This is a genomic window from Streptomyces sp. CA-210063 (assembly GCF_024612015.1).
Lineage (GTDB): Bacteria > Actinomycetota > Actinomycetes > Streptomycetales > Streptomycetaceae > Streptomyces.
This window is the reverse complement of record NZ_CP102512.1, coordinates 4,716,573-4,774,243: the sequence shown is the minus strand read 5'-3', so window position 1 is coordinate 4,774,243 and position 57,671 is coordinate 4,716,573. Positions and strand designations below refer to the sequence as shown.

47 protein-coding genes, 1 tRNA gene and 5 pseudogenes (2 of these 53 cut by a window edge) are annotated in these 57,671 nt (G+C 69.0%); 31 read left to right on the top strand and 22 right to left on the bottom strand.

The window, feature by feature from the left end:
• Positions 1–1,577 carry the 3' portion of an NAD-binding protein gene (locus JIX56_RS20600; protein ID WP_257542676.1) on the top strand. 391 nt of this gene lie to the left of the window's left edge, so 1,577 of the gene's 1,968 nt are visible here — the last part of the coding sequence; its start codon lies beyond the left edge, outside the window; it ends in the stop codon at positions 1,575–1,577.
• 183 nt (positions 1,578–1,760) lie between these two features.
• Here the strand turns inward: JIX56_RS20600 and JIX56_RS20595 are convergent, their stop codons facing one another.
• Positions 1,761–2,966, bottom strand: a complete 1,206-nt coding sequence (locus JIX56_RS20595) for a GTP-binding protein (protein ID WP_257542675.1) — start codon at positions 2,964–2,966, stop codon at positions 1,761–1,763.
• A 4-nt stretch (positions 2,967–2,970) separates the two neighbouring features.
• The gene (gene rpmF, locus JIX56_RS20590) at positions 2,971–3,141 is read right to left on the bottom strand and encodes a 50S ribosomal protein L32 (RefSeq protein ID WP_257542674.1); all 171 of its coding nucleotides are present in this window, start codon (positions 3,139–3,141) and stop codon (positions 2,971–2,973) included.
• A 167-nt stretch (positions 3,142–3,308) separates the two neighbouring features.
• On the opposite strand from rpmF, the gene JIX56_RS20585 reads away from it, so the two are divergent.
• Both JIX56_RS20585 and JIX56_RS20580 read left to right on the top strand, forming a co-directional pair.
• Entirely contained in the window at positions 3,309–4,292 is a 984-nt protein-coding gene (locus JIX56_RS20585) for a permease (RefSeq protein ID WP_257542673.1), read from the top strand.
• Positions 4,289–5,083: a TIGR03943 family putative permease subunit gene (locus JIX56_RS20580; RefSeq protein ID WP_257542672.1), complete on the top strand. Its 795-nt coding sequence runs from the start codon at positions 4,289–4,291 to the stop codon at positions 5,081–5,083. The genes JIX56_RS20585 and JIX56_RS20580 overlap by 4 nt, the downstream gene beginning before the upstream one ends.
• A gap of 216 nt (positions 5,084–5,299) precedes the next feature.
• Here the strand turns inward: JIX56_RS20580 and JIX56_RS20575 are convergent, their stop codons facing one another.
• The 4 genes from JIX56_RS20575 to JIX56_RS20560 all read right to left on the bottom strand — a co-directional run bounded on the left by JIX56_RS20575 (position 5,300) and on the right by JIX56_RS20560 (position 17,571).
• Positions 5,300–9,505 carry a WD40 repeat domain-containing protein gene (locus JIX56_RS20575; RefSeq protein WP_257542671.1) on the bottom strand — a complete coding sequence of 1,402 codons (4,206 nt, stop codon included), beginning with the start codon at positions 9,503–9,505 and terminating at the stop codon, positions 5,300–5,302.
• Positions 9,506–10,024: 519 nt separating this feature from the next.
• Entirely contained in the window at positions 10,025–10,351 is a 327-nt protein-coding gene (locus tag JIX56_RS20570) for a DUF7336 domain-containing protein (RefSeq protein WP_257542670.1), read from the bottom strand.
• Positions 10,352–10,473: 122 nt separating this feature from the next.
• Positions 10,474–16,620, bottom strand: coding sequence for a DNRLRE domain-containing protein (locus tag JIX56_RS20565; RefSeq protein ID WP_257542669.1), 6,147 nt, complete (start codon positions 16,618–16,620; stop codon positions 10,474–10,476).
• A gap of 768 nt (positions 16,621–17,388) precedes the next feature.
• The gene (locus JIX56_RS20560; RefSeq protein ID WP_257542668.1) at positions 17,389–17,571 is read right to left on the bottom strand and encodes a hypothetical protein; all 183 of its coding nucleotides are present in this window, start codon (positions 17,569–17,571) and stop codon (positions 17,389–17,391) included.
• 201 nt (positions 17,572–17,772) lie between these two features.
• Here JIX56_RS20560 and JIX56_RS20555 point away from each other — a divergent pair, with 201 nt between their 5' ends.
• Positions 17,773–20,400, top strand: coding sequence for a sel1 repeat family protein (locus JIX56_RS20555; protein WP_257542667.1), 2,628 nt, complete (start codon positions 17,773–17,775; stop codon positions 20,398–20,400).
• Positions 20,401–20,457: 57 nt separating this feature from the next.
• Here JIX56_RS20555 and JIX56_RS20550 read toward each other — a convergent pair whose 3' ends face one another.
• Entirely contained in the window at positions 20,458–20,808 is a 351-nt protein-coding gene (locus tag JIX56_RS20550) for a hypothetical protein (protein WP_257542666.1), read from the bottom strand.
• Here JIX56_RS20550 and JIX56_RS20545 point away from each other — a divergent pair, their 5' ends adjacent.
• Positions 20,809–21,279, top strand: coding sequence for a hypothetical protein (locus JIX56_RS20545; RefSeq protein ID WP_257542665.1), 471 nt, complete (start codon positions 20,809–20,811; stop codon positions 21,277–21,279). It begins immediately after the preceding gene.
• A gap of 155 nt (positions 21,280–21,434) precedes the next feature.
• Here JIX56_RS20545 and JIX56_RS20540 read toward each other — a convergent pair whose 3' ends face one another.
• The gene (locus JIX56_RS20540) at positions 21,435–22,658 is read right to left on the bottom strand and encodes an MFS transporter (RefSeq protein WP_257542664.1); all 1,224 of its coding nucleotides are present in this window, start codon (positions 22,656–22,658) and stop codon (positions 21,435–21,437) included.
• Positions 22,659–22,742: 84 nt separating this feature from the next.
• Positions 22,743–23,345 (bottom strand): TetR/AcrR family transcriptional regulator, encoded by a 603-nt coding sequence (locus tag JIX56_RS20535; protein ID WP_257542663.1) that lies wholly within the window; start codon positions 23,343–23,345, stop codon positions 22,743–22,745.
• A 451-nt stretch (positions 23,346–23,796) separates the two neighbouring features.
• On the opposite strand from JIX56_RS20535, the gene JIX56_RS20530 reads away from it, so the two are divergent.
• From JIX56_RS20530 to JIX56_RS20510, 6 genes and pseudogenes are all read left to right on the top strand, one after another.
• Entirely contained in the window at positions 23,797–24,087 is a 291-nt protein-coding gene (locus JIX56_RS20530; protein WP_257542662.1) for a hypothetical protein, read from the top strand.
• Positions 24,084–24,413 carry a hypothetical protein gene (locus tag JIX56_RS20525; RefSeq protein ID WP_257542661.1) on the top strand — a complete coding sequence of 110 codons (330 nt, stop codon included), beginning with the start codon at positions 24,084–24,086 and terminating at the stop codon, positions 24,411–24,413. Before JIX56_RS20530 ends, JIX56_RS20525 begins: the two co-directional genes overlap by 4 nt.
• Positions 24,410–24,916 (top strand): DUF2637 domain-containing protein, encoded by a 507-nt coding sequence (locus tag JIX56_RS48060; protein WP_443031846.1) that lies wholly within the window; start codon positions 24,410–24,412, stop codon positions 24,914–24,916. The genes JIX56_RS20525 and JIX56_RS48060 overlap by 4 nt, the downstream gene beginning before the upstream one ends.
• Positions 24,913–25,416, top strand: coding sequence for a hypothetical protein (locus JIX56_RS48055; RefSeq protein WP_443031845.1), 504 nt, complete (start codon positions 24,913–24,915; stop codon positions 25,414–25,416). Before JIX56_RS48060 ends, JIX56_RS48055 begins: the two co-directional genes overlap by 4 nt.
• A pseudogene (locus JIX56_RS20515) lies at positions 25,413–25,742 on the top strand (GGDEF domain-containing protein); the annotation flags it as partial. The gene JIX56_RS48055 and the pseudogene JIX56_RS20515, both read left to right, overlap by 4 nt.
• A gap of 114 nt (positions 25,743–25,856) precedes the next feature.
• Positions 25,857–26,486 (top strand): class I SAM-dependent methyltransferase, encoded by a 630-nt coding sequence (locus JIX56_RS20510; RefSeq protein WP_198653008.1) that lies wholly within the window; start codon positions 25,857–25,859, stop codon positions 26,484–26,486.
• 58 nt (positions 26,487–26,544) lie between these two features.
• On the opposite strand, the gene JIX56_RS20505 is transcribed toward JIX56_RS20510, so the two are convergent.
• Together JIX56_RS20505 and JIX56_RS20500 are read right to left on the bottom strand one after the other, a co-directional pair.
• Positions 26,545–28,788 (bottom strand): tyrosine-type recombinase/integrase, encoded by a 2,244-nt coding sequence (locus JIX56_RS20505; protein WP_257542660.1) that lies wholly within the window; start codon positions 28,786–28,788, stop codon positions 26,545–26,547.
• A 233-nt stretch (positions 28,789–29,021) separates the two neighbouring features.
• Positions 29,022–30,107, bottom strand: a complete 1,086-nt coding sequence (locus JIX56_RS20500; protein WP_257542659.1) for a tyrosine-type recombinase/integrase — start codon at positions 30,105–30,107, stop codon at positions 29,022–29,024.
• A gap of 257 nt (positions 30,108–30,364) precedes the next feature.
• Here JIX56_RS20500 and JIX56_RS20495 point away from each other — a divergent pair.
• The 11 genes and pseudogenes from JIX56_RS20495 to JIX56_RS20445 form a co-directional block, all read left to right on the top strand.
• Positions 30,365–30,688 (top strand): annotated as a pseudogene (locus JIX56_RS20495) (diguanylate cyclase domain-containing protein); the annotation flags it as partial.
• Positions 30,660–31,067 (top strand): RRQRL motif-containing zinc-binding protein, encoded by a 408-nt coding sequence (locus tag JIX56_RS20490; RefSeq protein WP_257542658.1) that lies wholly within the window; start codon positions 30,660–30,662, stop codon positions 31,065–31,067. The pseudogene JIX56_RS20495 and the gene JIX56_RS20490, both read left to right, overlap by 29 nt.
• A 255-nt stretch (positions 31,068–31,322) precedes the next feature.
• Positions 31,323–33,560: a cell division protein FtsK gene (locus tag JIX56_RS20485; protein WP_257542657.1), complete on the top strand. Its 2,238-nt coding sequence runs from the start codon at positions 31,323–31,325 to the stop codon at positions 33,558–33,560.
• Positions 33,561–33,700: 140 nt separating this feature from the next.
• Positions 33,701–33,976 carry a hypothetical protein gene (locus JIX56_RS20480; RefSeq protein ID WP_257542656.1) on the top strand — a complete coding sequence of 92 codons (276 nt, stop codon included), beginning with the start codon at positions 33,701–33,703 and terminating at the stop codon, positions 33,974–33,976.
• Positions 33,973–34,164 carry a hypothetical protein gene (locus tag JIX56_RS20475; RefSeq protein WP_257542655.1) on the top strand — a complete coding sequence of 64 codons (192 nt, stop codon included), beginning with the start codon at positions 33,973–33,975 and terminating at the stop codon, positions 34,162–34,164. Before JIX56_RS20480 ends, JIX56_RS20475 begins: the two co-directional genes overlap by 4 nt.
• 62 nt (positions 34,165–34,226) lie before the next feature.
• Positions 34,227–34,642 (top strand): annotated as a pseudogene (locus JIX56_RS20470) (hypothetical protein).
• A gap of 160 nt (positions 34,643–34,802) precedes the next feature.
• Positions 34,803–35,692 (top strand): annotated as a pseudogene (locus tag JIX56_RS20465) (bifunctional DNA primase/polymerase).
• Complete coding sequence (locus tag JIX56_RS20460; protein ID WP_257542654.1) at positions 35,689–36,045, top strand: hypothetical protein; 357 nt, start codon at positions 35,689–35,691, stop codon at positions 36,043–36,045. Before JIX56_RS20465 ends, JIX56_RS20460 begins: the two are co-directional and overlap by 4 nt.
• Positions 36,042–37,208, top strand: a complete 1,167-nt coding sequence (locus JIX56_RS20455; RefSeq protein WP_257542653.1) for a DUF3631 domain-containing protein — start codon at positions 36,042–36,044, stop codon at positions 37,206–37,208. The genes JIX56_RS20460 and JIX56_RS20455 overlap by 4 nt, the downstream gene beginning before the upstream one ends.
• A 225-nt stretch (positions 37,209–37,433) precedes the next feature.
• Positions 37,434–37,643 (top strand): helix-turn-helix domain-containing protein, encoded by a 210-nt coding sequence (locus tag JIX56_RS20450; RefSeq protein ID WP_257542652.1) that lies wholly within the window; start codon positions 37,434–37,436, stop codon positions 37,641–37,643.
• Between the two features lie 74 nt (positions 37,644–37,717).
• A pseudogene (locus JIX56_RS20445) lies at positions 37,718–38,936 on the top strand (site-specific integrase).
• Between the two features lie 3 nt (positions 38,937–38,939).
• On the opposite strand, the gene JIX56_RS48050 reads toward JIX56_RS20445, so the two are convergent.
• The 4 genes from JIX56_RS48050 to JIX56_RS20430 all read right to left on the bottom strand — a co-directional run bounded on the left by JIX56_RS48050 (position 38,940) and on the right by JIX56_RS20430 (position 42,298).
• On the bottom strand, positions 38,940–39,563 hold the full coding sequence (locus JIX56_RS48050; RefSeq protein ID WP_443031844.1) for a helix-turn-helix domain-containing protein: 624 nt from the start codon (positions 39,561–39,563) through the stop codon (positions 38,940–38,942).
• A gap of 567 nt (positions 39,564–40,130) precedes the next feature.
• Positions 40,131–40,204, bottom strand: a tRNA-Pro gene (locus tag JIX56_RS20440).
• A gap of 29 nt (positions 40,205–40,233) precedes the next feature.
• Positions 40,234–41,055: a Pr6Pr family membrane protein gene (locus tag JIX56_RS20435; RefSeq protein ID WP_257542651.1), complete on the bottom strand. Its 822-nt coding sequence runs from the start codon at positions 41,053–41,055 to the stop codon at positions 40,234–40,236.
• A 313-nt stretch (positions 41,056–41,368) separates the two neighbouring features.
• Positions 41,369–42,298: a metallophosphoesterase gene (locus JIX56_RS20430; protein ID WP_257542650.1), complete on the bottom strand. Its 930-nt coding sequence runs from the start codon at positions 42,296–42,298 to the stop codon at positions 41,369–41,371.
• 188 nt (positions 42,299–42,486) lie between these two features.
• Here JIX56_RS20430 and JIX56_RS20425 point away from each other — a divergent pair, with 188 nt between their 5' ends.
• The gene (locus JIX56_RS20425; RefSeq protein ID WP_257542649.1) at positions 42,487–42,954 is read left to right on the top strand and encodes a GatB/YqeY domain-containing protein; all 468 of its coding nucleotides are present in this window, start codon (positions 42,487–42,489) and stop codon (positions 42,952–42,954) included.
• A 172-nt stretch (positions 42,955–43,126) separates the two neighbouring features.
• On the opposite strand, the gene JIX56_RS20420 is transcribed toward JIX56_RS20425, so the two are convergent.
• Positions 43,127–45,421 (bottom strand): transglycosylase domain-containing protein, encoded by a 2,295-nt coding sequence (locus JIX56_RS20420; RefSeq protein ID WP_257542648.1) that lies wholly within the window; start codon positions 45,419–45,421, stop codon positions 43,127–43,129.
• A 525-nt stretch (positions 45,422–45,946) separates the two neighbouring features.
• Here JIX56_RS20420 and wblA point away from each other — a divergent pair.
• Positions 45,947–46,285 (top strand): transcriptional regulator WblA, encoded by a 339-nt coding sequence (gene wblA / locus JIX56_RS20415; protein WP_033524587.1) that lies wholly within the window; start codon positions 45,947–45,949, stop codon positions 46,283–46,285.
• A gap of 126 nt (positions 46,286–46,411) precedes the next feature.
• Here the strand turns inward: wblA and JIX56_RS20410 are convergent, their stop codons facing one another.
• Both JIX56_RS20410 and JIX56_RS20405 read right to left on the bottom strand, forming a co-directional pair.
• Positions 46,412–47,767 carry an ArsA family ATPase gene (locus JIX56_RS20410; RefSeq protein WP_257542647.1) on the bottom strand — a complete coding sequence of 452 codons (1,356 nt, stop codon included), beginning with the start codon at positions 47,765–47,767 and terminating at the stop codon, positions 46,412–46,414.
• Positions 47,764–48,741: an ArsA family ATPase gene (locus tag JIX56_RS20405; RefSeq protein WP_257542646.1), complete on the bottom strand. Its 978-nt coding sequence runs from the start codon at positions 48,739–48,741 to the stop codon at positions 47,764–47,766. The genes JIX56_RS20410 and JIX56_RS20405 overlap by 4 nt, the downstream gene beginning before the upstream one ends.
• A gap of 139 nt (positions 48,742–48,880) precedes the next feature.
• On the opposite strand from JIX56_RS20405, the gene JIX56_RS20400 reads away from it, so the two are divergent.
• From JIX56_RS20400 to JIX56_RS20385, 4 genes are read left to right on the top strand one after another with little or no spacing between them, the layout of a single operon-like run.
• Positions 48,881–49,039: a DUF4177 domain-containing protein gene (locus tag JIX56_RS20400; protein ID WP_086785308.1), complete on the top strand. Its 159-nt coding sequence runs from the start codon at positions 48,881–48,883 to the stop codon at positions 49,037–49,039.
• Positions 49,036–49,497, top strand: coding sequence for a RidA family protein (locus JIX56_RS20395; protein WP_257542645.1), 462 nt, complete (start codon positions 49,036–49,038; stop codon positions 49,495–49,497). Before JIX56_RS20400 ends, JIX56_RS20395 begins: the two co-directional genes overlap by 4 nt.
• A 54-nt stretch (positions 49,498–49,551) precedes the next feature.
• On the top strand, positions 49,552–50,421 hold the full coding sequence (locus tag JIX56_RS20390; protein ID WP_257542644.1) for an NUDIX hydrolase: 870 nt from the start codon (positions 49,552–49,554) through the stop codon (positions 50,419–50,421).
• Positions 50,418–51,248: an MBL fold metallo-hydrolase gene (locus JIX56_RS20385; protein WP_257542643.1), complete on the top strand. Its 831-nt coding sequence runs from the start codon at positions 50,418–50,420 to the stop codon at positions 51,246–51,248. The genes JIX56_RS20390 and JIX56_RS20385 overlap by 4 nt, the downstream gene beginning before the upstream one ends.
• Before the next feature lie 143 nt (positions 51,249–51,391).
• Here the strand turns inward: JIX56_RS20385 and JIX56_RS20380 are convergent, their stop codons facing one another.
• The gene (locus JIX56_RS20380; RefSeq protein WP_257542642.1) at positions 51,392–52,237 is read right to left on the bottom strand and encodes a nucleotidyltransferase domain-containing protein; all 846 of its coding nucleotides are present in this window, start codon (positions 52,235–52,237) and stop codon (positions 51,392–51,394) included.
• Positions 52,238–52,780: 543 nt separating this feature from the next.
• The gene (locus JIX56_RS20375) at positions 52,781–53,455 is read right to left on the bottom strand and encodes a Crp/Fnr family transcriptional regulator (RefSeq protein ID WP_200307423.1); all 675 of its coding nucleotides are present in this window, start codon (positions 53,453–53,455) and stop codon (positions 52,781–52,783) included.
• Between the two features lie 326 nt (positions 53,456–53,781).
• On the opposite strand from JIX56_RS20375, the gene nth reads away from it, so the two are divergent.
• From nth to JIX56_RS20360, 3 genes are all read left to right on the top strand, one after another.
• Positions 53,782–54,744, top strand: a complete 963-nt coding sequence (gene nth / locus JIX56_RS20370) for an endonuclease III (protein WP_257542641.1) — start codon at positions 53,782–53,784, stop codon at positions 54,742–54,744.
• Between the two features lie 133 nt (positions 54,745–54,877).
• A complete protein-coding gene (locus JIX56_RS20365) occupies positions 54,878–55,609 on the top strand; it encodes an NUDIX hydrolase (RefSeq protein ID WP_257542640.1) in 732 nt (243 codons plus the stop codon).
• 118 nt (positions 55,610–55,727) lie between these two features.
• A complete protein-coding gene (locus JIX56_RS20360; protein WP_257542639.1) occupies positions 55,728–56,927 on the top strand; it encodes a MarP family serine protease in 1,200 nt (399 codons plus the stop codon).
• A gap of 54 nt (positions 56,928–56,981) precedes the next feature.
• Here the strand turns inward: JIX56_RS20360 and JIX56_RS20355 are convergent, their stop codons facing one another.
• Positions 56,982–57,161 carry a hypothetical protein gene (locus JIX56_RS20355; protein ID WP_257542638.1) on the bottom strand — a complete coding sequence of 60 codons (180 nt, stop codon included), beginning with the start codon at positions 57,159–57,161 and terminating at the stop codon, positions 56,982–56,984.
• Positions 57,162–57,281: 120 nt separating this feature from the next.
• Positions 57,282–57,671: the final stretch of an alpha/beta fold hydrolase gene (locus tag JIX56_RS20350; protein ID WP_257542637.1), read on the bottom strand. Its footprint extends 573 nt past the window's final position; the window shows 390 of its 963 coding nt (coding positions 574–963); its start codon lies beyond the right edge, outside the window; the stop codon is at positions 57,282–57,284.

Here is a 57,671-nt window from a genome sequence, read left to right as displayed (position 1 = left end):
GCGCGGCCTTGACCGCCCGGCGCCTCAACCCGCGCCTGCGGCTCGTCCTCCGGCTCTACAACCGCCGGTTGGGGCAGCACATCGAGGAACTCCTCGACCAGGCCGCGGCGTTGGCCACCGGAGGCGCCGCCGACGACGGGGTCGACGGCCTGGGCGCCTCGACGACCGTCCTCTCCGACGCCGACACGGCCGCGCCCGCGCTGGCCGCGACCGCCGTCGTCGGGACCACCAAGGTCGTGCAGACGGACGGGCTGATGCTGCGGGCCGTGGAACGCCCGCCGGGCCGTGGTGGTCAGAGCCCGGGAGGTCTGTGCACGCTCGCACTCCTCTCGGCCACCACCAACGACCCCGCCGGAGCCGACGGTTCAGAGAGCAGCGGGGAGCGCGGCCCCCAACTCCTGCCCGACGAGCGGGCGGTGGCGGCGGCCACCGGACGCGGGACCGTCGTACTGGACACCGTGCGCTACGCCGGACCCGCGCTGCCGCCCGGCCGGGCGGGCGGCGGGTCGCTGGGGGCCTTCGGGGCGTTCGGGTCGCTGCTCTCGCGGCGGCTGCGGTGGTCCCTCGCGGGGCTGATCGCGTGTGTGTTCGCCCTCGCCGTCGCCCAGATGGTCATCACCGGGGAGCATCCGCTCCAGGCGACGTACGCGACCCTCCTCGACCTCTTCGGGATCGCCGACCCGGCGACCGACCAGAGCGACTCCCGCCAGATCCTCCAACTCCTCTCCGGCCTCATGGGCCTACTCCTCCTGCCCGTGCTCCTGGCCGCCGTGCTGGAGGCCCTCGGCACCTTCCGCAGCGGCACCGCCCTCCGCAAGCCGCCCCGCGGCCTCTCCGGGCACGTCGTCCTCCTCGGCCTCGGCAAGATCGGCACCCGGGTGCTCGCGCGCCTGCGTGACCTGCACATCCCGGTCGTCTGCGTCGAGGCCGACCCCGAGGCACGGGGCCTGGCGGAGGCCCGCCGACTGAGGGTGCCGGTCGTGCTCGGCGACGTGACCCAGGAAGGCGTCCTGGAGGCCGCCAAGATCCACCGCGCCCACGCGCTCCTCGCCGTCACCAGCTCCGACACGACGAACCTCGAAGCCGGCCTGTACGCCCGTTCCGTCCGCCCCGACCTGCGCGTCGTCCTCCGCCTCTACGACGACGACTTCGCCACCGCCGTCTACCGCACCCTGCGCGCCGCCCACCCCGGCGCCCTCACCCGCAGCCGCAGCGTCACCCACCTCGCCGCGCCCGCGTTCGCCGGCGCGATGATGGGCCGTCAGATCCTGGGGGCGATCCCCGTCGAACGCCGTGTCCTGCTCTTCGCGGCCGTCGAGGTCCGCGGCCACCCCCGCCTGGAGGGCCGGACCGTGGCCGAGGCATTCCGGGCGGGCGCGTGGCGTGTGCTGGCCCTCGACACGGCCGCGCCGGGAGAATCCGGCGCCGAGCGGGCACCGGGGGCGCCGTCGGGGGCGGGGCTGATCTGGGACCTGCCCCTCACGTACGTGCTCCGCGCCGAGGACCGCGTGGTGCTGGCGGCCACGCGGCGGGGGCTGGCGGAGCTGTTGGGAAGGCGGGCGAGGGCGGGGGCGTAGCTCTGGGGGCGGCGAGGTGGTGGGTCGGGTGCGGGTGGGTGGGGGCTGGTCGCGCCCACGCGGCGGTAGCCGCAGGTCCAACACAGCCCCGCGCCCCTTGACGGCGTGGGTCGAGCCCGGTGTTTTCAGGGGCGCGGGGAACTGCGCGAGCAACCACACACCACCCGCACCCGGCACTCTCGGTCAGCCCACCCCGGCGGGTTGCTCGTGTTCGCAAGCGTCGTCGATTCCGTACGTGTCCCACGCGGGGAACGGATCGCCGAGGGCGGACCGGGAAAGGAGCTCGCCCTCGCCCATCAGGCAACCCGCCAAGGCCGACCGCAGCCGCTCCGCCCGCAAACCCGTCCCGATGAAGACCAACTCCTGTGCGTACGGGGCCTCGTCGTCCCGCGCGGCGGACGGTTCGAAGCGGGCGACGGACCCGGCCTGGGACCACAGTCCGACGACGCCCGGCCGGCTGGCCAGGGTGAAGAAGCCCTTGGAGCGCAGGACCTCCCCGAAGGAACCGCTGTCGAGCGCCTCGGTCACGAAGGTCCACAACCGTCCTGGATGGAAGGGGAGTTCGGACCGGAAGACGGTCGAGGAGATGCCGTACTCCTCGGTCTCCGGCACATGGTCACCGTTCAGCTCCCGCACCCACCCCGGCGCCTGCTGGGCCCGTTCGAGGTCGAACGCCCCGGTGCCGAGCACCTCCGCGACCCGCACACGGCCATGGCTGACCGGCACGATCCGCGCGGCCGGGTTGAGCCGCGCCAGCGTCGCCGCGAGCCGCTCGGCGGTCGGCGCGTCGACGAGGTCGAGCTTGTTGAGCACGATCACATCGGCGAACTCGACCTGGTCCATCAGCAGATCGCTCACCGTCCGCTCGTCGTCCTCGTACTGGTCGAGCCCCCGCGCCACGAGCTCGTCACCACCCGCCAGCTCGGGCAGGAAGTTCACCGCGTCGACGACCGTGACCATGGTGTCGAGCCGGGCGAGGTCCCAGAGCATGGCACCGTCGTCGCGCGCGAAGGCGAAGGTCGCCGCCACGGGCATCGGCTCGGAGATCCCCGAACTCTCGATGAGCAGATAGTCGAAACGACCCTCCCGCGCCAGCCGGTCCACCTCCTCCAGCAGATCGTCGCGCAGGGTGCAGCAGATGCAGCCGTTGGTCATCTCGACCAGCCGCTCCTCCGTGCGCGACAGCGCCGCCTCGCCGCCGCGCACGAGGGCGGCGTCGATGTTGACCTCGCTCATGTCGTTGACGATGACCGCCACCCGGAGCCCCTCGCGGTTGGCGAGGACATGGTTGAGCAGAGTGGTCTTGCCCGCGCCGAGAAAGCCGGAGAGGACCGTGACGGGAAGCCGGTCGAGTCCGTCGTGCGCCGTTCCGTCGTGCGCCGTGGTCACGGGCTCAGCCCTCCGGCTGGATCAGCCCGCGCTCGTACGCCTTCAGCAGCCGCTGCGGTACGAGATGCGTGGCGCCGTCGACCGTGAACGGCACCAGCTGCGGCGTGCTCGCCTTCCACTGGGCGCGACGGTGACGGGTGTTGCTGCGGGACATCTTCCGCTTGGGTACGGCCATGGGGTCCTCCTCCACAGGTGATGTCCCGGAACGCTACATGAAAATGGATCCCATTACTAAAAGAGAGGGGGGACGGCCGTGAGCAACCGTGCCCCGGGCGCCGTATGAGAGGGGAGGCCGAACCGGCCCGCACAGCACAGCCGTTCCCTACGGAGGTACCGTCCCCCGTGGCCATTTCCAAGGAAGAAGCCCCCCACCGCGGTCGGCACCTCGACTCACCGCTCCTCCTCACCATGCTGCTGGTCCTGGCGGTCGTCGCGCAGGGCCCCCTGCGCGGCCTGCTGTCCGCGCCCGTGACGCAGAGCTGGATGACGGTGTTCGTGGCGGTGGTCGTGCAGGCCCTGCCGTTCCTGGTCATCGGGGTGCTGCTGTCGGCGGCCATCGCGGTGTTCGTGCCGGCGTCGTTCTTCGCCCGCGCGCTGCCGAAGCGGCCCGCGCTGGCGGTACCGGCGGCGGGCATGGCCGGTGTGGTGCTGCCGGGGTGCGAATGCGCCTCGGTACCGGTCGCGGGCGCCCTCGTGCGCCGGGGTGTGACGCCCGCGGCGGCGCTCGCCTTCCTTCTCTCCGCCCCCGCGATCAACCCGATCGTGCTGACGGCGACCGCCGTGGCCTTCCCGGGGAACCCCGAGATGGTGCTGGCCAGGTTCGTGGCGAGCCTGCTCGTGGCCTGCGCGATGGGCTGGCTGTGGCAGCGCCTGGGCCGGGGTGAATGGATGCGTCCGCCGGAGCGGCCGTCCTACGAGGGGCAGAGCAAGGGCGCGGCGTTCTGGGGCTCGGTGCGGCACGACGTGATGCACGCGGGCGGGTTCCTGGTCGTCGGCGCGATGGCGGCGGCCACGCTCAAGGCGGTCGTCCCGGCGAGCTGGCTCAACGCCGCCGCCGACAACCCGGTCGTCGCGATCCTCGCCCTGGCGGTCCTCGCCGTACTGCTTTCGATCTGCTCGGAGGCGGACGCGTTCGTCGCCGCCTCGCTGACGCAGTTCTCCCTGACCTCCCGGCTGGCCTTCCTGGTCGTCGGCCCGATGATCGACCTGAAACTCTTCGCCATGCAGACCGCCACCTTCGGCCGCGCCTTCGCGCTCCGCTTCGCCCCCGCCACCTTCACCCTCGCGATCCTGGTGTCGGCCCTCGTCGGGGCGGTGTTCCTGTGAACCGCCAGGCCCAGACCGTCGTCCTCTTCCTCACCGGCGGCGCCCTCCTCCACGCCGGCTTCACCGACCTCTACCTCCGGTACGTCAAGGCAGGCCTCCAACCGCTGCTCATAGGCGCGGGCGTGGTGCTGATAGCCGCCGCGGTCGCGACGGTCCGGTACGAACGCCGGGCGGCACACCGGCAGGACGACCCCGAAGCCGGCGCCCCAGGCACCGGCGACGCCACCGAGACCGGTAGGGCCCACGCCGACGCCATCGAGACCGGTACGGCCCACACCCCTCACGAACCCCGGGTCTCCTGGCTCCTCGTCCTCCCCCTCCTCGCCCTCGTCCTGGTCGCCCCGCCCGCCGCCGGTTCCTACACCGCGATGCGCACCGGCACGGCCCTCCAGGAGCAGCCCTGGGGCTACCCCACGCTCCCCGCCGACGGCACCCTCCGCCTGAGCGTCGCCGACTACGCGGGCCGCGCGGTCTACGACAAGGGCCGCGCCCTCGCCGGCCGCCCGCTCAAGGTCACCGGGTTCCTCGCCCTGGACGGCGCCGGCAATCCGTACCTCGTGCGCATGGCCCTCAACTGCTGCGCCGCCGACGCCCAGCCCGTCAAGATCGCCCTCACCGGTGAACTCCCGGCCGTCCTCCGGCCCGACACCTGGATCGAGGTCACCGGCACCTACAGCCCCCGACAGGCCAAGGACCCGGTCAACGGCACCGCCGTCCCGTACCTCGACGTCACGACCACCAAGCCGGTCAAGGCACCGCAGGACCCGTACGACGAGGCCTGGAACGGCTGACGGCACCGGCCGCCCCGGAGCGTCCCGACGGGCCGACGCGTGGTCGAACGGTGCCAGGGCAGAGAAGGGCCCGGTCGCTGGCGACGGGGGATGCACCAGCGACCGGGCTATGGCCAAGGCTAACAAGGCTGCTCGCAGGACGGGAGCCGACTGGTCCACTGCGTGGACAAGTTGTGATCGGGATCACGTACAACCGAGGCAGTGTCCAAACGTTTGTTAGGTACGTCCGCAGGGCGGTTCGTACTCCAGCCGCGGCAGGTACTCGTCCCATTTCTCCCGAGTCAGCACACCGCGCGTCGTCGCGCAGATGTGCCGTACGGCGTCGTCGACGTCGAGATTCCACAGCCGTACGGTGTCGGCGCCGCTGGACACCCCCAGCATGTGGCTCTCGGGTCTGAAGGACAGGAAGTTGCCGGTCTTGGCGTTGGGGCTCATCGACTGGCCGATGGGGGAGGCCTCGGCGGGGTCGGTGACGTTCCACAGCCGGACGGTGCTGTCGTTGCCGCCGCTGGCCAGGGTCCGGCCGTCGGGGCTGTAGCTCAGCGACACGAGCGCTTCGGTGTGACCGGTGAGGGGTTCGCCGAGCCGGGTCGCCCCGGCGGGGTCGGTGACGTCCCAGAGGCGGACCGTGTCGTCGTCGCCGCCGCTGGCCAGCGTCGTGCCGTCCGGGCTGAAGGCGAGGGCCTTGACGGGGCCGTGGTGGTCGGTGAGGGGCTTGCCGAGCCGGGTGGCGCGGCTCGGGTCGGTCACCTTCCACATACGGATGGTGCCGTCCGCGCTGCCGCTGACGAGCGTGCGGCCGTCCGGGCTGAAGTCGAGTTCGAGGATGTAGCCCTTGTGGCCGGTGAGCCGCCGGTCGAACGGAACGACGTGGGTCGGGTCGCTGACGTCCCACAGCTGGATGGTGTGATCGTCGTAGACGGTGGCCAGCGTGCGCCCGTCCGGGCTGTAGGCCAGGGCGTCGGTGTACCGGGTCCGCAGCGTGACGGGCGGCCGGTGGCGGACCGGATGGGTGGGGTCGCTGACATCCCACAGATGCAGGTCCCGGTTTCCGGCCACGATGGCGAGGGTGCGGCCGTCGGGGGAGAACACCAGGGCGCGATTGCCGCCGTCCTCGGCCAGGAACGGTTCGCTCAGCGGCACCGGGCGGCCGGACTCCGCGACGTTCCACAGCCGGATCCGGCCGTCGCGTCCGGCCGTGGCGAGCACCCGCCCGTCCGGACGGAACACCCCCTTGCGGCCGACCATGTCCGACGTCGGTATCGACCACAGCCGCACCTTGCTGTCCCCGCTCCCGGTGGCGAGGGTCTTCCCGTCCGGGCTGAAGCAGACCGCGAACATCTCGCCGCTGGCCCCGGCCAGCGGCTCGCCCACCTGCGACGGATACTCCGGATCGGCCACGTTCCACAGACTCGCCGTACTGTCCGCGCTGCCCGCGGCGAGCAGGCCCCCCTCGGGGCTGAAGGCCACGGACCAGACGGGGGCGGTGTGCCCGGTGAGCGGCGACCCGAGCGCGCTCGCGTGCCGGGGATCGGCCACGTCCCAGAGCCGGACGGTGTTGTCCGAACTGCCGCTGGCCAGCGTCTTCCCGTCGGGGCTGAAGGCCACGGAGTGCACCCCGGCCGTATGGCCCTCGAGCACCGTGCCGAGCGGCGCCGGATCACGCGGATCGGCCGTGTCCCACAGCCGGATCGTGTCGTCGTCGCCCCCGGTCGCCAGCGTCTTCCCGTCCGGGCCGAACGCCACGGCCCGTACGGGCGCGGTGTGCCCGGTGAGCGGCGCGCCGAGCGCCGTCACGTGCGCCGGGTCGCTCACGTCCCACAGCCGTACGGTGCGGTCCTCGCCCACGGACGCGAGCGTCTTCCCGTCCGGGCTGAAGGCGAGCAGATAGATCGTGCCGCCCCGGTGCCCGGTCAGCGGCGCGCCGAACGACCGCGGCGCGCTCGGATCCCGTACGTCCCACAGTCGGATCGTGCCGTCGTCGCCGGCGCTGGCGAGCGTACGGCCGTCCGGAGCGAAGACCGACGTGCTCACCCAACTCGTGTGCCCGGTGAGGGGTTCGCCCAGCGCCTTGGGCCGGGAGGGGTCCGCCACGTCCCACAGCCGTACGTTCCGGTCGTAGCTGGCGGTGGCCAGGTACTTCCCGTCCGGGCTGAACGAGGTCAGGTAGACGGCGCCGCCGTGGCCGAGGAGCGGGGTGGCCAGGGGCGCGTTGACGATCGAGACGAGCCGGTTGTCGGTGCCCTCGTCGTCGGGCCGCAGGCCGTGCGCCACCAGGTCGAGTTGGGCGGACAGCGACGGATCCGTGTGCTGGACGCGGTCGGCCTCGGCGACCACCTGCTCGAACACCGCGTCGTTGCGCTGCTGCCACGCGACCACCGCCGAGCCGACGGCCACCAGGGCGAGCGCCACCAGCGCCGCCACGGCACTCCGGCTGATCCAGACGGTACGCCGACGCAGCCGGACCGAGGCGGCCAGGAACTCCACCGCGCTCCGGGTCAGGAAGGTGTCCCCGGCGGACTTCGCCCAGGTGTGGGCCTGTTCGAGCCGCGACCCCCGGTAGAGCAGGGAGGTGTCGCGCTCCGACTCCTCCCAGGCCCGGCCGTCCTCCTCCAGCCGCTGCCGTAGCAGATGGTCGTTGCGCCCCTCGTCTATCCATCCCCGCAACCGCGGCCAGGCGTGCAGCAACGCCTCATGGGTGATCTCCACGGTCTCCGCGTCGAGCGTCACCAGCCGGGCGCGGACCAGCGCCTCCAGCGACTCCTCCGTCTTGTCCGGATCCGCCGACCCGTCCGCCAACTGCCGCCGCGTCCCCCGCCGCCGCGTGGCCTGCGTGTCCTCGCCCAGCCGGACCAGGCGCAGCAGAAGCAGCCGCGCGGCCGTACGGGCCGCCGGGTCCAGCCCCGTCCAGGCCCGCTCGGCGGTCGCCGCCACCGCGCCCTGGATGCCGCCCGCCGCCCGATACCCGGCCAGCGTCAGCCGCCCCGCCTTCCGCCGCTGCCAGGTCACGAGCAGCGCGTGCGACAGCAGCGGCAGCACGCCCGCGTCGTGCGCGCCGCGCGGCCCGTCCGCACTCACCTCCCGCACGATCGACTCCGCCAGCCCCGGTTCCAACTCCAGGCCCACGGCCTTGGCCGGCCCCACCACGGCCTCCCTCAACTCCGCCGTGGTCAACGGCCCCAGCACCATGTGCCGGTGCTGCAACGCGTCCGCCAGCTCCGGATACCCGAGGCACTGCTCGTAGAAGTCGGCCCGAATGCCGAGAACGACGAGCACGGGGGCCTGCCCGCCCGGGTCGCCGGGCGTGCACGCCGCGCTGAGCAGCTGGATGAAGGTGCGCCGGTCGGCTTCGTCGGAGGAGAGGGTGAAGGTTTCCTCGAACTGGTCGACGATCAGGACGGGGCGGGTGGGGGTGGACGGGCTGTTGGGGGTGGTCCCAGTGGTGTTGGGGGTGGTCCCAGCGTCGTCGGGGGCGGCCCCATTGCCGTCCGGGGACGGCTCGCGCCGCCGTGCCCAGGCCGCGACGGCCTCCCGCACCGCCTCGGCGAACATCGGCGTGCCGGGCTCGTACGCGGCGGACACGACCTGCCCCAGCTCCGGTATGTGACGCGTCAGCTCCCCGAGCGGATCGGCACCCGGCACGAGCTGGAGCACCTCGCCGGCCCGGCTCTCCACGCGGCCTTCGCCGGTACGGCCGCCCGCCGCGCTCCCCGTATGCCTCGCACCGGCCGGGCCGTCCGGGCCGTCCGGGCGGCTGCCGAGGGCACCGTTGCGCACCGCGGGGACGAGCCCCGCGTTCAGCAGGGAGGACTTTCCGGCGCCCGAGGCGCCCACGAGCATGACGAGCCCGCCCGTCGGCTCCGCCGCGCGCAACTGGGCGACGAGCGCGTCGGTGCTCCGCTCCCGCCCGAAGAACCACCGCGCGTCCTGCTGCCGATACGAGGCCAGCCCCCGGTAGGGGCAGACACCGCCGGGGATGGGCGAGCCCGTACCCGGGGTGTGCTCTTCCTCCAGAGCCGCGGCGGAGGCGGCGGCCGCCGCGGACGAGGGGGACGCGGACGCCCCCGCCGGGCGCTCGCCGACGGGGTCGGCCAGGGCCAGCTCCCACAGCCGCTGCCACTGGGCCATGTCGTACAGCCCCTTGGAGACCGGGACGGGCCGCGCCCGCCGGGCCTCGGGGATCAGCACATGCAGGACGGCCGCGAGGGCGGCGAACTGCGCGGGCACGTTCCTGGCCCGCCGCCAGTCACTGATCCGCTGGGCGGACACCCGCACGGGCCGCCCGCGTTCGTCGACCCGCTGCAGCCGGACGACCGACTCGGAAACGCTCTTGAGAGGAGGATTGCCCGCTTCCTTGTACAGCAGCGCGAGACGCTCCGCGAAGGCTGTGCGTGCCCCTGAGTCGTAACTCAAGGCATCCACCCCTTAACTTCCCCCACACCTGGATATCCGGACCGGAAAACTCACCTTATATGCCTGACCTGCGACGAAGCCCTGGCGGGAGCACCGGACCCTCCTCGTCACGAGTCCCGACTGGCAGGATCAAGCCCGGGCCGCGCACCTCGGGGCCGCCGCACACGCAGGCCACCGGCACAGCGCCCGCAGAACCGAGCCATGAACCATCTGTTTCCGGCCAGCTTCGGCGACGATCCCGCTCCGCACACCGCCACACAACGTCCACAACCGTCTCGATCCACGTCCCCTGACGAGGATCGACACCCCCGCACCGTTCGGCACCGGTCCCCACGTGGGGAGGGACCGGTGCCGAACGAAGCGATCGGGCCCGACCCGCTGCGCGGATCGGGCCCTTGACCTGTTGTCCAGGACGCGCGATTGGCCGCCGGCGCGCTGTGCGTGCGGGCCACGGCCGGTGGGCTCGCGCTCCTGGGCCACGCGAGTGGCCCAGGGCGGCGCTCGGCTGTACCCCGGCCCTTGGGTGGCTCAGCCCGTCTCCTCCGGCCCCTCGGAGCCCTCACCACCGGTCATGACGGTCACGAAGCCGTCCTTCCACTCGTCGGCGTCCACCGTGAACTCCTCGATGTAGAAGCACTTCGGTTCGTCACGGAAACCCGGAAGCACGCGTGCACGGACGATACGTTCCTGGGCCTTGTCGCGGCTGGAGTAGACGCCCAGGAGTTTGACGTCGTCCCCCTCCTCCTCGTCGGCCCAGAAGTCGTCGTCCGCGGCGAAGTGCCGGATCTCCGACCCATCGGTCGGCTCGGCGTGCCTGACATGCCACAGCAGGTAAACCCGGCTCTGTCCGTCCATCGTGATCACCTCGTGTTTCAAAGGGAGACCGCGGCCCGCTCGGCGTGGTCGCCGGCGCGGGCCGCGGCTCTTCGGTTCGCCAGGTCCTCAGGTCCTCAGGTCCTCAGATCCTCGGGCCCCGCTCAGTTGCGGGAGAGATACTTGCGGACCTTGTTGTAGACCGACCCCGGTCCCTTTTTGTACGGGGGCCTGTAGTTGCCCTTCCTCATGACCCGGTCGGTAGCGCCGTCGAGCGTTTCGCCCTTTCCTCTGCGCTGGCCCTTGGCGAAGTCGGGTACGTCGTTTCCCTTCGCCTTCCCGGATTTGCGGGCCTCCCGCCACAGGGTGCGGACCTTGTTGATGGCCCACTTCCTGCCCTTCCACCAGATCAGGCCGATGATCGCGATGACCGCGCCCACACCGATCACGGCGAGAACCGTTCCGGCGCTGACGCCGAGTCCGGCCATGCCGACCAGGGCGACCGCTGTCATCCTGCCGTCGAGGTCGACCAGGTTGACGGGGTCACCGCAGACGTACTCGTAGCTGTTGCAGCTGCCGCCCGTGACGGGGTCGACGGACAGGAAGCGGCCGGTGGTGGGGTTGTAGAGGCGCGCTCCCATCAGGAGGAGACCGGTGGGGGTCTCGGCGGAGCGCTGCTTGGCACCGAGCCAGCCGTAGCGGTCGGCGCCGCCGCCCTCGCGGACGTTGCCGTACTCGTCCGTGTCGATGACGACGGGCGCCTGGCTCACGTCCAGCGGGAGCTGGAGCGCCACGTCGCCGTGGACGGTCGTGAACTGCAGCTCCGTGTCACCGGTCTTGCCGGTGATCGCGGCCAGGTCGCCGGAGACGGACGTCACGTTGCGGCTGACGGCTCCGCTCGCGGTGTCCTCGACGAGCCAGCGGGGGCTGTCGCTGTCGTCGCCGTAGTGGTTGACCTTGGACCCGGTCTGCGTCCAGGTGGTGCCACTGCCGGTCTCGGTCTTCCAGGAGCGGAAACGCATGGCCGCGTCGAGCTGCCAGGTCTGCCGCTCGCCGCCCGCGGTCTGCCGGTAGGCGAGGTCGTTGGCGTAGTAGTCGACGGTGCCGCCCGGCAGGGCGGTGGTGCGGCCGAAGGCGTCGTAGGAGTAGCCGGAGTCGACGAGCCGGTCGGCGCTGTCGTAGGTGTGGCTGGTGCTGGTGCCTCCCGAGGCGGGGCAGGCGCCGGAGACCTCGCCCGTCGCGGTGGTCAGACCGGTGCGGTTGGAACGCTTGTCGAAGGCGTACGTGCGCTTGGTGCACACCTGTCCGACGGTGTCCTCGACCGTGGTCAGACGCCCGGCCTTGTCATAGCCGTAGCGCTGGTCGGACCAGCCGGAGTGGCTGGTCGTCCGCCCCTGGGCGGACCGGGTCACCACGTCGGTGTAGACGGTGGTGCCGTCGCTGTCCCGGGTGTAGGCCCTGGAGGTCGGGGCGCCGGTGGCGTCCTCGGTGACGTTCAGGGTGTAGCCGCCGGGCAGCTTCTCGGAGGTGACGGAACCGTCCGCGTCGTACGTGGCGGAAAAGTCACCGGCGACGGAGTCGCCGGCCTTGGTGACCAGTCCGCGCGGCTCGACGCTGTGGTCGTAGGTGTAGGTGACGGTCGACGGGACGGAGTCACTGACCTTGACCGCGCGGTCGAGCGCGTCGTAGACGGTGGTGGTTCTGCCCCCGTCGGCGTCGGTGTACGAGATGAGGCGGCCGAGCTTGTCGTACGCCTTGGTGATGGTGCCCGCCGTCGGAGAGGTGATCCCGGTGATCTGGCCCGTCGCCGGGTCGTACTCCACGGTGGACTCCGGGACCGCCTGGCCGAGGCCGCCGGTCACCGTGGTCTTCAGCGGCCGACCCGCGTCGTCGTACGACCTGGTGGTCGTGCGCGACTGGCCGTTGGCCGTGTCGGTGATCCTGGTGGGCTGGCCGAAGTAGCCGTACTCCACGGTGGAGTCGGTCACCTCGTCGGGCTGGCTGCCGCCTCCGGTGATCTTTCCGGCGGGCCCGCTCCAGCAGACCTGGTCGGCCCACTCGGGGCGGCCCTTGCAGAAGCCGGTGCCGTCGGCGGCCCAGTACTCGGTGACGCGGGAGGCGGCGTCGCCGCCGGTGCCGGCCGGAGGCACGATGTCGGTGATCCGACCCTGTGCGTCGTACGCGGCGGTGGTCGTCAGGTTCAGGCCGCCGGAGTCCTGGATGACCAGGTTCGGAAGGCCCTTGGCCCAGTCGTACTGGGTCTCGGTGACCCGCTTCTCACCCATGACCGAGTAGTAGTCGCGGACCCGGGCGCCGACGATCTTGAGCGTCAGCTGGTCCTTGACCTTGGCCGTGCCGTCGGTCGGCCGTCCCTCGTCGTACTCGTTGACCGTCCAGGTCCGGGCGGGCACGGAGGTGTCGGCCTTGACCAGGACGGTGGTTCCGTCCTTGAGGTCCTCGGTCAGGTCCACCCGGTGCAGCGGACCGAACTCCTCCAGCTCGCGGGTGCCGGCCTCGTTGAACAGGGAGGTCGTCGAGAGCAGGTGGGCTCGCTCGGCCGAGGGCCGGGAGATGATGCCCAGACCCGTCAGCGTGTCCTTCTGCGCGTCCGTCGTGCCGAGTGCCAGCGCCCGGTTGGCCGCGCTCAGTTCACGGACGGTGTTGCCGAACCGGTCGTACTCGGTGGTGCTGATGTGCTTGCCGGGCTCCGCCGTGTTGACGCTGCGGCCGGAGGCGTCGAGGTAGTGCACCTCGGCGCGTGTGTATCCGCCGCCGGTCAGGTTCGCGCCGTCGTGGGACGAGGGCACGGAGTCGGCGGGGAAGACGGCGGTGGCGTCGCTCGGGGCGTCGAGCTGCCCCCACTGCGCGACATCGCCGGTGCCCATGGCGTGCGGTGCCTTGGTGCCGGTGAGCGGGACACCGTAGACGACGCTGGTGACCGCCTCGCCCTCGGTGGCGTCCACCGAGCCCTGCTTCAGGGCCGGGCGCGAGACACTGAGCAGCATCCCCGCGCCGGGGGCGGTGCCGCCGCCGGCGTTGCCGTAGTCGAAGGTGTACGGCAGCACGCCCGACGGCTGGTACCAGGTGACCCGGCCCTCGTCGTAGGCGTACTGGGTCTCGGCCTGCTGACCGATCCGCGGGTCCCAGAACTGGCGCAGCCGACCGGCGGAGTCGTACCGGTACGTGCCCACGGCGGTCGCGGTCGCGGCGGCGGCGCCGGGGGCGGTGGCCCACAGTTTGATCTGCTTGACCTGGCCGGTGAAGTCACCGAAGTCGGCGTCGGTCTCGGTGCCGGTCGCCGTGGTCGCGGTGGCGTAGACGAACTCCAGTACCCGACAGCCCTTGGTGGCCGGATCGGCCTCGCACGTGGCGGCCGTGACGGCCGACGTCGGGGCGATGATCCGCTTGGGGCGGGCCAGCGTCTTGCCGGCCACGGTCACGGTCTCGGAGACCACCTTGGTGGTGGTGTTGCTCAGACCGTCGAACAGGGCGGTGGAGACCTGCCATGTGGTGGCCGCCGAGCCGGGCTTGGCGAACGTCGTCACCGAGCCCTCGGTGTCCGACAGGGTGAACGAGCCGGTGACACTCCCCTTGAGGGTGAGCGCCTCGGCACCGGGCTCGGGCACCCAGCCGGTCCTGGCCGCGTTGGCGGTGAAGTGCACCGCGTCGCCCTCGGACATCACCACGTCGACCGCGGTGTCGGAGATCCTGCGGATGTGGCTGTAGTCGGAGGTGGTGTCGTCCGCGACGGTGCCGGCGACCCACTCCTTGCCGAAGATCGGGGCCTGCCCCTCCTGCTTCGCGCCCTGGTCGGGGTTGCGTGAGGAAGCGGTCCGTGTCATCTCCATGCCGAAGAACGACGCGTCGGTCTCCGACAGCGTGTAGTCACCGGTGAGCAGGTTCAGCGAACCGGGACCGGTCTCGGTGGTGGCCGCGCCGTCGGCGTTGCGGTCCACGACCACGGTCAGCGGTTCGGTGCTGCTGGCGGCGGAGTTCGGGCCGGTGAAGTCGGCCTTGATCTGGACCGTGCCGTCGGGGTCGACGGTGCCGGTGGCGTTCCAGACCAGCTCCGCGTTCCTGCCGCCGGTGAGCCCGACCGGCCAGGCGGTCAGCGCCGTGCCGCCGGAGGTGACGTCGCCGACGGGGATCTTCACCCAGGCGTCGGCCTCGGAGCGGCGCCAGGAGAAGGAGACCTTGTCGTACTTGCCGCCCTCGGCCTCGGCGACCAGCGGCAGCCGGCGTGCGGTGCGCTCGCCGTCGGCCGGCTGGAGGAAGCCGCCGGAACCGGCGTGGAAGGTGTACTCCTTGGCCTCCGACTTGTTGTCCGCCTTGTCGACGGACCGCACCTGGAGGGTGTGGGTGCCGTTCTTGGGCGGGGTGACGGAGATGGCCTTGGCCGCGCCGGCGCCGCCGGTGGCGACCCTGGTCCAGGTCACGCCGTCCAGCGACCACTCCAGCCAGTTGTGGTCCGCGGAGGGCGGGGTGACGGTGAAGGTGCCGGCCTGTCCGGCGCCCTTGACCCATTGGCCGGCCGGGTAGTCGGTGGAGGTGATCTGCGCCGGGGCGGACGGGGCCGAGGTGTCGACGGTGAACGTCTTCCACGCTGACCAGCCGGTGTTGTAGTGCGTCCCGTCGTAGGGGTTGGTGCGGAACTTGTACGTCTTGCCGTTGCTCAGCGCCCCGGACGGAACGGTCACCGACGCCGGGGACCCGGAGGCCACGTACTTCGAGACGATCACCTCGCCGACCTGGGTGTCGGTGGCGTTGTCGTAGATCTGGAAGGTGCCGTTGACCTTGTCACCGTCGGCGTCGACGAAGGTGTCGCGCAGCGTCGGTGTGGTGGTGTTCACCATGTAGGCGCCGTCGTAGGAGAAGAACGGCGGACCGGCCTCCTGCTTGGTGCCCGTCTTCGGCCGGAAGTTGTAGGTCACGACGAGCTTCGGCGGATTCGTCGCCGCGTTCGCGGAGTTGACCCGCTTCCACTGCGCCACGGCCGACTCGCTCGTCGCACGCAGACCCATGTGCCCGCGGGTGGCCTTGGCCGAGGCCCAGTCCTGCGCCAGCGTGGTCGCGTCGGCGTTGATCCAGCCGTCCGGCTGGGACGTGCACGAGGCGTTGCCGCGGGTCTCGGTCGAGGTGGCCTTCTTCGCCGTCATGGTGGGACGGTTCGTCCACCGGGAGGTCGTCGACGCGGCCCCGGAGGACCACACCTCCCACGACTGTGGCGAGCAGTCCGTCTGGTTGGCCGAGTGGAAGTTCCACAGGCTCAGCTTCGCGCTGGAGACCAGGGCATCGGCGATCGGCGAGGTGTTCCAGCTGACGAAGGACTGCGCCGTGCGGGGCGTCCCGTCGGCGTTGGTGGTGCCCGGGTTGCCGAAGTCCAGCTCCGTCGCGGACGACCAGTCGACTGTCTCGCCCTGCTGCACATAGGTGTCGAAGACATTCGACAGCGAGGACGTCGACGGGTCCACCGTCACGGGGTACTTGGTCTCGGGATCGGCGAGGAACTCGGGGTCCGGGGTGACCACCAGGTCGACGCCCGCCTCCCTCTCGACCATCTTCATCGACACCGGCACCCGGCGGGTGTGCTCACCGGAGCGCTTGTCGACGGTGGAGTCCCACATCACCGGCGCGGGCATGACGGCCCGCTTCTTGTTCTTCCTGTCGGTGAACTGCAGGCTGCCGTTCTTCAGCTGCCTGACCTTCAGCCCGTCGGTCTCCAACGGCAGCGTGTAGGAGAACCCGTCGGTGGCCGGCTTCTTCTTGATCTCGACGTACTGCTCGAAACCGGTGCGGGTCGCCTCGACCACCACATCCGCGCCGGGCACCGCGTTGACGTACTCCGCACGCGTCCCGTTCAGTTCCGGCTCCGGCAGACCGCCCTTCCAGCGCAGCGTGATCTGCTCACTGCCCTCGCCCAGCGTCACCAGGTCGACGGCCTTCGACCGCTGCGCCGCCTTCAGCGACGTCGCCGGCGTACCCGTCCTGCCCGCCAGCCGCAGCCCGTTGGGGTGCGCCACCGGCTCCACGCCGCTGCCCGATTCGCGCAGCTCCACATCGACGTTCACCCACGTGCCGTCACGCTCGAAGCGCACCGGCCCCGCCGACAGCTCCGTGGTCAGGCTGCCGTCCTTGTTCACCCAGGTCGTCGAGGTCTCGGTGCGCTCCGACAGCGCCTCCACGCGCTTGCCCGACAACCGCGCCGCGACCTTCGCCGACGCGATGTCGGCCGCGGCGGTCGCCGCCTCGGGCTTGGCGGGCTTCGCCTGCGGAGCGGCCTCGGCCGCCCCCTGCAGCAGGCTCACGGACATGACCGCGGCCAGCCCGTTCGCCGTCCAGCGCAGATACTTGCTGCGCTCATGCCAAAAGGTCCTTCTCCGGAAAGGAGAGGACGAATCCCCCAGTGGTATCAACATCCACCCGTATTCGGTTCTGAGCCGCCAAGTTGTAAGGCTGCTGTAAAGAAGTGTGGTCGATGTGAAAACCTAGCCTCCACAAGAAGTGGACAAAAGCATTGATCATCGCAAAGGTGTGCGACATGCCTTGGCATTCCCTGTGACATGGCTCACCGCCGCAGGGGCTTGCCCGCTCCGAGGAACCGCACTCCCGGCCCACCGACTCCGCGCCCTTCGCACGCACGCTTCCCCGTGATGTTCCGGGCGCCGTCTCCCCGAGAGAGGGCGGGAGTCGTCCGGGAACCGGATTCCGCAGGCGGTTTTTCATGGTTCCCAAGAGACCCGAGAAACAAGTCAGGGGCCTGACCCGCTCTCGCGGATCAGGCCCCTGACCTGGTGTTCACTGTCGGGGTGGCGGGATTTGAACCCACGACCTCTTCGTCCCGAACGCGATCAGCCGCTTCGTGACCTTGCGCTGAGGGTTCCTGACCTGCTTGATCGGCCGCGGTGTCGTCCATTACCGTCCAGGACGGTCTTACTGCGACTGCTTCGTTTGGCCCCCTGTTTGGCCCCCGAAGCGCAGTTCCATCGTCGGCTCATCAGGGCCTCTTGAACACAAGAACTGTGCCGCGTACAGGCCATTCGCCGCGGAGCGACAGTCAGCCTGGGAGCACCCTGCTGTCCTCATCGGTAGGCGGATACCGCCGAGAGGAAGAGTGCCATCACACCCCCGAGCGCCCCACCCCCCACCAAGAGAGCGCTCGGCAGTGCCGTTCCTGCTCGGTAGGCGAGCAGACAGGCTGCCACTCCAACGTTGAGGGCCACTGACAGGGCCAGCAGCAACGCCAGCAGCTGAACCGTGATCACTCAGCATCTCCCTTTCTAGAGCGGGCTCACCGTGAGCCCTTCAGCACTCCGAAGGTCGCTGTAGCGGGCAGTGTCCAGCAGCCTTCTGCCCTGACTTGGACAGCAAGGCCACATCGATGCAGCTGAGCGGCTTAAGCTGCCCCTGTCCAAGGAGCCAGACCTGGACAGAGACGGCCAGCCGGCTGACAAGAGGAGGGGTCGGTGCCCAGCGAGGAGGAAGGCTCCGCGTTCCTTGCCGAAGTGCGCAATCTTGCAGTCCTCAGGAACGACAAGCTGGACGGTCGGCCCGCTGACAGGGCCCTGGCCAGGAGGGCGAATGTCTCTCCGACGACCGTCGGGCAGTGGTTGCGAGGGAAACGCTTCCCTCAACGGGTCGACGAGCTGTTGGTTGTCGTCGATGCCTTGCGTGAGGAAGCCCAGACGCGGGAGCTCCTCGGTGATCCCACGGTGGCCGCACTGCTTGATGAGCGTCACTGGCGTAACGCGCATCAAGCAGAAGCAGCGCAACGTGCGCGAAATACGCGCGATGATGTCAACCGGGCCCGCGCCCGTAGCATTCTTGCGGCTAACGCGGCAAAAGAGCGGTTTGCTGCTCTGCCGGATAAGCCGCGCCCCATGACGTCTTGGACCCCGCAGCAATTGGGTGTCCATCCGGCCGTTGGTGGTGAGCCAGGGAAAACGTCTAGTCGTTTCGCACTCCCGACGTATATCGAACGCCCGCATGACTCAGGTGTTCGCCAGCACCTCGCATTGCTCGCGGAAGGAGGAAATAAGGGTCTTGTTGTCATTAGGGGGAGTTCGTGCACTGGCAAAACCAGAACCGCATACGAGGCAGTTAAAGCCATCCTTTCCGAGTGGGATCTTGTTTTCCCTAAGGATGCGGATAGCTTACTAGCTGTCCTCGCTGCTGGCGCGTTCGAGTGCAACACGATTCTCTGGCTTAATGAAGCACAGAACTTCTTTTACGGAAAGTACGGTGAAGCTGCTGCCGCAGCATTGCGTAGACACCTTGAAGACCCTGGGCCCGCGCTAGTCATTGCGACAGTCTGGCCTGAGTATCACAAAGAGCTCACAGTGACTCCATCGCCGGGGCACGAGGACTCGCATCATCACGCCCGTGAGCTTCTTTCTCAGGAATTTAGAATTGAGGTGCCCGCCTCCTTCTCTGATGCTGCACTTGAGGAGGTTAGGGCGCGTGCGTCAGAAGACGCGTCACTGTCAGCGGTTCTCAGTACCGCCTCTGATAGCGTCACGCAATTCCTGGCTGCGGCTCCAAACTTGGTTGACCATTACGAACACCCCTCCGGGGTAAGTGGGCCATATGGAAAGGCCGTGATTACGGCCGCTATGGATGCCCGCCGTCTGGGAATATCCGAGCCGCTATCCTTGCATTTCTTAGAAGCTGCTACCCCCGCGTATCTGACGCCTGAAGAGCGCGCCTCGGCAGACCCGGCAACGTGGTTCACTGATGCTCTGGCGTACGCTCGTACGAAGATCAAGGGTGTGGCTGCTGCCCTGCAGGATGTTCCGAATGACAGTGGTATGGGTGCGCAGCCCGGTGTGGTCCGTCTAGCGGACTATCTGGATCAATATGCTCGGGACGTTCGGAAATACCTTGTTCCGCCACAGGGGTTCTGGAACGCTGCGAGAGAAACGCTTGAGTCGGTCGAAGAGTTGATGTCGATTGCTGCCTCTGCGCGGGATCGATGGCGGAAAAGGGTTGCCGCCGATTTGTACAATAAGGCGGCAGAATTCGGTAGCACAGAGGCGCTTAGGTGGTTGGCGTTTCTGCGGGAGCAAGCAGAAGACCTTGAATCCAGGGAGCGTCTTACACTCGCTGCGGTGAAAGCTGGAGATGTCTTTGCGCTACGCGACGCGGCAAGATGGTGTGAGCATAACGGCGACCATGCTGAGGCCATGCGATTTGCGGAGGAGGCTGCAACTGCCGGTTACCCAACTGCTCTGTGGGAGGTAGCCAGGATATGCAAAGGGAAGGGTGACCTGAACGAGGCTGAGCGCATTTTTTGGCTGGCCGCCGAGGCGGGAAGCCCTGATGCGGTGACGGACTTGCTCAGGTTGAAAGTGAAGCTCGGAACTGCTGGTGAGGTTGACGAGCTGATTTCTGTTTTGGTAGAGACACAAGACGATGAGGCGCTTTTTACTTTGGGGCTGGAGAGTCGCGAAAAAGGAGACTTCGAGACAGCCGAGCGATTTTTCAGGCTGGCGTCTGAGATGGGTGACGTTTTTTCGTTTGTCGAACTTGGCGTAATGCGTAAGCTGGCTGGCCAGCGCGAGGAGGCCAAGCAGATATTCCAGCAAGCGGCTGAGCACATTGACTCGTACGCTCTAAGAGAGCTTGCTGCGCTTGAAGAGGAAGACGGGAATCTAGAGAAAGCTGAGAGCCTATATCTAGAGGTGCTGAGCCACGGGGATGAGGAAGCGGTTTGGTATGTAGCGCGAATGTATGAAAGGTGCGGTGATGCGGAGCGCGCCGAAATGCTAGCTAAGGAATCGGCTGATCAAGGCAACTTCTTCGCCATTTCACAGCTTGCAGAGCACCTGCTAGCCAATGATAGCGCTGATCGGGCTAATGACCTTCTTCGCTACGCGATTGAGCAGGCCGGTGCCACGGCATCCACATCGCTATTGCTTACGTTAATGACCTCAAGGCTATCCGGGGAAACTCAAGCATACGTGCGGCAAGCTGTTGATGGAGGTGATAGCTATTTGCTCATTGAGTTTGCTCGTAACATGGGATCGGTAGAGCCATGGCCGCAGATTCTCAAGTTCGGACTTGAACCTGATGGAAGTGTCGCTTCGCCTTGGTGACGAATTTTTGCCCCGGGTGTTGATTGTCGCCGACTATTTTGACAATTTCTTTCCTGGCTACTGTGGCAAGAATCCGGGTTTCTCCTGGCCGAGTGCCTGAAGCCGTGCAAGGTATTCCTCAGCCGCGGGCTCACCTACATAGCGACGCTTCATCTCGGCAGCGAGTTCGCGGCTCGTCATGATGAGCGACGGCACCGACCTTCGGTCACCTTCGAGTGCCCGCTCCCCCATGGTGAGAGCCTGTTCCAAGTCGCCCTCACGGGCCGCGGTCACGCCCAGCGTGACGCGCGCTTCCGCGTTGCGCATCGGCGAGCGCTCGGTGCCGTCGAAGTCTGCCCCTGTCCTCAGCACTTCTTCGGCGAGCGTACGCGCGAGCTTGTCTTCGCCAACGAGGCGGTAGCAGTCCATTTGATCAGGACCTACCGCGGTTTCCTCGACCGTCGCCGCGCGGCGCGTCCCCAGGAGGAATACCGGGAGCCCACGCCGCAGGAGTGGCGCGACTTCCAGCAGCACTTCGAACTCCGCAAGGTCTCGCTCGGCACCTGCGGGCGTCCCTACGGAACCCCCTGCAAGCACGAGCACGCCTGCATCCGCTGCCCGGTCCTCCAGATGGACCCCCGCCAGAAGCCCCGCCTCATCGAGATCATCCAGAACCTCCGCGAACGCATCCGCGAGGCCCGCGCCAACGGCTGGCTCGGCGAGGTTGAGGGACTTCAGGTCAGCTTCGACGCTGCGATGGCCAAGCTCAACAGCCTCAAGAACACTTCCACCGACGGACGCCCTCAACTGGTCGACCTCGGAATGCCCGTCATCACCGACCCCGCACCCCCGCCAGGAACAGGAGACCCCGGACGGCACCCCGCTCCCGCCGACCGCTGACCGCGTCGAGGACGTCCGCGAGCGGCTCCGCGACCCGGCCGCCGCCCGCGACGTCCTCGACCTCGACGGCTTCCACCCTCATGCCCAGGAGGTCGCTACGAGTGCGAGGCCGAGCATTTCGTTGCTTTCACTGACGTTGCCGCAGCCGTCATCTGCTATCGCTTCCTTGCCGACTGATCAGCGGGTGCAAACTCGTTCCCTTCGTCGGGCAGGGCAGACAAGGGGGCGGGGCCGGTAGCCAGGGTGGTGCGGCGGGCGAGATCGGGCAGGACGGTGGCCAGGCCGACCAGCGCCAAGACAGCGCCGAGCCAGAGCGGAGCGCGCAGCCCCCAGGTGTCGATCACCACGGCGCCGATGGAGGAGCCGAGGATGATGCCGAGGGTGATGAAGGAGGAGTGCACGGTGTTGACCAGGGGGCCTGCGTTGCCGGTGTGCTGGACGCGGGTCACCATGGCCGGGTTCATGGTGACGCCGACCAGGCCGATGCCCATCATGCAGATGACGGCCGGGGCGGGTACGTCGGCGAGGAGGGCGAAGCCGGTCAGGAACAGCGTGTTGAGGACGAGGCCGACGGCAAGGACCGGGACGGTGTGCCCGTCGGCGAAACGACCGACGACGTTGTTGCCTATGACGGTGGCGGCGCCGTAGGCGACGAGAAGCAGGGGGACGGTGCCGGTGGAGAAGCCGGTGACGTCGGTGAGGATGGGGTTGAAGTAGCTGAAGGCGGAGAAGGTGGCGCCGATGATCAGTGTGCTGCTGGACAGCACCAGCCACATCTTGGGCTTCTTGAAGACGCCGACCTCCTGGCGCAAGCCGCCGCTGCTCGCCGCGCGTTCGATGCGGGGCACGCCGAACAGGGTGGTCCCGGCCGCCACCACGGTGATCAGGGTGATCGTCCAGAACGCGGCGCGCCAGCCGAAACGCTCGCCGACCAGCGTGGAGATGGGCAGCCCGAGCAGGGTGCCGAGCATGAGGCCGTTCATCACGACGGCGATCGCGCGGCCCCGGATCTCCGGGCGGGTGATCTGGGCGCACATCGAGATGCCCACGCCGAAGAACGCCTGGGAGGCGATGCCGGCGATGATCCGCGCGGCCATCATCGTGCCGTAGCCGGTCGCGGTGGCGGCCAGTACGTTGCCGGCGAGGAAGATGACGAATAGCACCATCAGTGCCGTACGTGGTGGGAACTTCATCAGGGCCACGGTCAGGAACGGGCCGCCGGCGGCCATGGCCACCGCGAAGGCGGTGATGAGGTAGCCGATCTGAGGGATGGTCGCGTCCAGTCCTTCGGCCATCTGCGGCATCAGCCCGGCGACCACGAACTCACTGGTCACCATGGCGAAGATGCCGAGTGCCAGGACGTATACGGCACGAGGCACGTTCGATCTCCTTCGAGGTCAGTTATGTATTGAACGGTCCAAAACGTGGGCAGGCGTGGACGCGGCCCCCGGTGGCGTGCGCCGTCAGCCGGTGAGTGCGTCCATGGTGATTTCGGCGATCGACTCCAGTGCGGCCCGGTCGGCGCCGCCCTGACTGGAGATGCGCATGCCGCCGATCGCCGCGTTGACGAAGCGGGCAAGCGCTCCGGCGTCGCGAGGAGAGGTGATGCTGCCTTCCCGCTGCCCCTCCTGGAGCACCGCGCGCAGTGCCGTCAGTCGACGCCGTGTGTCGCGGTCCAGCATTTCCGCTGCCCGCGGGTCCCGGGCGACCAACTCGACCGTGGTGTTCACGGTCAGACAGCCGAGGCCACGTCCGCCCGTCCGATGGTCCGTCTCCGTCTCGCCGTCGACGACCATGGCGAACAGGGTGCGCAGCCGGTCGGCGGCGCTGTGTCGGGTGTCCTCCAGGACGGCCAGCTGGGCAGTCGTCATGGAGTCGATGTAGCGGGCCAGTACGCGCTCGAAGAGATCGTGCTTGCTCTTGAATGTGTTGTAAATGCTGCTGCGTCCCAGTCCTGTGGCGTCACACAAGTCCTGTGTGGAGGTGGCCTCGTAGCCCTTCTCCCAGAACGTGCGCATCGCCGCATCCAGGGCACCTTCCTCGTCGAACGTCCTCGGTCGGGCCATGGCGCGACCTTAGCCGTTTTGGACTGCCCGTTGCAATACTCTTTTGGAGGCCCACTCCTACCGCGACCTTGAAGCCTTTACGGCGTGGTCGGTGCCGGAGGAGCACATCTGGCCGTCAGTCCAAGGCTGTCCGTGACAACCAACACCGACTGCGGCGTACCACCAAACGCAACAGCTCGTAGTCCGGAAAAGCGCGCCCACCTTCGCCCGTGCCCTCGCCGACCGGCTCACCGCGGCCGGGCACACGGTCACGGTCCACCACCGCGACTTGGACAAGCCCGTCGTCCAGCGCTGAGCGCACGTTCGCCCCGATGGTCGCAGGCCGGGTTCGACTCCTGGTCGGGGCGCTTTCCCCTGCCGCGCTGCGGCTCGGGTTCTTCCGGAGCAGTCGCCGTCTCACCAAACGCCTGCGGCTCTCCGGCTCCGTGTCCCTCCCACTTCAGGAGCTGTCATGCGTACGTACATCGGCCACCAACAGGCCATCTCTGCCGCGGACTTCGCGGAGCTGGCGCTCGGCACCCCGGTTGAGCTGTGGCTCGGGGTCGAGGGCGAGACGGACGAAGAGCGCGCGGCCCGCGAGGACGCGGCGCGCGACATCCTCGCCGACAACCCCGACCTTCCCGACGACCTGATCCGCATCGCTGCGCAGGTCATCGAGGAGAACCCGGACCTGTTCGACGTCATCCCCCTGATCCGCCCCGCCCGGCGCCGCCGCGCGGCACGCAAGGGGGTGGCGGCATGAGTGACGCGCTGACGCTGGACGATCTCGCCGTGCCCCTGCGCGCGCTGCGCCTACTGGCCGCGGACTTCGGGCACCTGTCGGCACCGTCGGTGCAGGTGTCCACCGTCTACCCGGAGCGGTTGGAGCTGACGTTCTACGACGACCTGCCGGGCTTCGAGGCGTGGCGGGAGGCCCTGGGGATCGCCCCGGACGCTGTGACCTACCGCGAGCAGAGCGACGGCCGGACGCGAGTCCTGCGCACGACCGTCGACTACGCGGGCCCGGTGGTCCGTCTGACTGGCTACGCGGACATCGTCGCCCCGGTGTTGGTCGGGGGTGCGGCATGACGACCGTGCAGACCATCGAGTCGTCGGCCGTGCCGCCGCTGACCCGCCCGGAGATGGGGCTCGCCGGAGTCGGCGCGCTCGCCGCGGCCGGAGTCGGCGCGCTCGGCCTGATCTCCTCGTTCGACGCCGTCTCCGAGGCTGCGGCCCGCTGGGGGTTCGGCGAGCCGTGGATGCTGCCGGTTGGTATCGACGTGGCCATTCCGGTGTTCACCGTGGCCAACCTGCTGTTGATCCGCATGGATATGGCGCTCGCGTGGGTGCGGTTCGTGCCCTGGGTGCTCACGCTGATCACGTGCGGGCTGAACATCGCGGCCGGTCATTCCCTGTCGGCCAAGGTCGCGCACGGCACGATGCCGCTGCTGTGGGTCGTGTTCTCCGAGATCGGCGCGCACATCTACGCCGTGCGGATCGGCGCGGCCACCGGCCGCCGCATGGAGAAGATTCGGTTCTCCCGCTGGCTGCTCGCCTTCCCCTCCACCTTCGCCCTGTGTGGCGCCGCATGACGCTGTGGGAGGTCACCTCGTACTCCGAGGCGCTGACGCTGGAGAAGGAACGACAGTTGGCCCGCGCGGACCTGCGCGAGCGCTACGGCCGCAAGTGGCGGACGAAGACCCCGCGGCGCGAGCGCGTGATGCTGCGCATGGGCGACCTGGCCCCTGCCACCGAGCAGGAGACGCCCGCACCGCCCCCGGTAGAGAATCCGCCGGCGCCCCCGGTCGACGCCAAGCCGCGCCCGCGCCGCCGGGCACCCGCCAAGGGCAAGGCCAAGGCACAGCGCACCTTCGAGGAGCTGCTGACCGAGGCGCGCGCGGTCACCTCTGAGTGGCCGGACGCTGACTTGACCGCGGATCGCATCCGCACGGCGGTCCACGTCTCGCAGGCCAACGCCCGCACACTGCGCGACACCCTTAAGAGCGAGCGCGCCGACGGCCGTCCGCTGCACGCCGTCACCGCTCCCGACGCCACGGCGGCCGGCGACAGTGTCGAGGGGGTGGCCGCGTGAACACCCTGGCCACGGTCCTGCTGTCCGCGCTGCCCCTGGCCGCTGGTTGGGTGGTGCATGTGTGGTGGCTGCGAGGCTGCCTCAACACCGCCCGGCGTGACCCGCTCACCGGGTTACGCACCCGCGATGGCTTCACCCACCGCGCCACAGCCCTGCTCAGGGACCCGCGCGCGGTCGTGGTACTCGCCGACGTCGACAAGTTCAAGCACATCAACGACACCTACGGGCACGCGGCCGGGGACGCCTTGTTGAAGGCGACCGCCGACCGGCTCGCCCACCACGTCGGCCGGTCCGGGGTCGCGGGGCGGCTCGGGGGCGATGAGTTCTTCTCTGAACTAGCGAGAGCGTTCCGTGATCAGGTGACGGGACGATCAGTCCTGAGGAAACCGGTGTGGGGCCGGAGAACGGTGGCGAACGGCGCGGGTGTTAGTTTCCTTCCCGTGTTAGGACACCAGGACGAGACGAGGGCGGCCTATGACGGGGTCGTCGATCTGTACGCGTCGATGTTCGCCAATGGGCTGGAGACGCACCCGTTCGCGCGGAACATGATCGGCACTTTCGCCGAGCTCGTGCGTGGCACGGGGAACCTGCGGGTAGCCGACGTCGGGTGCGGCCCCGGTCATGTGACGGCGATGCTGCATGACTTGGGGCTGGACGCTTTCGGGCTCGACCTCTCCCCGGCGATGGTCGCCCACGCCCGGCGGGCCCATCCGGCGCTGCGGTTCGATGAGGCGCGGATGGAGGCCCTGCCGGTCGAGGACGGTGCGCTCGGCGGAGTGCTGGCCCACTACTCGATGATCCATACCCCACCTGGAGAATTGCCCGCGCTGCTCGCCGAGCAGGTGCGTGTCCTGGCACCAGGGGGCCTGCTCTTGGTGTCCTTCTTCGGGACCGAGGGACCGGAGCCGGTCCGCTTCGACCACAAGGTGACGCCCGCCTATAGCTGGCCGGCGGACCGGTTCGCCGAGCTGCTCGCCGAGGCCGGACTCGTCACGTTCGCCCGGCTGCTCCACGACCCAGCGTCCGAGCGGGGCTTCCTCGACACCCATTTGCTGGCCCGCCGCCTGTAGGGCGTGGCTCGTGGCCTGGATCGGGGTGGTGTAGATCATCCGCGTGGATGAGGCTCCGCTAACTTGAAGGTCCTTTTGCCGTACTGATTCGTGTCGCGATCTGGCTGAAGCGCGGCATGCCGAGATCGATCACTTGGCGTTGACGGACTTGCTCTGCATCGAGCTGGGTGAGCTTCTCCTCTGCGCTGGCGAGGCTGACTCGGAGTCCTTCGATCTCACCGAGCCATCCCTCCTGTTCGGCTTCGGTGATTCGGGCGATCAGGTTGTCGCGAATCTCGACGAGGCGGTGTCTCTGAGCCGGATCCGGTCGGAGCATGGAGCATCGAATACAAGCGTGTTCGTGGATGCATGGAGTGCCGAATGCGCGAGCGCAGATCCCGATGGACAGTTTGCGTCGCTCGAAATGCCCGAGGAAGGCGTCCCACTCCTCGTTGGTTGGGGTTCGGTACTCCTCGCTGGGACGCAGCGCTCGGCGCCGCGCGATGAACGCGCGATGCGCCTCGATCGCCTCGCTGGGGTAGATGGCGTTGTACCCCATGGTCGTGTTGATGTTGGTGTGCCCGGCGATGACCTGCGCGATGTGCGGGGGAAGGCCGCTGCGGATGGCGTCGGTGATGAAGATCCGCCGGAAGTCATGGGGCGAGAAATCCAAGGGCTGTCCGGCCGAGTCGGTGAGGTTCGTAGACGCCAGTACTTCTTGGAGCGCTTCGCGCAAGAACTTCGGGGAGAGGCGGGAGCTCTCGCCGCTGCGGCACCATTGGAAGAGCAGTGGCATCTGCGGGTTCCAGGTCTTCTCAGCCATGTCATAGCTGGAGACGTAGGGGACGGCACCGGTGCGCGAGTCGCGAACACGGGCGATGATCGCGCTCAGTACGTCGGCGAGTTCTGGGCTGACCAGGATGACTCGTTCCTCGTCGGTTTTGGAGGGCGCGATCTGCAGGAGGGGGACGATCTCGCCGGTCGTGGGCAGCCTGTATTGGATCAGGCTGTGATGGCTGGCCTCCAGCATTTCCTCGATGCGGACCCCGGTGTGCTGAAGAAACTCGACCATTGCCCAGGCCCAGAACGCGCGGCTTTCCGCGAGGGCCAGGTCGATGCGCCGGCCGGTGGCCATGTTCACCGCCCAGGTCGTTCCGTCCTTCGCTGCTCGCGCGAAGGTGTCGCCCGCGAAGGTGAAATGGTCGCCTGGCGGGGTGTCCATCAGCGCCTGGAGTCGGGCTTTGGCCTCGTTCAGGCATGATGAAGCCGCTCGGGCGACGGCAGGCAGAGCCGGGAGCCGTTCCCGCGTCCGGTGGTCCATCCGGGCTTTGCGCCGCTTGTTGTCCTTCACGACGGCGACATCCGCGTCCTTGATCGGGCTCGGCACCGCCCAGGGCCCCCAGCGCGCCGGCTCGTCGATGGCCCACTGGGCGATGTCGAGATAGAACGCCCGCACAGAGATCATGATGCTGGCGACGTTGACGCGCGCGGTCACCACTTCACGCACTGTGCCGTCTGGCTGGCGGCGCCGTTCGATGCGGGTCCGGCATCTCTGCTTCCAGGCCGCGCTCACCTCGGGTGCCAGGTGGAGAGAGTCGATTCCCGGATGATGCTGTTCCAGGTCGCCCCAGAAGTTGCTGGCCAAGTGCCGGGATAAATTGTTCAGGGACGTGTAGTCGAGACCGGGCTGCCGCTCTTTGAGGTAGTCCACCAAAAGATCTCTGATGGGGCGGCAGCGGACGCCGAATCGGTCGATGAGCTGTTCCATCGATACCTGCCCACTGGTGTTGGCCAGGTAGCGCAGCGAGCTGGGTGCTTCTGCAGGGAGGGTGCCCAACTCCCTCAGCCAGGCATAGAAGAGGGTGTAGCCGCGGGATTTGTCGTTCGCTGCTTTGAGCGCGGCGAGATACTCCACTGCGTCGCCGACGGTGATGTCGGCCAAGGTGCCGCCCTTGGCGGCAACGATCTTGACCAGCGCGTGCAGGGCATGGCGCCCGACGTTGGAGGACCATGTAGCAGGTTCGATCATCGCTTCAAGCTGGGAGAATCCTTCCGGATCACGGGTAGGGATGAGCCCGATCCGCAGGCTGGTCATGTTGGCCGAGGTTCGCGAAAGCAGCCAGGGGAGGGCTGGCCTGATGACGTCTGCACAGATCAAACTCAGTAGCCCGCCGGACAAGGTCTGCCGTTGCGAGGGGCCCGCGGCGGTTCCGATCCAGCCGGGTGCCAACCGCGCCCAGTCGTTGCCAGGACGTGTGCTGGCGGGGCTGGCGTTCCACCGCTGCTGCCAGGTGGCCCCGGAGAAGGTGTCCAGCCACTGCAAGATTTGGCGAGCTCCGCGGATCCGGGCTCGGTGGTGCCTCACGTCCGCCGGCCGCAAGGGAGGCTGCTGCAGACGAGCCAGGATGTCGGCCTGCGTGCCTGCCGTGGCCGCCCAGTCGTCCGCGGCAGGTCTGGGCGGGAAGCGCAGGGCGACGGCCCTCAATGCTTCTCCGGCCAGGCTCAGGGACGTGGGAGGTGCGACATGCGTGGCGACGGACATCGTCTCTGCAGGTGTCACCAGGCAGTCCCGAAGAGGTTGTTGAGGGATTCAGGGTTGTAACCGGCCGCCGGTGGCGGTGGAACCCGCTCGGCGGACTTGGCCCGTCGGGCATGGTGTGCTCGAACGTGTTCGATCACCTCGTCCCGGTCGGCCGGCAGATAGAGCTGTGTCGTCGACAGGTGTGCATGGCCGAGCACCCACTGCACGTCGGTCAGTGGCATCTTCGGATCCCTCGCCAGCCGATAGGCGGCGGTGTGTCGAAGATCGTGGAGAGTCCAGTTTGTACCGAGCAAGCTGTTGGCCCGGTTGAACATCGCACGGGCCGCCGGATAGTTCAGGGGACGCCACGGACGGCGTAACGTCCACCACAGCCCCTCGCTCTGTCCGCGGGGGACCCCCGCCCGCCAGGCGCTCTCCTGATAGAGCCGTAGCCAGACGAAAGCGTCGGCTGAGCAGGGGAGTTGTTGATAGGCCCGGCTCCCCTTGCGGACCACCCCCAGGACCTGTTGGCCGGGCAGCGCGTCGCGTTGCCGACTGGTGAGCAGTTCCTCAGCACGAGCCCCGTTGGAGACCCAAAACGCCAGCAGAGCTCGATCACGGTCGTGCTTCAGCGCGGCGAAGAGCGCGTTGAACATCGCGTCGGGGATCCGCCGAGGCGCTCGCTTGGGGATGGCCGGCCGGTAGCGGCCCTGTCGTTCGTGGCGAAACCGCTCGTCAGGGTTGTGGTGAGCGTGTGCCCTGCCACGGCGCCGGGAGCGATCCAGTGGAAACGGGTTCAGGATCGGGCCGGTTCCCTCGGAGAGGTGGAAGTCGTAGAAGGCCCGCAGGACGGTCTCGCAGTGCGCTCGCGTTGTCGGCGCGTATCTCGGCCCTGGGGACGACTTTCCTGTGATCGGATTGGGGGCTCCGGGCGGCAGCTGCTCTCGTACTGGCTTTGGTGTTGTCTCCGTCTGGATGGCCCGTCGGTGGCGCCAGTGCAGCGGTGCGAACTTGTTCGCGATCTGCATCCAGCGGGCGAAGTCCCGAGCGTCCGACCGGCCTGCACGATCCCAGGCAATCCCCCAGCCCCACAGGAAGCGCCACCAACGCAGCAGATCCATTCCGTATGACCGGATCGTGGCTGCTGACTTGTCACAAACAGCAGCTCCGCGAAGAAGGCGGCCACAGGTTCGATCTCGACACCGTCCGCGTCCAGGAGGACAAACGGTCTCCATCGATCTCCTGTCTCCGCCAGCTGTCCAGCCTCGGGCAGCACGAAGCTTGCTAACTCCCTCTCGGGTTCCCGTCCAAGCATCCACGGAAGCTAGCAGAAAGGCTATCTGACCTGCGAAAATGTTGGAGTTAGTTCAGTCAACGGTTCGCCGCCGTGGTCATCGACGACCACGGCACCGCCGGGGACCTGCTCGCCGTGCTGCACGGCGTGCTCGCCCGGCCGGTCGACGGCCAGGACCCGGCCGTACGCACTACGGTCTCGCTCGGCTGGGTGCGCGCCGCCGACTTCCCCGCCGATGACCTGTCCGGGCTGCTGCAGCGGGCGGATGAGGCGATGTATGCGGCCAAACAGGCCCGCGCCGGAACTCGTGGCGCCGGGCTCGGCCGGCTGTTCGCCACCGTCGCCGGACGCCGTGCCGGCCGAACCGGCGCCCGCAAGGATGCCCCGATCGTCGGGGTGGCCGCCTGATGTCCCGGCCTACGGCAAGTGCTACGACCCGACCGGCAGCCAGTTCGGTATCCCCACCTACCCGTGGCGCTACGCCCCCGACGGGCTTGCCACGCGCCGCCAACTGCGCGCCCGTGGCTTACGTCCGGGCGGTCAGCCGATCGCGGCTCAGGTGCTGCGTCCGCGCTACCGGCGCGGACCGCTGGTCGCCTACCTCTACCGCGTCGACCGCGCCAAGCCCGTCCGGCCGATGACGCCCGGCAAGCGGGCCGCGCTCGCCAAGGCGATGTGCGCCCGCCGCACCTGCCCGCAGTGCCGCACCGACGCGGGATACGTCATCCCCACCTCGCTCGGCATGTGCGTGCCCTGCGCCTACCCCGAGGAACAGCGCGCTGCCTGACCTACAGGCTGTCGAAGAAGTTCAGGACAGCTTCCAGGATCCGGTTTCTACGCCGGTGTGACTTGCTGCAAAAACGCCGTCTGCGCCAGCGACTTCGCGGCTGTTGCACCGGCCTGCCGCACCACCTGCACGGCCGTGTCCTGACCTGAGATTCCCCCATGCCGCACACCGTAGCGGCGCCCCGCGGGGTCCGGTCGCCCACCTCCTACAGCGACGGCCGGACCCCGCCTTTCCTCCCCTTGGAAGGGACCTTCAGTGAAGCACCCCGACGACGACAACGAACTCTTCAACCGACTCGAAGCAGAGCTGAACACCGACCGCGCTGCCGACTCGGGTGGCGAGGTAGTCGACCTCGACAAGGCACGGTCGGCCCGCGAGCAGTCGGCCGACCCGACCGCCCGACCCGACTCCGACCGGTCGGCCGACTCCGCGCCGGAGCGGTCGGGCACCGAGTCGGGCGACCCGACCGCACGCGTGATGGTCGACCTGCCGACTGCCAAGGCGACCGGTCCGGGCTACCTCGGTCGGCTGCTCGCCGCGCAGCGCCGCCCGGTCGTTCCCGCGTGGCTGAAGTCCGTGGCGGAGCTGAAGACCGCCACGGCGTGGGTGGCACGCCACTACGCCCACTCGGTCGGCTATCACGCGCTGCGCTCGCCGGTCTACGCCGCACGGCTCACGCTTCAGGCGCCGTCCGGTGCCGCCAAGTTCGTGGGCGGCACCATGCGGTGGATGGCCGACCGCGAGGGCGAGCCGGTCCGACTCGCCGCCGTGAGGCGTGAGGACGCGGCCGAGTACCTGAAGCTGTCACGGCAGCGCGACGGACGGGTCCGACTGCGCACCCTCGTGACCGTGCTCGCGATGTTCATCGGGCTCGGCTCCGCGCTCGCCATCTACGTGCTCGCCCCTGCCTGGCTTCAGGCGGTGTCGGTGGGCGCGGTCGGGATGGCGCTCGGGTTCGCCGGCCGCCGGGCGGATGCTCCGGTCATCCACCGCGCGGTGGAGTTGCCCAAGGCTGTCAAGCTCACCAGTGACATCGTGCTGCGGGCGCTCGGCTCGCTCGGCATCCCCGCCATCAACCAGGCGCAGGGCAAGGGCCGCGACGGCTTCGAGTTCACCGCGCCCATCACACGGGACGGTCCGGGCTGGCGCGCGGAGGGCAACCTCCCGTACGGCGTGACGGTCACGGACGTGATCGAGCGGCGTGACCGGCTCGCGTCCGGTCTGCGCCGCCCGCTGGGGTGTGTGTGGCCTGAGGCGGTGCCGAACGAGCACACCGGTCATCTCGTGCTGTGGGTCGGCGATCAGGACATGTCGACGTCCCGCAAGCCCAAGTGGCCGCTGATGAACAGCGGCAGCGTCAACCTGTTCAAGCCCGTCGCCTACGGCACCGACCAGCGCGGACGCTGGGTAGAGGTCACCCTGATGTACATCGCGGGCATCATCGGCGCCATCCCGCGCATGGGCAAGACCTTCCTGCTCCGCCTGCTCCTGCTCATCGCCGCGCTGGACCCGCGCGCCGAGCTGCACACCTACGACATGAAGGGCACCGGCGACCTGGACCCGGTCGGCAACGCCGTCTCGCACCGGCACGCCGCGGGCGACGATGACGACGCCATCGAGTACGCGCTGAACGACTTCCGGGCGCTGCGCGAGGAACTGCGCCGCCGCACCAAGGTGATCCGCTCGCTTCCGCGGGACATCTGCCCGGAGTCGAAGGTGACCAGCGAACTCGCCGACAAGCGCTCCCTTGGGCTGCACCCCATCGTGATCGGGGTGGACGAGTGCCAGGTGCTGTTCGAGCACCCCAAGCACAAGGACGAGTTCGAGGAGATCGCAACAGACCTGGTCAAGCGCGGTCCGGCCACCGGCATCGTGCTGCTGCTCGCCACACAGCGCCCGGACGCCAAGGCATTGCCCACGGGCATCTCCGCGAACGCGTCGGCGCGTTGGTGCCTGAAGGTCATGGGGCAGTTGGAGAACGACATGGTGCTCGGCACGTCCGCGTACAAGCGCGGCGTGCGCGCCACCATGTTCGCCTGGGGCGACAAGGGCATCCACTACTTCGTGAGTGAAGGCTCCGACGCCCGGATCGTGGGCTCGGTGTACGTGGACGGACCCGGAGCCGACAGCATCGCCGCCCGCGCCCGCAAGGCACGCGAAGACGCGGGCACCCTGTCCGGTCACGCGCTGGGGGAGGAGCCGGAGACGGCCGCGAGCGCGTACGACCTGCTCGCCGACATCCTCGCCGTGATCCCCGTCAAGGAGACCAAGGTGTGGTCGGAAACCGTCGTCGCGCGGCTCGCCGAACTGCGCCCCGAGGTCTACGACGGCTGGGAGCCCGAGACACTCGCCGCGGCCCTGAAGCCGCAGGGTCTGTCCACGATCCAGGTGGGTCGCCGGGTGGACGGCAAGGTCGTCAACCGGCGCGGTGTCGACCGCTCCCACATCACGGCCGCGATTGCGGAGCGTGACGGAAAGCGGGACGCGGGCTGACCGTCTCGGGCCGCTAGCGCTAGCGGCACCCCCCGCTAGCGTTAGCGGCTCGCTTAGCGCGCCAAACCAGCTCTGATCAGGTCGCTAGCGCATAGCGGCCCACCTGCGGAAATCCCTGAAACCCGCCCGGAGGGCCCGTCATGACCCCTGCCCTGCTCGCTATCACACTCCTGCTCGGCGCAACGCTGTGTTACGCCACTGTGTGTGCTGCCTCGCCGTTCGGCAACTGCCGCAAGTGCAACGGATGGGGCTTCGCCATGAAGACCGACCGCAAGGGTCGCCAGAAGCGCGGCAAGGACTGCCGCCGCTGCAAGGCCACCGGCAAGCGCATACGCGTCGGCCGCTGGCTCTACAACCGCTGGGCCCGCATCTACCGCGCCGGAACCGACACCCCCCGCCCGGAAGGATTCCGATGATCCTCAACATCTCCGCCGTGCTGCTCTTCGGCGCCGCGTCCGCCCTCGCCGTCAAGACCAAGTCCGCCGGCGGGGGCGCGGCCATCGTGCTGTTCCTCTTCGGGTTCTTCGCCGCCGGGACCGGCGCGTACGAGCCCATTCACCACCTCGTCCAGGCGTCCGCCAACGCACTCAGCGACCTCGGCTGACAGGAGGCCCCATCGTGAACGAACCCGTCAAGCCCCTCTCACCCGGCCGCCGTGAGGCGGCCATGGAAGTCCACCGCCCCACACCGCTCGCCCCGATCCCGTCGGCGCCGGTCGCACCGGTGCAGCCGGGCGCCATCCCGGCCGTGGCGAGCGTGGTCCTGCCGGACGCCGCGTCGTCACCGGCTACACCCTCGAACCCGCCAAGCCCGAACCCGTCGCGGCCAAGCCGCCCGTCTCCCGCACGGCGGTGAACATCGCCCTCGGAGGCATCGGCTTCGGTGCCGTCTGTGGCGGACTGTTCCTGCTGACCGCGTTCATCACCGCACTGACCGCGCTCACCACCCAGCTCATCACCCTCGCCGCCGTCATCTTCGGCGGCTGGGTCGCCGTTCAAGTCTTCAGCGCGAGCGGACACGGCAGCGGGACAACGGTCAACATCCGCAAAGCCGTCTTCAAGCGCAACCACTTCCACGGCTAGCTACGCCCGAGGCGGGCGCCGTCTCACCACAAGCCTGCGCCCGCCCCGGTTCTCCAGTCCCTCCAAGAGAGCAGGAGACATCCAGCATGACCCAACGAGCGTCATTCGGCGAGGGCCGTCCGGCCCATGCCACCCCATCGAGCGTGGCGGGGGTTACGGCATGAACCGTCACCTCCTGTTTGCCGCCCTGGACGCGGCAGAGCGAGGCTGGGCCGTCCTTCCGCTGCGCCCCGGCGACAAGCGTCCGGCCCTGCACGGTGAAGACGTCTGCCCCGGCATCGGGGACTGCGCCGGCGGTCACCGCAGGTGGGAAGAGCGTGCCACCATCGACCCCGACCGCATCCGCCGCGCGTGGGGCGACCTGCCGTTCAACGTCGGCATCGCGACCGGCCCGTCCGGGCTGGTCGTCGTCGACCTCGACATGCCCAAGCGGAAGAGCAGTACGGACACGCCTAACGGCGTGACAACCTTCACGGCGCTCTGCGAGCGCACCGGACAGGCTGTACCTGCCACCCGCACTGTGCGGACCGCGAGCGGCGGGGTCCACCTGTACTTCACCGCCCCGCCCGGCGTCCGGCTCGGCAACACCGCCGGACGGCTCGCCAAACGTATCGACACCCGCGCGTGGGGTGGCTACGTCGTCGCCCCCGGCAGCCTCACCCCCAGGGGGCCTACGCGGTCGTCAGTGATATGCAGCCCGCGCCCCTGCCCGATTGGCTGCACGCCCGCCTGACTGCCCGTCAGGCTTCGCGGGCACTAACGGCTGCACCGTCGTCCGTACGGGCGACCAGCTACACCGCAGCGGGCTTGAACGCGGAAACCGCGTCCGTACGGCAGGCACCGGAGGGCGAGCGCAACGCCACGTTGCTGCGGGCGGCGCGAGCCTTGGGGCGGTTCATCGCGTGGGGCGACCTCCCCAGGGAGCAGGTTGAGGAGGCTCTTCAGTGGGCGGGGGAGCAGGCCGGTCTCTCGCCGCGGTCGTGTGAGGCGACCATTCGCAGCGGTCTGAACTGGTCGATCGCTCGCAACGGTCAGCGGAGGGCGGCATGAGCGCCCTTCCCCGCCCCGCTCTGAAGAGCCTTCCCGTCACCCCGACCAGTCCGCGCGCCGCCGCACAAGCCGTGCCCGGTCCGGCCGTGGGTGAGCCGAAAGGCGCCGCCCGCAAGGGCGTCCCTTCTGCTCTTCGTCCTGACCCGCAGCAGGGCGACGGCCGGTACCCGATCGCGTGGCTGTGCATCTGTGCACCACGCGGTGCCGTGCCTACCGCCACCTCGAAGTGCTTGTGCGGCAGGGACCGCAGCGCCGTCGGCCACACGAAGGTGCTCGCCCTGATCGAAGACCACACCGCCCACCGTGACGCATGCCCGTTCCGCACCAACCAGGAAGGGAGGCAGGCGGCATGAGCGCCAATCCGCCGGCACCCGCCATGGACGGCTCCGCACTGCTCGATGAGGTGGAAGCCTTCCACCGCCGCTTCAACATCTTCCCCCTCGAAGCCGCGTACGTCGCTGTGACGCTGTGGGACGCACACGCGCACCTGCTCGACTGCTTCGACTCCACACCGCGGCTCGCGTTCCTGTCGCCGGAGCCGGGGTTGGGCAAGTCCCGCGCTCTGGAGACCGTGGAAACCCTCGTGCCGCAACCGATGGTGGCGGTCAACGCATCCGCGTCCGCACTGTTTCGTGCGGTGTCCGGGATGGAGGGACGGCCGACGATCCTGTTCGACGAGATCGATACGGTCTTCGGGCCCAAGGCCGGAGAGAACGAACAGCTCCGGGGCTTTTTGAATGCAGGCCACCGACGCTCCGGTGTCATGTGGCGCTGCGTGGGCGACGGCTCCAATCAGCAGGTGCAGGAGTTCCCGTCGTTCTGCGGGGTCGCGGTCGCCGGACTCGGCTCGCTGCCCGACACGATCCTGACTCGCTCGGTCATCGTCCGCATGCGGCGCCGCGCACCGAACGAGCAGGTCGAACCGTTCCGTCAGCGCATTCACGAGAAGGAAGGACACGAACTGCGCGACCGGCTCGCCAATTGGGCACAGTCCATCCGCCACCTGGTCGACGGAGTGTTCCCGGAACTCCCGGAGGGCATCAGCGACCGGCCCGCGGACGTGTGGGAGCCCCTGCTCGCGGTGGCCGACGCGGCGGGCGGCACGTGGCCGGAGCGGGCTCGCGCCGCCTGCATCGAGCTGGTGAACGCGGCCAAGACCAGCGACAAAGGCAGCATCGGTATCCGCCTGTTGATCGATCTGCGCGACTACGTGTTCAACGGCATCGACCGTCTGCCCACCGTCGCCATCCTCGACAGGCTGCACAGCCTCGAAGAGGCGCCGTGGGCGGACATGAGCGGCAAGCCGCTTGATGCCCGCGGCCTCTCACGGATGCTGCGCGAGTACATGACCGCGGACAACGCGCCGATTGCGGCCCGCAACATCAAGGCCGGCGGAAGCGTCATGAAGGGCTATTACGCGTCCGATCTTCACGACGCGTGGCAACGCTACTGCCCTCCCCCTGCGGAAAGTGCGCTACTTCCGCTACCTCCGCTACCAGGCAGGTCAGAGCCCTAAAACCGGTAGCGGATCGGCACTCCGCATCCGCTACCGCGCCGCCCGTCCGCTACCGACCCCGCGGCCACGATCCCGGGGCCGGTAGCGGCTTTATCCGCTACCGCTTCCCATATCCGCTACCACGATCATGCCGCTGACCAGGGCGGTAGCGGAGGTAGCGGAGGTAGCGGACCTGACAGGAAGGGGGCCACCGCCCCCAACTCCCTGCCGAGGAGGCACCGCCGCATGAGCACCGCCGTTGCGTCTGCTGAACAACTCCTCTACCGGCCCGAAGAGGCCGCGAAGGCTCTCCGGATCGGCCGCTCGATGGTCTACGAGGAGATACGGCTCGGACGACTCCAGACCGTTCGCATCGGTCGACGTCGACTCGTGCCGCCTGAGTACATCGCGCAGTACGTCGAACTCCTCAAGCGCGAGGCAGAAGCCACCGCCTGAATCCCCACCACCCATCACACCAGGGCCGCGCCCTCCTCCGGGCGCGGCCCTGTCCTATGGAGGCACAACACGGCATGACCGAGACCCCGAAACGCGCCACCAGGGCGGGCCACGGTGCGGACACGATCTATTGGGACCCCAAAAAGAAGAGCTTTGTGGGGGCCGTTTCTCTGGGGCACGCCCCGAATGGCAAGCGCCGTCGACCGAAGGTGTACGGCAAGACGAAGACCGAAGTCCGCAACAAGATCCGGGACTTGAAAAAGGAGGTACAGACCGGCGTCAAGGCGCCGGCCAACTACACCGTGGCGGACGCGGTGAACGACTGGTTGGAGCGCGGACTCAAGGGGCGCGACGAGAAGGGCACCATCGGCAAGAACCGCTCGATGGCGAACAAGCACCTCATCCCGTTCATCGGCAAGGCCAAGCTCAAGGAACTCAGCGCGGACGACGTCGACGACTGGTTGGACGACAGGGCTGAATTCCTCGCGACGCGAAGCCTGCGCGACCTGCTCGCCATCCTGCGCCGGTCCACCGCGCACGCTCAGCGCCGAGACAAGGCGGCGCGCAACGTCGCCTTTCTCGTCACCGCGCCGGAGGGGCGCCCCGGTCGCCCGAGCAAGGCACTCAATTTGGAGCAGGCGAAAGCTGTGCTCATCGCCGCGCGACCGTCACGGCTGTACGCCTACCTCGTGCTCTCGCTCCTCAGTGGTGTTCGCACAGAAGAGGCGCGGCCCCTCACTTGGGATCACGTCTTCCTGGAGCCGAAGGACGGGGGCCCCGCCTCACGTCGCGGTGTGGCGCTCGGTCCGTAAGCATGGTGAGACCAAGACCAGGAAGAGCCGCCGGACCATCGCTCTGCCGAAGCAGGTGGTCGACGTCCTCGAAGAGCACATGCGATGGCAGAAGCAGGAGCGAGCATCGCGAGGGATGGAGTGGGCCCCCACCGGCCGGGTCTTCACTACCCGGAGCGGTGAGCCGCTCGACGCGGCCAACGTCCGGCGCGATTTCAAGGCCATCGTGAAGAAGGCCGGTCTGAGGCCGGAGTGGACACCGCGGGAGCTCCGGCACAGCTTCGTTTCCCTGCTTTCAGACCACGGCATCCCGCTGGAACGGATCGCTCTCTTGGTCGGTCACAGCAGCCAGGCGACAACCGAGGCGGTCTACCGCAAGCAACTCCGGCCTGTGATCACGGAGGGGGCCGAAGCGATGGATGACATATTCGCCGAAGATTGGGACGTGGAGAGCAGAGAAAAGGTCCACATTATTGAAGTCCCCCTGCGAGGCGCCGGATGATGGTTAGCGCTGGGAAGCGAGTAGTGCGGCTTCCCAGCGCTTTCGGTGCTCGGCGCTTTCTTCCTCTGATGCGGCTAGGACATGGAGTAAATTCTCAATCAGGTCCCATCTTGGGAGTCGACGTCCTTCTAAGGTGCTAAATATTGACCGTGGAGAATAGCCCGCCTTGACTGCCAACTGTGCGCGAGTTATTCCGGCTCTCAAACGCGCTGCATTGAGTTCTTGGGCGAATATCAGGTACTCGATAGGAGGGGCGTCCGGTTGAGGTGTAGAAGGGTCGGCAACCGCTGCGGTGTAGCTGACGCGTTCTCCTTCGAGCCCCTGTTCGGCCTGCGATCTGAGTTTGAGCCACTCAGGGATGGCGATCCTCTCGTCTCGTGGATCCAACGCAGACACTAGGGCGCAGAGGGTGTCCACAGAAGGGATGCGGGTCCCGTTGAGGGCGGCGTAGATAGCCGTGCGACTAGTCCGCCATGTCGAAGTCGCGGCGATCCTGTCTGGCTGTAGCTTCCTCGCTGCTTCGCTTCCCCCAGCCGTGGCCAAGGCGTGGTCGTGCAGGGCACGTAGCCGTGCGGAGAGCTCCCCTAAGGGCGAGGAGGGGTCGACTGCTCGACGTCGGTTCGGCATGGGTGTCCCTTGCAGATGAAGTCCCGTGAAGTCCCACTTGATACCGGGCGATGCTAGCTCCGGGAATGGGCGCGCGAGGTGGTGGTCCGATAAGAACGGCTCGCCGGAAGAGTCCAAACACGCCGGCAGGCCGCTGGATCACACCTGAGGAAGGGAACCGATGGCCGACCGTACTCATGCTGGTAAGAACGCATTTCTCACCCTCGCCTCCGCCCCTGGTGAGCAAGGCGCACCCGATCCTGCTGGCAGGTGGATGGTGGGCCAAGCCTTGAGGGGTGCGTGTAGCGGGGCCGTGGGAGCGTTCGCTGACTGGCTGATCGCAATCTTCATAGATCGCTGAACCGGTGGGCGTCGCATGCTGCGGAGTGACGATCGGTCTCGAAGGAAGAGTCTCCGCGCGCGGCTATGGTGACCTTGGTGGCGCCGCCCTGTTGGAGGGTGCCGGGAGAACTCAGGCATGGAAGAGAGCGGCATCATGGCCTGAGCAAATCCGTTTGCCCCCCTGTTTGGCCCCCTGAGCACGACAGAGGGCCAATCGCGATCATGCGATTGGCCCTCTGACCTGCGTCGGGGTGGCGGGATTTGAACCCACGACCTCTTCGTCCCGAACGAAGCGCGCTGCCAAGCTGCGCTACACCCCGATTGTCGCTGCTTGTCGCGGCGACGTCGTTTACTTTAGCCCACTGGTGCCTGGAGACGAAATCCGGTTTTCGTGGCGGCTGGGGCGGCCCCGGCGTGGGTGTACGGGGTCCGGGCGGAGGTGGTCGACGGCGATGAGGAGGAGGGCGAGGGCGTAGAAGGCGAGGCCCAGGAGGAGGGCGTTGCCGAGGACGCTCTTGTAGCCGTGGCGGTCGACGTCCAGGAACGGGTAGAGGTACGGGGCCGGCCAGTCGGGGGTCAGCAGGGCGGCTCGGCCGAGCGTGAACGCCAGGTACGCCATCGGGTAGAGCAGCCAGGCCGCCGCGTGGCTCAGGCGTGGCGGGCACGGGCGGGTCAGCAGGAGCCAGTCCGCCACCACCGCGAGGGGGATCGCCGTGTGGAAGGCGTGGTTGGTCACGGCCTGCCAGCCGGTGGGGGAGACCGGGGTCCCTGTAGGTGTCGTCGTCAGGGAGAAGGCGGCCGGGTCCCTCATCAGGATCAGGTGGTACACCAAGGCCGCGATCACGGCGTAGAGAACCGTGCCGACGGTCACCAAGGACGGCAAGGAGCGGCGGGCCGACCACGCGCGGCGGGATGAGGCCGCGAAGACCAGCGCCACCAGGGCCGTGCTCTGGACCGAGAAATGGCTGAACGCCCGTGAAGGGCCACCCAGCACCATCTCAATCACCACGGCCGCTGCCGCCGCCAGCGCGACCAGGGCGCGGTAGGCCGCAGCCACTGGGCGGCGTGTCGGTGCCACCACCGCCGTCGCGGGCACGACGGACGTCACCGGCGCGGGAATGCCCGAGATCGCGGGCAGGTCGGGGATGTCCCTGGGTATCGGTGCGGTCATGCGCTCACGCTAAGACGCCTCGACGAAACGGGCTATCCGGGACGATCCGTACGGGTCAATGCCGCCTTGCCGACGGCCCCCACCCTTCGCCGACCGCGCCCTCCTTGGACTGTCGCCCTACGTGGGCGGCCCGCCCTGGACTGTCGCCCTACGCGGGCGGCCCTCCCTGGACCGTCGCCCTCCGCAGGCCGCCCCCCGGCAGGCCCCCGCAGATCCCCCCGCCCTGAACCGGCCCGACTCGCACGCCGACTCGAACGCCGACCTCCCGCCTCCCACCCCGACGCCCCCGTCAGCGCAGATCACCCCAACAGCCCTAACCCTCCCGCCCCACCAACGTCAGCAGCGAAGCCTCCGGTGGGCAGGCGAACCTCACCGGGGTGTAGCGGTTCGTGCCGCAGCCGGCCGAGACGTGCATGTACGCGGTGTGGCCCTCAGCCGTGTGCGTGGAGAGGCCCTTCACGCGCTCCGTGTCGAGGTCGCAGTTGGTGACGAGGGCGCCGTAGAAGGGGATGCAGAGCTGGCCGCCGTGGGTGTGGCCGGCCAGGATCAGGGGGTAGCCGTCGGCGGTGAAGGCGTCGAGCGTGCGGAGGTAGGGGGCGTGGACGACGCCCAGGGAGAGGTCGGCGGAGTCGGACGGACCGCCGGCCACGCGGGCGTAGCGGTCCCGCTTGATGTGCGGGTCGTCGAGGCCGGTGAGCTCGACCGACATGCCCTCGATCTTCAGCGTGCCACGGGTGTTGGTGAGGTTGAGCCAGCCCGCCCCGTCGAAGCCGTCGCGCAGGTCCTCCCACGGGTTGTGGATCGCGCCGACCACCGGCTTGTTGCCGTTCAGGCCGTGGCGGCCCTGCACCTTCTCCAGGAGATAGCGGGCGGGGTTGCGCAGCTTCGGGCCGTAGTAGTCGTTCGAGCCGAACACGTACGCGCCCGGGAACTCCATCAGCGGGCCCAGCGCGTCCAGCACCTCCGGTACGCCCTCCGGATCGGAGAGGTTGTCCCCGGTGTTGATCACGAAGTCGGGGCGCAGCCCGGCCAGGGAACGCAGCCAGCGCTGCTTCTTGCGTTGCCCGCTCACCATGTGGATGTCGGAGACCTGGAGTATCCGCAGGGGCCGCATGCCCGGTGGCAGCACCGGCACCGTCACCCGCCGCAGCCGGAAGGAGCGGGCCTCGAAACCCGCCGCGTACACCACACCGGCGGCACCGGCCGCCGCGATCCCCAGAGGTACTCCGTATCGCGCTCGCATATGTCCATCGTGTCAGACCTCGCCGAACCCGGTTGAACGCCTGTGGACAACCGCGAACCACCACCGCCGACCGCCAAGTCCGCCTGTGGACAACCGACTCCGGCTCGCGCACCCGATCAGCACCCGATCCGCACACACCGGCGAAATCAAGGCGCGCCTACCGCATCACACCTGCGACAATCGACCCCATGACCACGCTCAAGTCGAAGCTGCAGGAAGACCTCAACGCCGCCATCAAGGAGCGCGACGAGCTCCGCTCCTCGACGCTCCGGCTGACCCTCACCGCGATCACCAAGGAAGAGGTCGCGGGCAAGGAGAAGCGCGAGCTCTCCGACGACGAGGTGCTCAAGGTGATCACCAAGGAGGCGAAGAAGCGCCGCGAGGCCGCGGACGCCTTCGCCCAGGGTGGTCGTACGGAGTCGGCCGAGCGGGAGAAGGCGGAGGGCGAGCTCCTCGCCGAGTACCTGCCCAAGCAGCTCTCCGACGAGGAGCTGAAGCAGATCGTCGTCCAGGCCGTCGAGGAGGCCCGGGCCGCCGGCGCCGAGGGCCCGCGCGCGATGGGCCAGGTCATGAAGATCGTGAACCCGAAGGTGGCCGGACTGGCCGAGGGCGGCCGTGTCGCCGCCATCGTCAAGCAGCAGCTCACGGGCGGCTGAGCGTCTCCCAGCAGTACGGCGGTGGGGGCGCCCCTTCTCTGGGGGCGCCCCCACCGCCGTATCCACTCACATTCGGCGACCGCGACTTTCAGCGACCATGAACCGGAGAACCGACCGGAGCACCACCGGCGAACCGACCGGCCAACCGACCGGTCAGGTCAACCGGCTGAGATCACCCGAAGCCACCGTTCCCGTTGTTCCCGTTGTTCCCGCCGTTCGTCTGGCCCTGGATCCAGTTCTCCGGGATGGAGAACTCCGGGTCCGGGAACGTGGTGCCGCCGTCGGTGCCGCCGATGATCCCGTCATCGCCGTTGCCGTTGCCGTTGTCGTCACCATTGCCGTTGTCGTCGTTCCCGCGACCGTTGTCGCCGTCCCCGCGGCCGCGGTCCGGCTTCGGGTCGGGGATGTTGACGAGGGTGAAGTCGGGGGCGGGCTCGCCCTCCAGCGCGCCGGACATCATGTCGCGCCAGATCGGGCCCGGGACCTGGCCACCGAAGACCTTGTCGTGCCACTCGCCGCCGATGGTGATGTTCACCATGCGGCGCTTGTGCGCGGGGTCACCGACCCAGACGGCGCCGGCCATGTTCGGGGTGTAGCCCACGAACCAGGCCGCGTAACGGAAGTCCGTCGTGCCGGTCTTACCGGCGCTGGGACGGCTGCCGAGGCCCGCCTCCGTACCCGTACCGTCCTCGACCACGCCCCTGAGTAGGGTGTTGATGGTGTCGGCGGTGTTCTCGGACATCGCGCGCGAGCACGTCGACTTGGGGACCTCCAGCGACTTCGACTTCTCGCCGACCCGCTGGGTGATGGACTCGATGGCGACCGGCGTGCAGTACATACCGCGCGAGGCGAAGGTCGCGTACGCGTTCGCCATGGTCAGCGGGGACATCTCCTGGGTGCCCAGCGCGATCGACGGGTTCTGGCCGATCTTGGAGCCGTCGGCCCGCTCGACGCCCATCTTCCCGGCCATCTCCGTCACCGGGCAGATGCCGACGTCCGCGATCATCTGGACGAAGTAGGTGTTGACCGACAGCGCGGTCGCCTTCTTCATCGTGTACGGGCCGACCTCGGACTCGTTCTCGTTGGTGAGCGTCGTGCCGTCGGTGTTCACCCAGTTCTTGCCGCCGCAGACCGAGATCGGGCTCGGGTACTCCATCTTGTACGGCGCGGAGTACGACTTCGTCGGGGACATGCCGCCCTCGATCGCGGCCGCGGCCACGATCGGCTTGAACGTCGAACCGGGCTGGTAGCCCGCGCCGCCGCCCATGGACTCGTCGACCGACAGGTTGATCGACGTCTCGTTCTTCTTGGTGTCGAGGCCGTACGGCCTCGACTGGCCCATGGCGAGGATCTTGCCCGTGCCGGGCTCCACGATGGTGGCGGCGGTGGCGACGTCGTCCTTCTGGTTGACGTGGTCCTTGATGGAGGCCTGGACCGACTTCTGGGCCTTCGGGTCCATCGTCGTCCGGATCGTCAGACCGCCCTGGTTCCAGATCTTCGCCCGGTCCTCCTTGGTCTTGCCGAAGACCGGGTCGTTCAGGAACACCTCGCGGACGTAGTCGCAGAAGAAGCCCGCGTTCTTGACGGCTGTGATGCAGCCGTTCTTCGGCTTGCTGATGTCCAGGCCGAGCGGCTTCTTCTTGGCCTTGTCGGCCTCCGCCTGTGAGATGTCACCGAGGTCGGCCATGCGCTGCAGCACGATGTTGCGCCGCTTGGTGGCCTCCTGCGGGTCGTTCACCGGGTCGTACCGGCTCGGCGACTGCACGATGCCGGCGAGGAGCGCGGCCTCCTCGACGTCCAGGTCCTTGGCCGACTTGGAGAAGTAGCGCCGGGAGGCGGCCTCGACGCCGTAGGACTGCTGGCCGAAGAACGTGATGTTCAGGTAGTTCTCGAGGATCTTCTTCTTGCTGAGCTCCTCTTCCAGCTGGATCGCGTGCCTCAGCTCCTGGATCTTGCGGCCGAGCGTCTGCTGGGTGGCCTGGGCGACCAGTGTCGGGTCGTCACCGGCCTCCTCCACCGCGACGTTCTTCACCAACTGCTGCGTCAGCGTGGACGCGCCCTGGGCGACGCCGCCCTCCTGGGCGTTCCGGTTGAGCGCGCGCAGCACGCCCTTCAGGTCGATCGCGCCGTGCTGGTAGAAGCGGGCGTCCTCGATGGCGATGACCGCCTTCTGCATGTACGGCGAGATCTCCTTGAGATCGACCACCGTACGGTCGCGGCTGTACACCGTGGCGATCGAGTCGCCCTTGCTGTCGAGGATCGTCGTGCGCTGGCTCAGCGGCGGCTGCTTGAGGTTGGCGGGGAGTTCGTCGAACCCCTCGACCGAACCCTTGGCCGCCAGCCCCAGGGCGCCGACCGCGGGCAGCGCGATGCCCGCCATGACGGCACCGGCGAGGACGCTGACACCTAGGAACTTGGCGGCCTGCTGTGTGGGGGCCAGACCACCACCCGAGCGCTTGTTTGGCATGAGGGCAGCCTAATCCGTAGTGATGACCGTTCCGAAGGAGCGGGTGCCTCCGGGCGGCGCACCAGTGCCGGATCGTGACATCAGCTGCCCGCGACACCGAGACGTGAAGAAAACATGAGTGGTTGTCTACGTTCTCATTTGCCGGACACGCGCGCAGGCCTTGGCCTAAGCTGCTCTCAACTGTCACAGCCGTAGGCCCTTGTATCAAGTACGTCCAGCGAGCCCGAATCGTTCTGACGTTCTTCCGATTTTTTTCCGGTGCCGTGTCCGAATCCGCCTTGTGTGTCATTCGGTGTCCGTTGTGACGCATGTCAACTGTCCCGTTCTGCCGGGATAGTCACGTATGTCCTCAGGTCACTCCCGCGGGTGATCTGCCGCTTACGCATAGTCCGTTCGGGCCATTCAAGATTGGGCCCGAAGGGGGTGTTGCGCTGTGCCCACCTTCCGTAACGTCCTCAACTGGCGGCGGTGAATATGCCGCTGCCGCCGTGGGGGAGCCTCGATTCGGGAGAGGACGGCGCCGGTATGGGCTGGGTAACCGACTGGAGTGCGCAGGCTGCCTGCCGCACTACCGATCCGGATGAACTGTTCGTTCAAGGAGCAGCGCAGAACAGGGCCAAGGCGGTGTGCACCGGATGCCCGGTACGCACGGAGTGCCTGGCGGACGCGTTGGACAACCGCGTCGAGTTCGGCGTGTGGGGAGGAATGACGGAGCGCGAGCGCCGCGCACTGCTGCGCAGGCGTCCCACTGTCACTTCATGGCGCCGGCTCCTTGAGACCGCGCGCACGGAGTACGAGCGTGGCGCGGGCATTCTGCCGCTCGACGATGACGAGATGTACGAGAACTACGCGGCGGTGAGCTGAGGACGAGGCCCTTTCCGGGCCACGTCCGTCGAGGGCGCCCTTGTGGTGTCGGCGCGTCGGGCAGGTGTGCCGGCTCTCGGGTGTCCCGGGGCGTGGATCGGCCGTCGGGGCATGGACGGTCCTCAGTCAGTCGTCGGAGGTGGGCAGCTCCGGCCTTATGGTCGCGAGCCGGTCCCCGATGTTCCGCAGACCCGCCAGGTCGTGGACGTCACCGGGCAGCGCGGCCACTTCGGCCACGGCCACCTCGGGATGAAGCGCGGTGAAGCGGTCACGCGTGCGCTGCTCGCGGGAGAGCATCCGCATCCGCTCGGCGTGCAGCCTGAGCAGGCGCGCCGTGAGGTGTTCCACCGTCCGGTCCGGGGCAGGGGAGTCGGCCTGGACACCGGTGGTTGCGGGAGCTTCTGGACTGTCTGAACTGTCGTACGTGTCGGGAGAGTTACGAACTGCTTTCCCGTCCATCTGATCAACAATGCGGGGCTCGTCAAGATTTTCCGCGGCGGCGAGCGCGCGCTCGGCCGACAGCTGGGCCGCGCCGCTGCCGTGCACCCGGTTGAGCACCAGGCCGGCCAGCGGCATGTCCTCGGCCGCCAGCCGCTCCACGAAGTACGCCGCCTCCCGCAGCGCGTCCCGCTCCGGCGCGGCCACCACCAGGAAGGCCGTGCCGGGCGCCTGGAGCAGCTTGTACGTGGCGTCCGCGCGCGTACGGAAGCCGCCGAACATGGAGTCCATGGCGGCCACGAACGTCTGTACGTCCTTGAGCAGTTGGCCGCCGAGCAGCTTGCCCAGGGCGCCCGTCATCATCGACATGCCGACGTTCAGGAACTTCATGCCGGCCCGTCCGCCGACCTTCGCGGGCGCCAGCAGGACGCGGATCAACTTGCCGTCCAGGAACGAGCCGAGCCGCTTCGGGGCGTCCAGGAAGTCCAGCGCCGACCGGGACGGCGGGGTGTCGACGACGATCAGGTCCCACTCGTCCCGGGCCCGCAGCTGGCCCAGCTTCTCCATCGCCATGTACTCCTGCGTGCCCGCGAAGCCCGCCGAAAGCGACTGGTAGAAGGGGTTGCTCAGGATCCCGGAGGCCCGGTCGGGGTCCGCGTGCGCCTCGACGATCTCGTCGAACGTGCGCTTCATGTCGAGCATCATGGCGTGCAGTTCGCCGTTCCCGTCGATGCCCTTCACCCGCCGCGGGGTGTTGTCCAGCGAGTCGATCCCCATGGACTGGGCGAGCCGCCGGGCCGGGTCGATGGTGAGCACGACCACCTTGCGGCCGCGCTCGGCGGCACGCAGACCGAGGGCCGCCGCCGTGGTCGTCTTGCCGACCCCGCCGGCGCCGCAGCACACCACGATGCGGGTCTCGGGGTCGTCGATCAGCGGATCGACCGCGAGGAGGCGGGGCGCGCTGATCGCGCGGTGTCCGTCGGGGGCCTGGGCCGGGTCGTTCACATGGGCCGAGTCGGGCATGGCGGCCGGGTCCGGAGTCATGAGATCCCTTGCTGACGCAGTTCCGTGGCCAGTTCGTACAAGCCCGCCAGGTCCATTCCCTCGGCGAGCAACGGCAGTTCATGCAGCGGCAGGCCCAGTTCGCCCAGCACGCCGCGCTGTTCTTGCTCCAGGGTGTACCGCTCGGCGTACTCGTCGGCCTGCGCGAGCAGCGGTTCCACCAGCCGCTCGGCGTTGCCGCCGCGCCGCGCGCCGCCGAGGCCCGCCGTGGACAGGGACTTGGCGACGGCCGTACGCGGCACCGCGCGCGCGAACTCCAGCTCCTCGGCGTCCAGCATCTCGGGCCGCACCATGTTGACGATGATCCGCCCCACCGGCAGCTTCGCGGCGCGCAGCTCGGCGATGCCGTCCGCCGTCTCCTGGACGGGCATCTCCTCCAGGAGCGTCACCAGATGCACGGCCGTCTCGGGAGACTTCAGGACCCGCATCACGGCCTGGGCCTGATTGTGTATCGGGCCGATCTTGGCGAGGCCCGCCACCTCGTCGTTGACGTTCAGGAAGCGCGCGATGCGTCCGGTGGGCGGCGCGTCCATCACCACGTAGTCGTATGCGAACCGCCCGCTCTTCTCCTTGCGGCGCACCGCCTCGCAGGCCTTGCCGGTCAGCAGCACGTCCCTGAGGCCGGGCGCGATGGTGGTCGCGAAGTCGATGGCGCCGAGCTTCTTCAGGGCACGGCCCGCCCCGCCCAGTTTGTAGAACATCTGGAGGTAGTCCAACAGGGCCAGTTCGGGGTCGATGGCCAGCGCGTACACCTCCCCGCCCCCGGGAGCCACCGCGATCTTCCGCTCCTCGTACGGAAGTGCTTCCGCCTCGAAGAGCTGTGCGATGCCTTGTCTGCCCTCGACCTCGACCAGGAGGGCGCGCTTCCCCTCGGTCGCGAGGGCGAGCGCGAGTGCGGCGGCGACCGTGGTCTTTCCGGTCCCGCCCTTGCCACTGACGACCTGGAGCCTGCTCACGTATTCGAGACTAACCAGTCCGCGCGCCGCATACGCGGGAGGCTGTGGACAACCTGGCCCCTCTCGGCCGTCCGGCCCGCCCGGAGCAGCGGCGGAACCCGTGCCCGACAGCGGCCGGGCAGCGGATAAAGTCGGCCACATGACCAAGTGGGAATACGCAACCGTACCGCTGCTCGTCCACGCCACGAAGCAGATTCTGGACACCTGGGGCGAGGACGGCTGGGAGCTCGTCCAGGTCGTGCCCGGGCCGAACAACCCCGAGCAGCTGGTGGCCTACCTGAAGCGGCCCAAGCCGTGAGCGCCGTCGAGGCAAAGCTCGCGGAACTCGGGCTGAGCCTGCCCGAGGTGGTCCCGCCGCTGGCCGCGTACCAGCCGGCCGTCCAGTCCGGCTTGTACGTGTACACCGCCGGGCAGCTGCCCATGGTGGACGGCAAGCTGCCCGTCACCGGCAAGGTCGGCGCCGAGGTCACCCCCGAGGAGGCCAAGGAGCTCGCCCGCACCTGTGCGCTGAACGCGCTCGCCGCCGTCAAGTCCGTGGCGGGCGACCTCGACCGGGTCGCCCGCGTGGTGAAGGTCGTCGGCTTCGTGGCCTCGGCGTCGGACTTCACGGGCCAGCCCGCCGTGCTGAACGGTGCGAGCGAACTCCTGGGCGCCGTCTTCGGCGACAAGGGCGTCCACGCGCGCAGCGCGGTCGGCGTGGCGGTACTGCCGCTGGACGCGCCGGTCGAGGTGGAGCTCCAGGTGGAGCTGGCCTAGCACCCGTACCGGGCCCCTCTCGAACATCCGGCCGTCACGGGTTAGCCTCCGGCCATGGCAAACGGGCAGTGGTACCCACCCGAGTGGCCGGACCGTATCCGCGCACTCGCGGCCGGCACGCTGACACCGGTGACCCCCAGGCGGGCCGCCACTGTCATGCTGCTCAAGGACACGGCCGACACCCCGGTCGTGCACATGCTGCGCAGACGCGCCTCCATGGCCTTCGCCGGAGGCGCGTACGCGTATCCGGGCGGCGGTGTGGACCCGCGCGACGACGACCACCAGATCCGCTGGGCGGGCCCCACGCGCGCGTGGTGGGCGTCCAGGCTCGGTGTCGACGAGACCGACGCCCAGGCGATCGTCTGCGCGGCCGTCCGGGAGACGTACGAGGAGGCGGGCGTCCTGCTCGCCGGACCCAGCTCCGACACGGTGGTCGGCGACACCACCGGCGACGACTGGGAGGCGGACCGCGCGGCGGTGGCCGCACGGGACCTGTCCTTCGCGGAGTTCCTGGAGCGCAGGGGGCTGGTCCTGCGGTCCGACCTGCTGGGTGCCTGGGCCCGCTGGATCACCCCCGAGTTCGAGAACCGCCGCTACGACACGTGGTTCTTCGTGGCGGCGCTCCCGCGGGGCCAGCGGACCCGCAACGCCTCCACGGAGGCCGACCGCACGGTCTGGATCCGCCCCCGGGACGCGGCGGACGGCTACGACAAGGGCGAACTCCTGATGATGCCGCCCACCATCGCGACCCTGCGCCGGCTCGCGGAGTACGACACGGCGGCCGACGCCCTCGCGGCAGCCGGCGCCCGCGACCTGACCCCCGTCCTCGCCGAGGCCCGCCTGGAGAACGACGACGTGATCCTCTCCTGGCCCGGCCACGAGGAGTTCACCAAGCGCATACCAGCCGGCGGAGACCCCACATGACGGACGCAGCAGCTCTTCCCGGCCAACCGAGGGGCGGTGCCCTTTCGGGGCCCGCCACCGCGCGCGCGGTCAATGTGCTCGCGCCGAACGCGTCCGTGATGACGCTGGACGGGACCAACACCTGGATCGTGTCCGAGCCGGACTCGGAGTCGGCTGCCGTGATCGACCCCGGTCCGCTGGACGACGGCCATCTGCGCCACGTTGTCGACACGGCGGAGAAGGCCGGCAAACGGGTCGCCCTGACCCTGCTCACACACGGGCACCCGGACCACGCGGAGGGCGCCGCACGCTTCGCCGAGCTGACCGGGACGAAGGTACGGGCCCTCGACCCCGCGCTGCGGCTCGGCGACGAGGGACTGGGCGCGGGCGACGTCGTCGCGCTCGGCGGCCTGGAACTCCGCGTCGTACCCACCCCCGGCCACACCGCCGACTCGCTGTGCTTCCATCTCCCGGCCGATCAGGCCGTCCTGACCGGCGACACCGTCCTGGGGCGCGGTACGACGGTCGTGGCCCACCCCGACGGCCGTCTCGGCGACTATCTCGACTCCCTGCGACGCCTCAGGTCCCTCACGGTCGACGACGGCGTCCACACCGTCCTCCCCGGCCACGGCCCCGTCCTCGACGACGCCCAGGGCGCCGTCGAGTTCTACCTCGCCCACCGCGCCCACCGGCTCGCCCAGGTCGAGACGGCCGTCGAGAACGGCTACCGCACCCCCGGCGAGGTCGTCGCCCACGTCTACGCCGACGTCGACCGTTCCCTGTGGCCGGCCGCGGAGCTCTCGGTACGGGCGCAGCTGGAGTACCTGACCGAACACGGCCTGATCTGACCCTCAGCGGCCTTCTCCCGGGCCCCGGCCGCCTGAGAGGCCCCACCCGCCCTAGCGGCTTCCCAGGCCTCAGCAACCCGCTCCCAGGGCCTCCGTGGGTATCCCGAGGGCACCCTTCAAGATCTCACCGACCCCCCGGCCCTTCACCGGTCCCCGGGGCGGGGTGCCTTGACGCCATGCACGCGCGCGTACTCCTCGGCCAGCCAGGGCCCGAGATCATCCACGTACGACCGCAGAACGGCGTCATGGGCGTCCGCCCCACCCGCCCCGGCACCCGGCTCGTACCCGGCCACCGCCGCCGCGCGCATCCGGGCGGCTCGCTCGGGGTAGTACGCGCCGAACACCTCCGCCATCTCGTGCAGATCGCTGGTCCAGCCGTTCCAGCGGGGCATGACGAGGGTGAACCCGGTGCGGACGAGCCGCCGGGAGTAACCGCGGACGAGCGACCGCCGGGCCTCGTCGGTGACGGCGCCCGCGATCCGCTCCCGCCAGCGCGGCAGGTGCAGCGCGAGGTCGCCGTTGGTCTCACGGGCCAGGAGGGAGTCCGGCCGGTAGCGGGGCAGGTCCTCCGCCAGATCCTCGCCCAGCAGCGGAGTGCACAGGCAGGCCACGAACCAGCCCAGGTCGTACCGCTCCGGCTCGCTGAGCACCTGCGCCCGGCTGACCAGCAGCGTTCCGGCCCCGTCGATCTGAGGGAACTCCTCGTCCAGGGCCTCGTCCAGCCCCCGAGCCTCCGCCCGGTCCGCCTCCGTCGGTTCCTCGCGCAACGCCAGCAGCAGATCGAGATCACTGCGCCCCGGACGAGCCGTCCCCCGCGGAATCGACCCATAGAGATACGCACTGTGCAGCCCCGCCCCGAACACGTTCAACACCCGATCCCGAGCCACCGCCACCACCGCCCGAAACACCCCCGGCACCCGCCCGAGCGCCCCCTCCCGCTCGATGTACCCCCGACTGTCCAGCCCTCTTCGACGCCCTGTTCCGGCCATACGACCACTGTGCCTCCGGGGGCGGGTGGTGGCAGGCGATTTATGCGTGCGGCGCCGAGCGGTCAGCTGGGGGCTCAGCGAATGAATGGGCGGCCACAATTCTGGGGGCCACGGATCGGAGGGCTGCACAAGTCACCGGCCACAATCGGCGAGCCCCACAAATCGGCGGGCCTCACAAGTCAGCGGGCCACGGATCGGCGGACCTCACAAATCAGCGGGCCACGAATCAGCGGGCCCCCAAATCAGCGGGGCCCAAATCCGGCGGGGGTCCAGGGGGCGCAGCGCCCCTGGCGGGGTCCGGGGCGGAGCCCCGTGAGGGCGCGCACACGCGGGGTCGAAGGGGCGGCAGCCCCTGGGGATGGGAACGGGTAAGGGCGGCGGGGGCGAAAACAATGGGGCCCGCCCCGCGAACGAGACGAACCCCATCGACGTACGAAACCGGCGTACGACCGAAACCAACGACGGAACCGACCTACGAGCCGGACCGACCCACGAGCCGAACCGACGTAACCTGCCGAACCGACGTAACCAGCCGAACCGACGTCAGCGCGACCGCTTCGCCAACCGCTCCACATCCAGCAGAATCACCGCGCGAGCCTCCAACCGCAGCCACCCCCGCTGCGCAAAGTCCGCCAGCGCCTTGTTCACGGTCTCCCGGGACGCACCCACCAGCTGCGCCAGCTCCTCCTGCGTGAGGTCGTGCACCACATGGATGCCCTCCTCCGACTGCACACCGAACCGCCGCGACAGGTCGAGCAGCGCGCGAGCGACCCGCCCCGGCACGTCCGAGAACACGAGGTCGGACATCTGGTCGTTGGTCTTGCGCAGCCGCCGCGCGACGGCACGCAGCAGCGCCGCGGCCACCTCGGGCCGCGCGTTCAGCCACGGCTGAAGGTCGCCGTGGCCGAGGCCGAGCAGCTTGACCTCGGTCAGCGCGGTGGCCGTCGCCGTCCGCGGACCCGGGTCGAACAGCGACAGCTCGCCGATCAGCTCACCGGGACCCAGCACGGCCAGCATGTTCTCGCGGCCGTCGGGCGACGCGCGGTGCAGCTTGACCTTGCCTTCGGTGACCACATAGAGGCGGTCACCGGGGTCACCCTCGTGGAAGAGAGCGTCACCGCGCGCGAGGGTCACCTCACCCATGGAGGCGCGGAGCTCCGCGGCCTGCTCGTCATCGAGCGCCGCGAAGAGCGGGGCGCGCCGCAGAACGTCGTCCACGAGTTCTCTCCTTGTCGACCTGCTCAGGGGATCTTGCTCCCCGTACTACCAGGGGACCGTGTTCCCCATCTTGCCGGACGGACCAAACAGTGTGATCTGTCACAAGGATGCCGCACACATGTCCCGGGGTAAGCGCCAGGGGTCCAATTGGGGGCCGGTCTTCTGGGCCCGGGGCGGATGTCGGTGCCTGGCTTTAGGCTGGCCGGGTGTCCAAATCGCCGGTGAGAGCACAGGCCAAGGGGGCTGGGCGGGTGGTTGTACGGCGCGATTCCGCTGTGGGCGAACAGGTCCTCACGGGGACGAACAAAACGGCAAAGGCGACGAAGGTGTCCGATCCATCAGCGGCGGAGAACCCCGCCCAGAAGACCACGGCTCCGGCGAAGAAGACCGCGCCGGCAAGAAGGACTCCGGCGGCGAGGAAGACGCCCGGGGCGCGAGGGGCGACCCCGGCGCAAGAGAAGACGGCCCCCGCCGCCAAAAAGTCCCCCGCCGCCCCCGCCAAGCCCCCCAAAGCCGAGTCCCACACCGCCCTCGTCCGCCGTGCCCGCCGTATCAACCGCGAGCTCGCCGAGGTGTACCCGTACGCCCACCCGGAGCTGGACTTCGAGAACTCCTTCCAGCTGATCATCGCGACGGTCCTGTCCGCGCAGACGACCGACCTGCGGGTCAACCAGACGACACCGGCGCTGTTCGCGAAGTACCCGACCCCCGAGGACCTGGCCGCGGCCGACCCGGAGGAGGTCGAGGAGATCCTGCGGCCGTGCGGGTTCTTCCGGGCCAAGACCAGGTCGGTGATAGGGCTGTCGAAGGCCCTGGTGGAGAACCACCACGGCGAGGTCCCGGGCCGCCTGGAAGACCTCGTCAAGCTGCCCGGCGTCGGCCGCAAGACCGCCTTCGTCGTGTTGGGCAATGCCTTCGGCCGGCCCGGGATCACCGTGGACACGCACTTCCAGCGGCTCGTACGACGCTGGCGGTGGACCGAGGCGACCGACCCGGACAAGATCGAGGCGGCCGTCGGCGCGCTCTTCCCGAAGAGCGAGTGGACGATGCTGTCGCACCACGTGATCTTCCACGGCCGCCGTATCTGCCACGCCCGGAAACCGGCCTGCGGCGCCTGCCCCATCGCCCCGCTCTGCCCGGCGTTCGGCGAGGGCGAGACGGACCCCGAGAAGGCCAGGAAGCTCCTGAAGTACGAGAAGGGCGGCTTCCCCGGCCAGCGCCTCAAGCCCCCGCAGTCGTACCTGGACGCGGGCGGCATCCCGGCCCCGCCGCTGGGAGCCGCCGGATGACGCTCAGCGGGGAGAGACCCGACGCACGGCCTTCCCACCCCGCCGCGAGCCACTCACAAGAAGGACGTGCGGCCCGAGCGGAACGATCGGCGGGCCTGTGGGCGTTGGGACCGGAAGAACGACGGGGGTGGGTATGACACGCGCGAGCCGGACGGACGGCGGTACGGACACCGGCCACGGGCACCACGCCCGGGGCGGGCACCTGGGCCTGGACAAGGCGGGCCTGCCCGCCTGGCTGGACCCGGTGGTGCGCGCCGCCGAGACGGTCGAGCCGTTGCAGCTGAGCCGCTTCCTGCCGCCGGAGAACGGCTCGGGGCGGCAGTCGGCGGTCCTGATCCTGTTCGGCGACGGCCCGGACGGGCCGGAGTTGCTGCTCATGGAGCGCGCCGGCTCGCTCAGATCGCACGCGGGACAGCCCTCCTTCCCCGGCGGTGCCCTCGACCCCGAGGACGGCGACCCGCAGACCGACGGCCCGCTGCGGGCCGCTCTGCGCGAGGCCGAGGAGGAGACCGGCCTCGACCCCGCCGGCGTCCAGCTCTTCGGCGTGCTGCCGAAGCTGTACATCCCGGTCAGCGGCTTCGTCGTGACCCCCGTCCTGGGCTGGTGGCGGGAGCCGACGCCGGTCCGGGTGGTGGATCCGAACGAGACGGCCCGCGTCTTCACCGTGCCCGTGGCGGATCTCACGGATCCGGCCAACAGAGCCACCGCCATTCACCCCAGCGGCCACGCGGGTCCGGCATTTCTGGTCGAATCGGCATTGGTGTGGGGCTTCACAGCCGGAGTGATCGACCGTCTGCTGCACTACGCGGGCTGGGAGCGCCCCTGGGACCGTGAGAAGCAGGTCCCGCTCGACTGGCGCTCATGACAGGGTGTCTGCCGTGCTGCGTCTTTTGGGGCCTGTGGCGTCCCCCTGTCGCCGCGCGGCGGACCGGACCCCGGCCGGCCTGTAGTGATCGCGAAGTGACGAGGCGAGGCTTGAAGCGGTGAACGTGCTGGACATCCTGTTGCTGGTCGCCGCTGTCTGGTTCGCGATCGTGGGGTACCGACAGGGCTTCGTCGTCGGCATCCTGTCGGTGATCGGCTTTCTCGGCGGCGGCCTCGTCGCGGTCTACGCCCTGCCCGTCATCTGGGACTGGATGACCGACAACTCGGAGGTCAGCACGGCCGCCGCCGTCGTCGCGGTGGTCATCGTGATCGTCTGCGCCTCGGTCGGCCAGGCCCTGACCACCCACCTCGGCAACAAGGTGCGCCGGTACATCACCTGGTCCCCGGCCCGCGCCCTGGACGCCACCGGCGGCGCCCTCGTCAACGTCGTGGCGATGCTCCTGGTCGCCTGGCTGATCGGTTCCGCACTCGCCGGGACGACGCTGCCGACGCTCGGCAAGGAGGTCCGCAACTCCAAGGTGCTGCAGGGAGTGGCCGGGGCCCTGCCCAACCAGGCCGACACCTGGTTCGCGGACTTCTCCTCGGTCCTCACGCAGAACGGTTTCCCGCAGGTCTTCAGCCCGTTCTCGAACGAGCCGATCACCGACGTCCAGCCCCCCGACCCGGCGCTCGCGAACAGCCCGGTCGCCCAGAGTGCCAAGCGGTCCATCGTCAAGGTCATGGGCACCGCCCAGAGCTGCGGCAAGGTCCTCGAAGGCACCGGCTTCGTCTTCGGCGAGCGCCGGGTGATGACCAACGCGCACGTGGTCGGCGGGGTCGACGAACCCACCGTCCAGATCGGCGGCGAGGGCCGCAAGCACGACGCCAAGGTCGTCCTCTACGACTGGGAGCGCGACATCGCCGTACTGGACGTGCCGGACCTGAGGGCGCCCGTGCTGGAGTTCACCACCAAGGACGCCGTCAGCAGCGACGACGCGATCGTCGCGGGCTTCCCGGAGAACGGCGCGTACGACGTGCGCCCCGCGCGCGTGCGCGGTCGCATCACGGCCAACGGCGCCGACATCTACAAGCGCGGCACCGTCCACCGCGATGTCTACTCGCTCTACGCGACCGTCCGCCAGGGCAACTCCGGCGGCCCGCTGCTCACCCCCGAGGGCAAGGTGTACGGCGTGGTCTTCGCGAAGTCCCTCGACGACCCGGCGACGGGTTACGCGCTCACCGCGGACGAGATCGAGGAGGACATCGCCAAGGGCCGTACGGCCAACCAGCAGGTGGACAGCGACAGCTGCGCGCTCTGAGGCGGCCGGGCGATGCCCGTGTGGTGAGGTCCGGTGAAGGTCGCCCCGTACGGGTCAGGGACGGGGGTGGCGCAGCCGGGCCGAGACCCAGCGGGCCCGGCGCCGCAGGATGCGCGGAATGCCCAGGCGGGGGTCCGTGCCCGGCAGTTGCGGGGCGCCCCTCTGGTGGGAGCTCAGGCCCGCGGCCGAGCGGCGGTTGCGTGCTGCGTCACTGTAGTCGTGCGTCCAGCCCATACCCCGACGTGTGCCCCCGCCCCAAGGTCGATAACCGCCCCCACGCCCCCCAATTGGCCTATGCGCCGGGCAAGTGGCTGTTCGTGGAACAGGTGTTCACATCCGGGCCCTGCCCGCCGTTCACCGGTCCGGCTCGGGGTCCTTCAGCCAGTTGATGAGTTCGGCCGAGAACGCCACCGGGTCCTCCTCGTGCGGGAAGTGCCCCAGGCCGTCGAACAGCCGCCAACGGTACGGCGCTTCGACGTACTCCCCGGACCCCGCAGCGCTGCGCGTCCGCATCACCGGGTCCAGCGAACCGTGCAGATGGAGCGTGGGCACACGCACCGGGCGCTTCATCCGGCGGTTGAACTGGATGCCGTCCGGGCGGGCCAAGGACCGCACCATCCACCGGTACGGCTCGATGGAGCAGTGCGCCGTCGACGGGATGCACATCGCCCGCCGGTACGCCTCCACGGACTCGTCGTCGGGCAGCCGAGGCCCCGACCAGTCCCGGATCAGTCGGCCGACCAG

Coding starts and splice junctions, on each gene's coding strand:
- rpmF (WP_257542674.1), bottom strand. CDS start 3,141: ATGGCCGTACCCAAGCGGAAGATGTCCCGCAGCAACACCCGTCACCGT.
- JIX56_RS20570 (WP_257542670.1), bottom strand. CDS start 10,351: ATGGACGGACAGAGCCGGGTTTACCTGCTGTGGCATGTCAGGCACGCC.
- JIX56_RS20565 (WP_257542669.1), bottom strand. CDS start 16,620: ATGTCCGTGAGCCTGCTGCAGGGGGCGGCCGAGGCCGCTCCGCAGGCG.
- JIX56_RS20550 (WP_257542666.1), bottom strand. CDS start 20,808: ATGGACTGCTACCGCCTCGTTGGCGAAGACAAGCTCGCGCGTACGCTC.
- JIX56_RS20535 (WP_257542663.1), bottom strand. CDS start 23,345: ATGGCCCGACCGAGGACGTTCGACGAGGAAGGTGCCCTGGATGCGGCG.
- JIX56_RS20530 (WP_257542662.1), top strand. CDS start 23,797: ATGCGTACGTACATCGGCCACCAACAGGCCATCTCTGCCGCGGACTTC.
- JIX56_RS20525 (WP_257542661.1), top strand. CDS start 24,084: ATGAGTGACGCGCTGACGCTGGACGATCTCGCCGTGCCCCTGCGCGCG.
- JIX56_RS48060 (WP_443031846.1), top strand. CDS start 24,410: ATGACGACCGTGCAGACCATCGAGTCGTCGGCCGTGCCGCCGCTGACC.
- JIX56_RS48055 (WP_443031845.1), top strand. CDS start 24,913: ATGACGCTGTGGGAGGTCACCTCGTACTCCGAGGCGCTGACGCTGGAG.
- JIX56_RS20500 (WP_257542659.1), bottom strand. CDS start 30,107: ATGGATCTGCTGCGTTGGTGGCGCTTCCTGTGGGGCTGGGGGATTGCC.
- JIX56_RS20490 (WP_257542658.1), top strand. CDS start 30,660: ATGCCCCGATCGTCGGGGTGGCCGCCTGATGTCCCGGCCTACGGCAAG.
- JIX56_RS20480 (WP_257542656.1), top strand. CDS start 33,701: ATGACCCCTGCCCTGCTCGCTATCACACTCCTGCTCGGCGCAACGCTG.
- JIX56_RS20475 (WP_257542655.1), top strand. CDS start 33,973: ATGATCCTCAACATCTCCGCCGTGCTGCTCTTCGGCGCCGCGTCCGCC.
- JIX56_RS20460 (WP_257542654.1), top strand. CDS start 35,689: ATGAGCGCCCTTCCCCGCCCCGCTCTGAAGAGCCTTCCCGTCACCCCG.
- JIX56_RS20455 (WP_257542653.1), top strand. CDS start 36,042: ATGAGCGCCAATCCGCCGGCACCCGCCATGGACGGCTCCGCACTGCTC.
- JIX56_RS20450 (WP_257542652.1), top strand. CDS start 37,434: ATGAGCACCGCCGTTGCGTCTGCTGAACAACTCCTCTACCGGCCCGAA.
- JIX56_RS48050 (WP_443031844.1), bottom strand. CDS start 39,563: ATGCCGAACCGACGTCGAGCAGTCGACCCCTCCTCGCCCTTAGGGGAG.
- JIX56_RS20435 (WP_257542651.1), bottom strand. CDS start 41,055: ATGACCGCACCGATACCCAGGGACATCCCCGACCTGCCCGCGATCTCG.
- JIX56_RS20430 (WP_257542650.1), bottom strand. CDS start 42,298: ATGCGAGCGCGATACGGAGTACCTCTGGGGATCGCGGCGGCCGGTGCC.
- JIX56_RS20425 (WP_257542649.1), top strand. CDS start 42,487: ATGACCACGCTCAAGTCGAAGCTGCAGGAAGACCTCAACGCCGCCATC.
- JIX56_RS20420 (WP_257542648.1), bottom strand. CDS start 45,421: ATGCCAAACAAGCGCTCGGGTGGTGGTCTGGCCCCCACACAGCAGGCC.
- wblA (WP_033524587.1), top strand. CDS start 45,947: ATGGGCTGGGTAACCGACTGGAGTGCGCAGGCTGCCTGCCGCACTACC.
- JIX56_RS20410 (WP_257542647.1), bottom strand. CDS start 47,767: ATGACTCCGGACCCGGCCGCCATGCCCGACTCGGCCCATGTGAACGAC.
- JIX56_RS20400 (WP_086785308.1), top strand. CDS start 48,881: ATGACCAAGTGGGAATACGCAACCGTACCGCTGCTCGTCCACGCCACG.
- JIX56_RS20390 (WP_257542644.1), top strand. CDS start 49,552: ATGGCAAACGGGCAGTGGTACCCACCCGAGTGGCCGGACCGTATCCGC.
- JIX56_RS20385 (WP_257542643.1), top strand. CDS start 50,418: ATGACGGACGCAGCAGCTCTTCCCGGCCAACCGAGGGGCGGTGCCCTT.
- JIX56_RS20380 (WP_257542642.1), bottom strand. CDS start 52,237: ATGGCCGGAACAGGGCGTCGAAGAGGGCTGGACAGTCGGGGGTACATC.
- JIX56_RS20365 (WP_257542640.1), top strand. CDS start 54,878: ATGACACGCGCGAGCCGGACGGACGGCGGTACGGACACCGGCCACGGG.
- JIX56_RS20355 (WP_257542638.1), bottom strand. CDS start 57,161: ATGGGCTGGACGCACGACTACAGTGACGCAGCACGCAACCGCCGCTCG.